This is a genomic window from Ruegeria pomeroyi DSS-3 (genome assembly GCF_000011965.2).
Taxonomy (GTDB): Bacteria; Pseudomonadota; Alphaproteobacteria; order Rhodobacterales; family Rhodobacteraceae; genus Ruegeria_B; species Ruegeria_B pomeroyi.
This window is the reverse complement of record NC_006569.1, coordinates 338,451-396,121: the sequence shown is the minus strand read 5'-3', so window position 1 is coordinate 396,121 and position 57,671 is coordinate 338,451. Positions and strand designations below refer to the sequence as shown.

Here is a 57,671-nt window from a genome sequence, read left to right as displayed (position 1 = left end):
GTCCCAATACCCGCCCGGCGGCGGATTGGTGCGCGACAGCTGAGACACCGCCATCGTGTTGCCGTGATAGGTGTGATCGGTCGCGATCACCCCTGTGTTGCCGGTAACCGCCTGTGCCATGCGCAGCGCGATATCGTTCGCCTCGGAGCCGGTACAGGTCAGGATCGCGGTGTCCAGCGGCGCATCAAAGGTCGCCGTCAGCGCCTCGACATAGTCGAGGATACCCTCGTGCAGATAGCGGGTATGGGTGTTCAGCGTCGCGGCCTGCGTCGCGATGGCCTCGACCACGCGCGGGTGACAATGCCCCACATGGGGCACGTTGTTATAGCAGTCAAGATATCTGTTGCCGTCGTTGTCCCACAGCCAGACCCCCTGCCCCCGGACCACATGCACCGGTTCGTCATAGAACAGGCTGACATTCGGCCCCAACAGGCGCGCGCGCCGATCAAGCAAGGCCTGTGTGTCCGGTGTCATAGCTGCATCCAGGCAGTTTTCAGATCCACGTATTTGTCGAGCGCATGCAGGCTCTTGTCATGGCCGTTGCCCGACTGGCCGACCCCGCCCAAGGGCACGGTGCCGTCAGCGCCGCCATAGGTGTTCACATGCACCACACCGGCGCGAATGGCGCGCACCATCCGATGCGCCCGGCCGAGGTCCGAGGTCCACAGACCCGAGGCCAGCCCATAAACGGTGGAATTGGCCAGATCGACCGCCTCACCCTCGGTGTCAAAGGCGCTGACCGCCAGCACCGGGCCAAACACCTCCTGCTGGTTCAGCGTCGCGTCGCGCGTCACGCCGGTCATCACCGTGGGCTGCATGTAATACCCGCCCGTCTCCTCGAGGATGCGCTTGCCGCCCAGGGCGCAATCGGCCCCCTCGGCCAGCGCGGTTTCGACAAAGCGAAGGTTCTGCTCCAGCTGCGCCACCGAATGCACCGCCCCAACGGTCGAGCCCAGATCGAGCGGGTCGCCAACCCTCAGCGCGCTGGCATGGCGGCAGAGCGCATCGACGAATTCATCATGGATCGACCGCTCCACGATCAGCCGCGAGCCCGCGACACAGACCTGCCCCGAATTGCGAAAAATGCCCGCCGCCGAAACCTTGGCCGCATGATCCAGATCGGCCACATCCGCAAAGACCACATTGGGCGATTTGCCGCCCAGCTCCAGGTAACAGCGTTTCAGGTTCGAACGGGCGGAATATTCCAACAGCCGCCGCCCCACCGCGCCCGAGCCGGTAAAGACCAGAATGTCGATCTCCATCGACAGGCCCATCGCCTCGCCCACTTCGGACCCTTTGCCGGTGACCACGTTGAACACGCCCTCGGGCAGCCCCGCCTCGAGCGCCAGTTCCGCCAGGCGCAGGATCGAGAGCGAGGCGCTCTCGGCGGGTTTGACCACGATCGAATTGCCCATGGCCAGCGCCGGCGCGATCTTCCACGCACCTATCATCAGCGGAAAGTTCCAGGGCAGGATCGCGCCGACCACGCCCACCGGTTCCTTGTGCACCAGGCCGAGGATGTCGCCCGCGGTCGGGGCAATCTCGCCATAGACCTTGTCCAGCGCCTCGGCATAATAGCGAAAGGTTCCGGCGGCCGATCCGCTTTCAGCCTTGAAGGCCATCGAGATCTCGGTGCCGTTGTCGCGCACCCCCTGCACGGCAAGGTCCAGCGCCTCACCCTCGATCAACTCGGCAAGGCGGGTCAGCACCTTCTTGCGGGCGGCTGGCGGTTGCCCGGCCCAGATGCGGGAGGTGAACGCATGGCGCGCGGCTGCGGTCGCCTGCGCAACCTCGCGCGCGCCGCCCCGGGCGATCTGGGTCAGGACGCTGCCGTCGATGGGCGAGATCACGTCAAGCGTCTCTCCCCCACCCTCGACGCGCCCGCCGATCACATGGCCGCGCGGCGGGATCACCCGGGTCCGCAGGGCGTCGATAGCTGCCTGATCCATGGCGGGGATCCTCCATCCCTATCGGTTCATTATTCAAACCATCGTTTCATAAAATGCTTGTCATACAGAAAACCCTGTGTCAAGCATGAGCCAATGAGACCTGCCGCCGCAAAGGGAGAGGAACCGATGAAAACCGCCAATTTCATCAAGGAAAACAACGCTCGCCAGTTCTGGCAGCCGATGACTCACCCCGCCGATGCCCAGGCCAACCCGCCCAAGATCATCACCGGCGCGGCGGGTGTGCGAATCCGCGATATCGACGGGCACGAGACGATCGACGCGGTCGGCGGGCTGTGGAACGTCAATCTGGGCTATTCCAACGACGCGGTGAAACAGGCGATAACCGGGCAGCTCGACAGCCTGCCCTATTACTCGACCTTCCGCGGCACCACCAACGATGCCGCCATCGAACTGGCCTATGACCTGTGCGACTTCTTCGCCGAGGAAGGCATCCAGCGGGTGTTCTATACCTCGGGCGGTTCGGACAGTGTCGAGACCGCGCTGCGGCTGGCACGGCAATATCACAAGCTGCGCGGACAGCCCCAGCGCACCAAGTTCCTGTCGCTGAAAAAGGGCTATCACGGCACCCATTTCGGCGGCGCCTCGGTCAATGGCAACAACAAGTTCCGCACCGATTACGAACCGCTGCTGCCCGGCTGTTTCCACATTCCCGCCCCCTATACCTATCGCAACCCGTTCAACGAGACCGACCCCGCGCGGCTGGCGCAGCTGTGCGCGCAGGCGCTGGAGGACGAGATCGCCTTTCAGGGGGCCGAGACCATCGCCGCCTTCATCATGGAGCCGATCCTGGGCGCGGGCGGGGTGATCCCGCCACATGAAAGCTTCATGCCGATGGTGCGCGAGATCTGCGACCGCAACGGCATCCTGCTGATCGCCGACGAAGTGATCACCGCATTCGGCCGCACCGGCGCCTGGTCAGGGTCGCGTCTGTGGGGGGTGCAACCGGACATGATGTGCACTGCCAAGGCGATCACCAACGGCTATTTCCCCTTTGGCGCGGTGCTGATCGGCACCCGCATGACCGAGGTGTTCGAGGGCGACACCAGCGGCAAGGGCGCAATCAGCCACGGCTATACCTATTCCGGTCACCCGGTGGGCGCGGCGGCGGCGGTGGTCTGCCTGAAGGAAACGGTAAAGGCCAATGTGGCCGAGAATGCCGCCACACGCGGCGAAGAACTGTTCAACGGCCTACAGGCGCTGGCCGCCAAACACGAGATGATCGGCGATGTGCGCGGCGGTCACGGGCTGATGGCGGCACTAGAGGTGGTCGCGGACCGGGCCAGCAAGGCCCCCGCCGGCGCCGCCATGATGAACACCGTCTACGAGACGGCCTATGGGGCCGGGGTGATGCTGCGGGTTTCAGGCCCCAATATCATCCTGTCACCGCCGCTGGTGCTGAGCGCGCAGGATGTCGCGGACATCCTGTCGGCGCTGGACGCGGGCTTTGCCGCATTGGGCTGAGGGCGGCTGGGGGCGCTGCCCCCGTCCCCTGCGGTGACTCCGCCGGAGTAATTGCGGCAAAGTGATTGGGAAAAGGCGCCGCTTTACCGCGCCGGTTGGCGGCGGGGGGCCAGGCGCAAGGAGGCTACAAGGCGCATCACGGCCCGGCCCAGCATGGCGATGCCATCGCGCAGGGCCTGAGCACGCAGGCGCTCGGCCTTGCGATGATAAGCGTCGATCTGCGCCTGGCGCAGGTGGGGAATGTCGAACTGGTTCATGATCTGGCCGGGGTCCAAGGGCGGCGGCGCCGCGTTGAATGATCGCCGTCACATAAGCGGGCCGGGCCCGCATGACATCCACCGTTTTGGGATTGCCGCCATGTGCGCGGCGCATGCCTGCCCCTTTTGTGTGAGCGCAAACGGCGCTATGCAGCAAAGGCGCCATCCCGGGCGCAGGCCACCACAGGATCCGATATCGTGAGCAGACCCGCCGCACCCCTGCAGGGCATGGCCTATGCCCTGGCCGGATTTGCCGTCTTCTCGCTTCACGATGCGCTGATCAAGGCGCTGGGGGCGGGCTATTCGGTGTTCCAGATCATCTTCTTCGCCACCCTGTTTTCCTTTGTGCCGATCACCGTGACCATGCTGGCCGACCGGCGGGTGGACACGTTCCGGCCCAACAATCCGGGCCTTGTCCTGCTGCGTTCGGGGCTGATGGTGGGGTCGATGGTTTCGGCCTTCTATGCCTTTTCCCAGCTGCCGCTGACCGAGGTCTATACGCTGCTCTTCACCTTTCCCTTGCTGGTCACCGCCCTGTCGGTGCCCCTGCTGGGAGAGGTGGTGCGCGCGCAACGCTGGGCCGCCGTGGGCATCGGCCTGATCGGGGTGCTGATCGTGCTGCGCCCCGGCATGAGCGCGCTGACCCTGGGCCACCTGGCGGCGCTGACGGCAGCGGTCTGCTCGGCGCTGGCCACGATCCTTGTGCGCAAGATCGGCAATAGCGAACGCTCGGCGGTGCTGATCCTCTATCCGATGCTGCTGGGGGCGCTGGCCATGGGCGCGATGCAGCCGCTGGTCTATCGCCCGCCAGAGCTGGTGCATCTGGGGATGATGGCGCTGGTGGGGGTGATGTCCTTTGCCGCCCAGCACCTGATCATCCAGGCCTATCGCGCGGCGCCGCCGGCGGTGGTCTCGCCGATCCAGTATTCCCAGATCGTCTGGGCCACGCTTCTGGGCGCGGTGCTGTTTGGCGAGCGGCCCGATGGCTGGGTGGCGCTGGGGGCGGGAATCATCATCGCCTCGGGCCTGTTCGTGGTCTGGCGCGAGAGCCGGGCCAATGTCTCGACCCGTTCGCCGGTGCTGCGCGCTGCAAATCCGCGCCCCGATGCCGGGCCGTCCCCCGCCCCCAAGGGACCCGCGCTGGAGCCGGATCGCTAGGGCCGGTACCCACCCGAAGGTGGTGGGACGCCGGTCAAGCAGGCGCGACTGCCCCGATCTTACAGTGACGCCGCCGAGCGGGACGCCTGATCATAAAGGCCCGAGACACTGCGCAGCACCCGCGCCACATGGCTGATCTCGTCATAGTCGCGGTCGGTCGCCTCGGCCGCATCCAGCAGACAGGCCTTGCGCACATCGCGATAGGCCTCGCAGACCTGCCGCCCCTGATCGCTGGTGGAATAGAACATCTCCTTGCCCACCTTGCGCCCCACGACCAGATCCGCCTTGGCCAGTTTCTTGAGCGCATAATTGACGGTATGATTGTCCTCGACATTCAGCATAAAGGCGATGTCGGACAGCCGCTTCTCCTTGCCGCGATGGTTGACATTGTGCAGCACCAGAATGTCGAGCGGGTTGAAATCCTTGTACCCCACCGCCTTCATGCAATGGGTCATCCAGCGCGAAAAGGCGTTATAGGTCATCGTCATCGCGTATTCGAGCTCGCTGAACTGCCAGCCCTGATCGGTGCCGGCCAGGTGATCGGACGAGACGATCGGCGTGGCGATGGGCTTGGCGGGGCCGGATGGCGGGGATTTCGGGCTCACGGTCAGGGTCCAATCATCTGAAAACATCCCGCTCAGCCTACGAAACCCCGACAAAATCCACAAGAAACCGCCGCAAATTCACGACAAATCGAGGCCGTCGCTGACCGGCGCACCGCACAGGCCGCGCGCCTTCGGATAAGGTTGAGTGGTTCTCGTCTCAAACCTCAGTGCAAATCACGGAAGGCCTTTCAAAGTCCTCTGTTAGGCCGCCAGTGCTGCGAACTGGGCAAAAGGCCGGATGCCGGGCGTCATCCGGCCTTTCGGCATTATCTTCGCCGTCCCGATCATCCCGATCCGCAAGCAGGGCCGGTTGTCGAAGGAAGACCGCCCAGCCGCAACCGCCGGAAACGCTCGTCAGGTTATCGCGCCCGCAGCCGGGCCAAGGCGAAGATGCGCCGCCGAAATCCAGATACGCATCGCACTGTTCAGCCGCTTGAACGCCCCTGCCCCTGCCGTGAGCCTTTGCGCTGGCTGAACTCGATGGGGCAAGGGGCCAGCACGCCTCCAGTCCGCATGTTCTAACCGCGACGCTTTGATCATTCAGCAGGCGACATTTGCGGTTCGGCCAAAGAGATAACGCTGACGATGCCAATACCGATAAGGAGCGCCGAGCACAGGAACAGGCCCGGCAGGCTTGTCACACCAAGCAAGGCGGCGCCTATCGCTGCGCCCAACCCGATCGCGCCATTGAAAAGGGCGACATAGATGGCCGAAGCCTGCAAGGCATCTGCGCCGGCTTCCTTCAGAACCCAGGTCTGCAAACCAACCAGTATGGCCGAGATCGAGCCACCCCAGACGATCAGCGCCAGCCCCGCACCGTAGAGGTCGAGCTGAGGTCCGAAAAGGGCCAGAACGCCAAGAGCGGCAGCGGCCAGCAACAAAGACAGCGTCACAATGCGCTTGAGCCAGTTGTCGATCAGGGCGGCGGTCAGCATATTGGCCGCGATGCCTGCCGCCCCAAAGGTGAACAAGAGCGGTGCGATCGCCCGGACCGGTATCGCACTAGCGTTCGCCAGAAACGGTTCGACATAGGTAAATGCCATGAAGTGGGCGGTGACGGCAAAGAGCGTCGCAAGAAAAATGCGTTGGAAGCGGCGGTTCGACAGAATGCGAAACAGGGCCTGGGTTCCGATCCTGCCGGTGCCCTGCACTGCGGGTACGGTGACCAATACGGCCAAGGCGACTGCCAGCGAAAGCCAGCCGATGATCAGGAACGAGCTGCGCCAGCCTTCGCTGGTGCCGACCAGGTTGGCAAGCGGAACGCCCAGCACGCTGGCAACCGAGACGCCTCCGAAGATGATCGACGTCGCCACGCCGACCTGGCGCGCAGGCACGATCTGCGCCCCAAGCGTGCCGATCATGGCCCAGAAAGCCCCGTGGGCGACAGCACCGATAATCCGTGCGCTCATCAGCCCGGCGAAGGAGCCAGAATAGGAGGTGGCAAATCCTGAGGCCGCCAGAACCGCCATCAGCCCGACAAGCAGCGGGCGCCGTGGCAGACCGCCGAGCCAGATGGCCGACGCCAGAGCCGCCGCGGCGGCGATCCAGGCATAGAGCGTCACGATCAGCCCCACCTTGGCGGTCGAGACGCCGAGATCTCCCCCGATCTGGGATAAAAGCCCGATCGGCGCCAGTTCTGCCGTCACGATCGAGAAGCTGCCCGTGCCGAGCGCGGCAATAGCCAGCCAGGCGCGCCAGGTGGCACGTTGAGAATATTGAGACATGGATAAACTCCGGTTTACGCGTCAGATGTTTGCCGCTTCAAAGGCCTTTTTGGCCGATGTGATGGCGTTCATGGCGGCAGGCACGCCGGCGTAGACTGCGATCTGATAGATGATTTCCACAATTTCCGGTCTGGTCACGCCGCAGTTCAGCGCAGCACGCATGTGAAAATCGAGCTGGCCAGGAGCAGTTCCCTTTGCGCCAAGCATCGCAACTGTCAGCATTTCGCGAGTCCTGAGGTCGATGCCCTCCCTGCTCAGGACGTCTGCAAACGAGAAACCGAGGATCAGTTCGGTCGCGCTTGCATCAAAGGCATCCAGATTGTTCGAGACCCGCTCTGACGCGCCGCTCTCCAGCTGATCCAGGATCGCCAGAGCCAGCGTATCGCGTTCGATTCCGTGCGTCGGTTTCATGCGTCCACGCCCTTCATGCCTTCGGCGGTGTAGCGCTCGCCGATGATGGGCAACTCTGCGATGGAGGCTTCGAGCCGCGCGATCTCCTCTCCGGTGAGGGTGATCGAGGCCGCAGCCGCGTTTTCTTCGAGATATCTGCGCCGCTTGGTGCCGGGGATCGGAACGATGTTGTCCCCCTTTGCCAGCAACCAGGCCAGGGAAAGCTGCGCTTGCGAACAGCCCTTTTCCGCGGCGATGGCGGCGATGACATTCGAAATGCTGCGGTTCTGCGTGATCGCGTCTTCGGCAAACCGGGGCAGAGAGGCCCGGAAATCGCCGTCTGTGATCTCATCGGGGGATTGAAACCGCCCGGTCAGAAAGCCACGCCCGAGCGGGGAATAGGGCACAAATCCAATTCCAAGCGCGCGACATGTCGGCAGAACCGAGTTCTCTACCTCGCGCGACCAAAGAGAATACTCGGTCTGGACCGCCGTCACCGGGTGCACTGCATGCGCCCTGCGAAGGGTCTCGGCGCTGACCTCGCAAAGGCCGATGCGGGCAATCTTGCCTTCCTTCACCAATGCGGCGAGGCCTTCCATCGTCTCCTCGATGGGCTGGTTCGTGTTGACGCGATGCACATAGTACAGGTCGATGCAGTCGACCCCCAGCCTGCGAAGCGATCCTTCGCAGGCGGTTCGGGCGTAGCTTGCGCTGTTGTCCAGGCTGCGCTTGTATTCTCCGGGGTTGCGGACAATCCCGAACTTGGTTGCAACCTGGATGCGGGCCCGGCTCTGACGCAGAAACGTGCCGATCAGCTCTTCGTTGTGATGTGGGCCGTACATGTCCGCCGTATCGAAAAAGTCGATCCCCAGCACGACCGCACGCGACATGACGTCCAGCGATTTCTCGTCGTCTCGGGGGCCGTAGAATTCGCTCATCCCCATGCAGCCCAGACCGATGGCTGAAACCTCGAGATCCTGCCCAAGTTTACGTCTTAGCATATTTGCCCTCCTTGCATGACAGGACACAAGCATGGCATGTGTTGATTATGGAAAAACCAGAGAACATTGGGAATACGATTTCCATTATCGGAAAACCATCCGGGCGCTCTCTGGTCTGGGACGATACGCGTGCCTTTCTGGCGGTTGCCCGGCACGGGACGCTCAGCGCCGCGGCTGGCGCGCTGCATATCGGCATAGCGACCCTGTCGCGCCGGATCGACCGGATGGAAGAGGCCTTGGGGGTTCCTCTCTTTGTGCGCCATCAGTCCGGTTATCAATTGACCGAAGACGGCAGCGATCTGATCGAAAAGGCCGAGGCCATGGAGAATGCGGCGATTGCGCTGAGCACCGGCGCAAAGTTGCAGGCCCAACTGACCGGCAAGGTTCGGCTGGCCACTGCCGAGAACTTTGCAAGCGGGCTGATCATTCCCGCTCTGCCCGAGTTCCAAGCCCGCTTTCCGGGGTTGATGGTCGAGATCGTAACCGACATCACCACCGTGAACGTGCACAGGCGTGACGCGGATCTTGCCCTGAGGATGGTCAAACCCCAACGTGGGAACGTGACCCTGCAGCGCCTGGGAACGCTGGGGTACGGGCTATATGCAAGCGAGGCCTATGTGCAGGGCCGCAATCCGGGAACGGATCGGGGCAGTTATGAAACGGACGCCTTCATCTCCTGGGGCGAAGGACAGTCGCATCTGCCAGCGGCGCAATGGGCCGAGCGGATGCTGCGTGGCCGGGCGCCGGCGCTGACCACCACCTCTCTGTCGACGCAGGTCACGGCGGCTGCGGCCGGCCTGGGCCTGGCGGTGCTGCCGCATTTCCTTGCGGCGGATGCCGGGCTGGTCTGCCTGAACGCGAATATCGGGATAGATCAGCCGATCTATCTTGTCATTCAATCCGACCTTGCACAGTCCAGACGAACGCGTGCGCTTGCCGACTTTCTCGCCGAGCTGGTGCATTCCAACCGCACCCGTCTAAGGGGCTACTGACCGATTTCCGCGCATATCCTTTTTTTCCATTTTTGGAAAACTAGTTTACGATTTTACCTACAGATTTCAAAACAGGAAAATGCCATCTGTTCCCTTGCAACGCTGAGATGTTCGTCGAACTCAAGAATCTATCCTTGGGTGCGGGCCTTTCAGCGAGATGTTTCAAGGAGATGGACATGCCTGCAGAACTGGTTCTGATTTCACGCTACCCTGCCAAGCCTGCCGCCGCGCCAGCGCTGGCTGCCAAGCTTGCCCCGGTTGCCCGGGGGCGGACCCTGGTTGCGCTTGACGATGACGAAGTGGTTACCCTGGTCCCGCTGGAGGCGGAAACGGCGCTTGACGGTCTTCGTCACAGTCTGAGCGAGGACGCTGCCGAATTCGCCGAATTCCTGAGCGGCGACATCCGCCGCGAGATCGTCAGCTTTGTCGAAGCGCCCAAATCGTGCAACGGGCCGCTGCCCGACACGCCCTATATTCAGCTGCGCCATGTCGAGGTCAAACCCGAGCAATACGCCGCCTATCGCGATTGGCGTGATGCGACCATTTTCGACGTCGTGCGCAACGCCGACGAGGTCGAGAATTTTCTGGCCTATCACTCGGTCGTCAGCGGCCAGCCCGGCGTGATGTTTGTTTCGGGCTTTTCGGTAGCGCCCGACACCTATGGCGAGGTGTTCGCCTCCGAGCGCTATCAGGACATCGTTCGCCAGGCCGGCGACCGCTACATCACCGGCGGTACCGGTGGCCTCTACACCCGGATCTACGCGGATATGAGCGGGCGCGTCTCCTGACGGCCGCAATCAAAAGTTCTTAGAGCCAAATCGAGAGATTCAGATATGACCGACAATTCCATGAAGTTCGACACGTTGATCGTCGTTGCCGACAAGTTTGCTGAGTTCACAGTGGAAAAACCTGCGGTAACTCTAAGCCAGCTGCACGCCATGCTGAAACTTCCGAAACATCTGGTGCCCGGGGCGGTGCGGCTGTTGCCGGGACAGGGGTTGTCCGAAGGCGACATTGCCGATCTGATTGTGCAGATCAATGCACTGGACCCTGCCGGCCTCAAATGGGAACTGTCCCTTTTGCGGACCCTGCCTGAACGGGCGGACCCCTGCATTTCGCACAAGCGGCGCAGCTGCAACACCCTAATCGGCAGCCCAACCAAGACCGCGCATGACTGTTACCGCATCGATCTGTGCATCGACGAGAATTGCGAGCTGATGGGCGACCATCAAACCGGCCAGCATGTTCAGGGCATGTTGCTGATCGAGGCGGCGCGCCAGTCCTTCATCGCGGTCACCGAGAAATACCTTCTGACCGATCTGGAGGAAAAGACCTATTTCGTCATCAACGCCATCACGACCGAGTTCACCGGCTTCGTCTTCCCGCTGTCGGCCCATATCGAGTACCGGATCGTTTCCGCCAACGTGAACGACCGGCGGCGCAAGTATCAGGTTGAAATGGATTTCATCCAGAATGGCGAGTTGCGCACGCGCATCGGCTGCGCCTTCACGGTCTTCCCCCATCAGGTGATTGCCGAAAAAGAGGCCGCGCTGGCGCGGGACGCAGCTCATTGCGCTTTGACTCAGGTGTCCCTCGGCGCAAATGCGCACGCCGCCTAAGGGAACGCCGCATCGGGAACGCCGCGACCGGCGTTCCCGGGTTGCCCGAGGATATCACCCATGTTTCAGCAGACTTACACCCTTTCAGTGACCACCCAGGGGCCGCTTTACCCGCCCAGCGAGATCATGGACGAAGACGGCAATTTCGTCGTTATCGGTGCCGTGACCACGCGCGCGGATGACGGTGTCACGACCCGATGGACCGGCGCCGTCGTCTCGGCACAATCGCCGGTTCCGGCCTTTGGCGAACGGGCCCCCTACACGATCATCGAGCGGTTTGAACCTGATGAACCGCTTCCAAAACACCTTGGTGACAAGGTGTTGCATACTTTGCCGCTGCCGTTGCCGTGCAACAACTACCCGATGGTTTTTGCCCCGCAACAGTATCCGGATGCAAACACCGAGGACCGGCCGAGCTATCCCTTGCACAGGGCGCCGATCCCGGATTTCGAACCCGAGCACGGGCGACAGCTTGACCGGCCGGTCACGCTCGCTGAATGGGTGCGCGCGTCCGGGACCCTCACGGTCACACTGGAACACGAGGCGCGCAAGGCGCGGTTTTCCTTCACGTTCAGCGATCTTCTGCCGCGCACGTTGTACACGATCATGACCCTTCGCGAACATGATCTGGACCCGGCTGGCCCGACGCGGCCCGGGCCGCTTGGGGTGCCCAATGTGTTCGTGACGGATCGTTCCGGCGGGGCGGCATTCGAGGCGGTGCTCCCCAACCCTTTCCCCGACCCGTCTCAGGAAGGCGGCAACCGGGTCATCAATGTGGTTGTCCTGTGCATGAGCAGCCAGATGAGCCACGGCGGCGCAATCGGCCGCTACGGGCTGGGCGGTGACATCCATGCGCAGCTGAAGTTTCCCCAACCCATGTTTCACGAATTCACGACGCGGGCCTGACCCCGCAACCAGCATCCGAAGGACAAGATATGCCTGTAATCCAGATTTCGACTTTCAAGATGGCCGATCAGCAAAAGGCCGAAGCGCTCTTGCATGAGGTCACCGCCGCGATGCATCGCGTCACCGGGGTACCGCTCGACAAGATCAGCGTGTTCCTGACCGAGGTGGACCCCGCCCGCTGGGCCGACGCCGGTGTTGTCGGAACCCATCCGGAGTTTCAGAACCTGAGCCGCCGCAAGGCCTATGGCGAGGTTTCCGGATGAAACGCTTTGCGTTCTTTGATGTTGATGACACGCTCATCACGGTCAAGAGCATGTTCGACTTCTTCCGTTATTGGACGTTGGAATGGCGAAGGGAATCGGCGGCGCTGGAGGCGTTCGAAAGGGAGTTTTCGCAACTGCGGGCGGCAGGTGAATCGCGCGAAAATCTGAACAGGGCCTACTACCGCTATTTTGCCGGCATTCGGTCGGAAGACATCGAAAGAGCTGGTGCCGCCTGGGCCTCAGCCTGGCTTGCCCATCCAGAGCGCTTTTTCATCGCGGCGCCCGTGCATCTTCTTCGGGAACTGAGCGCAGACGGGGTGGAACCGGTTTTTGTCTCCGGGTCCTTCGACGCAGTTTTGCGACCCATTGCAGACCATTTGTCAGTTACGAACATTTTGGCAGCGCCTTTGGAGCTGCGAGCGGACGGGTGCTATACGGGCCGGATCGGAACGCCACAGACAATCGGCGCTGGAAAGGCTGTTGCGATCCGGAATTTCCTTTCTGAGCAGAAGGTTCGCGCCGACGTGTGTCTGGCGGTTGGCGACGATATTTCCGATCTGCCGATGCTGCAATCGGTCGGAACGGCAGTTGTGGTGGGGGAACACCCTCAGCTAACCGAGATCGCTGATGCCCGGTCCTGGAGACGATTGCCGGCCATGGCAGAGTGAATGGAGCTTTCCGCCAATCCTCGGTCCGGCACGGTTGTTCAAGCTCAGCTGCGTGTTAACAGCTTTCATTGGCGGTGTTGGAGATCTCTGACCGTGCAGGATTCACAATGTGAACCCATGCGGTCAGAGCGCCAGCATGAGCAAACCCCGCGGGCGAAGATATCGTCACCCGGACCGCCGCCGACACAAGTCAAGCACACCTATGAGATGGGTAAATCGGACTTACATAGAAACAGCATCATGTTAACAACTCTCGCACTGGCCCCGAACCGACGCAGTGCCCGAAGATTTTCAGCCGAAGGCAGCCAGCGATAGCTGACAGGCAATACACGATCCAAGCAAAGCACCTTGGCGGATCAATTCGTTTGCCCAAAATCGCTTGGCCGAGGCGCGCCCGGTACCGAAGCGCGTGCGCCTGGGGGCCGTGCCTCGCTCTCGCGGTAGGCTTCGACAATTTTCTCGCGCAGCCATGTATGCCCGGGATCAAGCCCGTGACGCTTTTTCCAGATCATATAGATATGCTGCTCGGGGAACTCGAATGGGACGGGAAAGATATCCAGCGGATAGAACAATGCCGCATGGGCTGCGAAATCTCCAGGCATCATGGCAATCAGATCGGAGTTTGCAAGGATATGGGGGAATGACCAGAACCTGGTCACCATGTAGACGATGTGACGATCGATCTTGGCATAGCGCAGCACCTCATCCACCCGTGACAGCGCGCGAATTTTTGGGATCAACGCCACATGTCCGATTTCAGACACCAGCGCCGGGGTCATTTCGCCCTTGATCCGCGGATGCCCCTTGCGCGCCACGATGACGATCTTGGCCGCTCCCACCTGCTCGCACTCGATATCGCCATGCTGCGGATCAAAGGTTGTGAGCGCCAGATCAAGACTGCCATCGTTCAACCCCTCGGCGATGGGAAAATCCATCACCGGCAGCATCTCAAGTGTGACCGACCGATAATCCTGCACCGCGCGTACCAGCGGCGGCATTAGGATCGGTTCCAGCATGTCCAGCACCACGATGCGGAAATTGCGGCGCGTCGTTGACGGGTCAAATCTTTCGTCATCGCCAAACCCGCTCTGGATCATCTGCAAGGCATCGCGCACCGGGCCGATCATGCCAGTGGCACGTGGCGTCGGCGCGACACCGCGCCCGCTGCGTATGAACAGGGGGTCACCTACCGTATCGCGCAACCTGGCCAGCGCATTGGATATGGTCGGTTGGCTTACATTCAGCCGCTTCGCTGCGTGTGAGATATTGCCGGCTGTATAGATCGCCTCGAACGTTACCAGCAGGTTCAAATCCAGTTTTCGCAAGTCCACGGGCGCGTTCCTCCGGCCGGGAAAACAACTATTCATATCCTGAATACAATGTATTTCGAATGTTTGGCTATTCTATTTTTCAGCTCTGCCTAGCATAAGCGCGAGGTTTGTCAGATTTCGATGGCTCATTCAGAGTGGTAGGTTGTGGCGGAGTTTGCGCATATGTTGGCACGAAAGCGGTATACTCTTGGCTGTTTGCAAATTCGAATTCGCAAGTCGTGCGCCTGGCGCAGTGTGCATTGGTTAGGTCTCCGCTCTCGCAATATCCCAGAAACTGGTGGCTTGACCTGAGAGGAGGAATTTTCAATGAGTTCAAACAGTACGCATACGGTGTCCGGTACGGTCTGGAATCAAACGGGGAATGCGATCAAGAAGGTTTGGATTTGCCACTTTCCGGGAAAAGGGGCGGCTCCACAGTATTTCGAAACCCAAAACTCATTGAACAATAATCAGGGCGAAAGTTTTTCTTATGACGGCATCCAGCTTCCCAGTGGGGGCAATGATCAATGGATGGTTTATTATCAGGACGCTTTCAATAACCTTATTGGCACCGATGGTTTATTTAATGCGGAAATAAACCACAACAATGGAGGCGTCACAATAACATTGGACGGGACATCTGTCGATGTGGGCCAGAAAAGCAGTATCGGTGTCGAAGACACAACGACATACACCGCTATGCAAGTGCCAATGGTCGCGGGATATCTTAGCCAGGGCGGAATAAGTGTATCGGACATGTACATTGCCGCTGGTCTGACCGCGCCGACCAAATCGGGGATTGGCATCGCGCTTAGCGGTGGCGGATCACGCGCGATGTCAGCCGGGATCGGGCAGCTTCAGGCTCTCGTCAGCATGGGCTGGACCAAGGATGTGCTTGCCATGTCTACGGTGTCTGGCGGGGGCTGGGTGGGAATTCCCTACATGTTCCTGCCAAAAGAGTTTTCCGATGATGATTTCCTGGGCTCCTATTTGCCACCCGAGCAACTGACCAACAGCAATATAAACACAATGGGTCCGAGCCAGATCGGCGGCAAGACAAACAAAATGTCAGCTTTGACCTTGTTTATTTCAATGCTGCACATGTCGCATGCGGTATCAGACGACGACAGGCTCTATAGCAACGGCACAATGATCTGGCAGATGTTGATGGCGCGCTATTTCCTGCATCCTTACGGTCTGGTTACGATCGGGCATGATTTCAACCCATCCGACACGTTCGCCTATAGCGATGCGGTGATCAAAAACAATGCTTTGGTGAATCAACCGGTGATCCGGTCGGATCCGTTTCAGCAGGCCGATATGGCCGATCCCTACAAGATCGCGCGACCGATGATGATCTCAAACATGATGCTTGAGGTTCAGAACCAATCCGCCACTACATTTGGTGCGCCTGTCGTGTCGACCCCGTTCTTTACCGGATGCCTGGGCGCGCCCGATGCAACAACCACACGCGGCATCAAATCCTCTGTTGGTGGCGCTGCAGTCGCGTCGCAGGGGTTCAATTCGATGTACTGGTATTTGAACGGCAATCAGCCCCAGGATCAGGCCAATCTGGTCATCTCGCAGAGGCGCAATTGGGCGTTGGCAGATTGTCTTGGCACCTCGTCTTCGGCCATCGCGGCAGGCGTCCTGCAATTCATGAGCCGCCTGTCGCTAAACGAGATCGCGGACGGGGTGATGGAGAACGGGCCGGATGTTCTTGAGGCGGACCGCGAGATGTTGCCCGAAGACGTCTATCTGGAGCTCAAGAACATGTATGATGCCGGGGATCGAGAGTCGCTTCTTGCTCAGCTCTCCGCTCAGGACATACCGAGCTTCCTGAAAACGCCGTCTTACATGTACTGGTCTCCAGCCCATGTAGAGAGCTCCGGCACGAGCAAAAATCCAATGGATTATGAGGCCAACTTTGTCGATGGCGGGTTGATGGAAAACACCGGCGTGGCCAATCTGTTGGCATTCACGGATATCAATGTCGTGTTCGCCTTCATCAATACTGCAACCGCGATGACCAAGACCGGCGGCGCCGGAATACCGGGACAGAACGGCACCGACATCCAAGTGACCGAAGATATCGCAGCGCTGTTCGGGTATCGGCCCTACAGCAAATCCAAGGGCTGGGAGAGGTACAGCAGCACGGACCTGACAAAGGGATCCATTCAATCGCGGTGTCTGGCCAGAGCCCAGATCTTCCCTGACGGCAAGTTCGCAGAGTTCCTGAAGGGGCTTTGGCAGGCAACTCTGGACGAGAACAACAATCCCGGTGTCTATCCAGCTGTCCTGTCGCAACTGTTGGAGTTGCGAGCCAACCCGCTTTTCGGCATCTTCAAAAGCCGGTTGGTCACCATCTCCTGGCACTATCTGACCCCAGCGTCGTCCTGGAATGCCGCACTTACGCCTTCGGTGAGTTCGACGCTCTCGGGAATTTCCGATTTTCCAAATTACCCAACAATCAGAACAGGGCTTGACTATAGCGAGGTTAATTTCCTGTCCAGCTTCGCCGGGTTCTGCGCGCTACCGTCAAATCGAAAGCCAGGAACAAGTTCGTTGATGGAAGAGGTATTTATGTCGACTCCGGATATGCCGGATCTAGAGGATTGAAGACATGGCAAATCTAACAACTCAGATTCGTATCGAAAACCGCACAAAAACGATGATCGATCAATTCTGGCTTTATGCGTGTATCTATTCCGAAACACCGTCTGATGCGATCAACCATTATTCAGTCGCACTCGCCCCCGGGCAGCACCGGAACATTGGCCAGCTATCCTATGATCAAAGCGCACGTTCTATACTTTTATGCCCTTCGTTGGTGTTGGCTGGCACGTCGGGAAGCACGGCCTTGATGACTTGGCAGTATAAGTTGCGGAACCCTTTGACCTCGAGCATCTCACTAGAATATGACCATCTTTCGGTCATCTTCACAAATATAGATACCGATGCGGCGTATTTCGACATCTACGCGTTTTCAGAGAATGCAGAGACCCCGGAAACCGGAACTCCGTTTTCTTTGGGATATCGCCTGTCTCAATGCGGAAGTTCATCAAATCCCTTTTAGCCCTGACCACACACATTAGGCACCGGTCGCATCGGATTGCAAAGCGCCTCCGGTCCCTCAACCGCCCGAAGATGATCCCGGTCACTGCCCGGCGGTGCATCGCGCAGCAATGTCACGAGAGGGTATCCGTCCGGTTTCCCCGCTCTGACGGCTGATGGAGAGTATTGATAGTGTCCACCATCGGCAGTGGACGTCATGGGGCACTCTATGGCTGCGAAGAAGGGTCAGCAGCCTGAGATCAATGGGTCTGGGGCCTGGAAGTTCTTCCTTATCAAATCGCACCAATCCGCCCCATAGGGGCTGACGTCCGACACCATGTACGAGATATATGGCGAGGGCTTAATCCACCGCCCGGGCGCTGGAACCACGCATGACGACCGTGAAGCCAAGGTCAATTCGTGTCGGATCACTGGCTTTGTCCGAGGAAAGAGCGTCTACGATGGTACTGATCGCCAGACGCCCGATCTCATAGCGCGGCGTTGCGATCGACGTCAGGCCGGGGTTCATCTGTTTGCTCATTTCAAGGTCGTTGAAGCCGCAGATTCCGAAGTCTTCCGGTATCCTGATCCCGCGTCTTTGCGCTTCCAGAAGCGCGCCAATTGCCAGGTCGTCGTTGTTGCAGAAGATCGCATCTGAATCCGGGGCGCGCACGAGAAGTTCGCGCAACAACTCTGCCCCCAGGCTCACCGATGACGCGGTGGAGGTGACAATCACCCGCTTTGATTGTTGCGGATCGTCCGTGCCATTCAGCGCGTCATTGAAACCGGCCAGGCGCCGTTGCGTTCGCGGGTCCATCCGCGCCCCAAGAAAACCGATTCTCCGGTACCCCCGATCTCTCAGGTGACGCGCGGCCGCAGCACCCGCTTCGTAGTGCGAAAAACCGATCATATCTCCTTCTGCGGAGGCGTCATAATCCATGATCTGGATGACCGGGCAGTCGGCTGCTCTTAGCATGCCTTTGGAGATGTCGGTCTGGTCCAGCCCTGCCACGATGAGCCCGGCAGGTTTTTGACGCAGGAACTTTCCGATGAGCATCTCTTCGGTGAGGGGGCGGTACCGAAAGTTACCTATCTGTATGGAAAAGGGGTGATTTTCCGCTTCGTCATACATGCCGCGGAGAACATCAGAGAAAACGCTGTTTGTAAGGGATGGGATCAACAATCCGATCACGTCGGTGCGGTTTGACGCCAGCGCCGAGGCGGCCGCATCGGGGACGTAGCCCAGCTTTTCAACGGCGGCTTCCACCTTCCGCCTTGACCTCTCGGAAACAACGTGAGGTGTGCGTATCACGCGCGATACTGTGATCGCGCTAACACCGGCTTCCCTAGCGACATCTACGAGCGTAATGCTGCTTTTTTTCTCTGCTTTCCTCATGGCTTGGGAGTGTAGCAGAAAAAATTCGTCCTGCAACAATTGACAAATGATTGCGCAACCATTAGCAAAATGATTGCGCAACCATTTTGCGGCTGTCAGCCGCTGGTGCAAATCTGGGAGGAACCATGCGTAGATATATTTCTCAACTCATTGCGACCGCAGTGTTCGGCGCGGCTTTGGCAGGAAGTGCCGCAGCCCAAGAGTACAGCTTCCGCTTTCAGTCCTCGGACCCGGCGGGCAACGCGAACTTCATCCTGCAAAAATCCTGGGCAGAGGATGTTCGTGAAAGAACCGGCGGAAAGGTCGCGATCGAGCTCCTTCCGGTCAACACCATCGTCGCTCATACCGAGACACAGGACGCGGTCGCCGCAGGCATCATCGACGGCCATTTCACCGATACATCCTACTTCGCGGGAAAAGAGCCTGCCTTTGGGCTTATCGCCAACCCTGTCGGTGCCTGGTCTGACCCACAGCAGATGTTCGACTTCATGGAGAACGGGGGCGGCAAAGAGCTGATGAATTCGCTCGTCGAACCTTATGGGCTTCATTTCATCGGCGCCACGACACCCGGGCTTGAGGCGTTCGTATCCAAGGTGCCGCTGGATGGGGTGGATGACCTCAAGGGTATCAAGATGCGCGCGCCCGAGGGTATGGTGCAGCGTGTTTTCGCGGCTGCCGGCGCGGTGCCGGTCAACCTGCCCGGCAGCGAGGTGTTCACCTCACTGGACAAGGGCGTGATCGACGCCGCCGATTACACCGTGTTCTCGACCAACCACGAGCAGGGCATGCATGACATCGCCAAGCACCCGGTCTACCCGGGCTTCCACTCGATGCCGCTTGTCGAAGTCAGCATGAACAAAACGACGTGGGAATCTCTTCCTGCCGACATTCAGGCCACGCTGGAGCAGAGCGTATCCGATTTTGCCCGCCGGCAGGTAAGCACCCTTGCAGAGCGCGACGCGGTCGCGGTTGCAGCGGCTGCTGCGGACGGGGTCACGGTTCATGATTGGTCGGCAGAAGAGCGTGCCCGTTTCCGGGCAATTGCAAAAGGCGAGTGGGAAGCTGCCGCCGGTGCCTCCGATGCATCCGCGCGGGTGTATAGCACGCTGACCAAATACCTCAGCGACAACGGCTTGCTGGAATAACGGCGATCATCGAGAGCAACGTCCTCGATGAATTCGTCGGGGACGTTTTTTCTGACTTGGGGGAGGATGACAATGGCCAGTGATAGCCATGATTTCACGAACGAGCGGGCGGGCCCAACGAGCGCGCCGCCTGAAGCCGGTACCTTGGGGAAAATTATCGACCGCTTGGGGATCGTGTTCGCAATAGCAATTCTGTCATCCGCAGCCATTCTCAACGTAGAAGTTGTTCTTCGCTACGCCTTCAATAGCGCGACGATCTGGGCGCATGAGACCGTCATTTTCCTGACCGCAAGCTCGTTTGTCTTCGGTGGGCTGTATGTCGCCGCCCGAAACGCTCATATCAGGGTGGTGTTGATCTATGACCTGTTGAACATCAAGATGCGCCGCCTCTTTGATGTCGTCATTTCGGTCATATGCAGTTTCTCCTGCGCGTTCTTCGCCTGGGCGTCCTGGCAAAGCGTATCCCGTGCCGTCTGGACGCCCGAGGGACACATCAGGATCGAAACAACGGGCAGCGCTTGGGATCCGCCGACCGCCGGGTTGATCAAGATCTTTCTCTTCATCGTGCTGATACTGCTTTGCGTGCAATTCGCGGTGCTGGCTTTCAACTACTTCAGAAAGCGGGATGGCTGAGCCATGGATTTCCTTTCACTCATCACTGACTTCAAAGCCATGGGTATCGAGTGGGCGACATTCGCGATGTTCGTCATGCTGCTCGGGCTTTTGTTGACCGGGATGCCGCTTGCGTTCGTGACACTGCTTGTCGCCTTGATCTTCGCCTTGGGCTGGTTCGGCCCGATGGCGGTTCCACTGATCACATCGCGGATCTTCAGTTTCGTAAACAGCTTCGTTTTCGTCTCTGTCCCGATGTTCGTGCTTATGGCGTCGATATTGGATCGCTCGGGCATCGCCAAAGATCTTTTCGATGCGATGCGGGTTGTCGGGGGGCGACTGCGCGGCGGTGTGGCCATCCAAACCCTTCTTGTGGCCGTCGTCCTGGCCGCGATGTCCGGAATCATCGGCGGAGAAGTCGTTCTGTTGGGTCTGCTGGCTTTGCCGCAGATGCTGCGGCTGGGATATGATCGACGGCTTGCGATCGGCGTATGCTGCGCAGGCGGTGCGCTGGGGACCATGATCCCGCCGTCGATCGTTCTGATCATCTATGGCCTCACCGCGAGCGTTTCCATCGGCGATCTGTTCACCGCATCGTTCCTGCCGGGCCTGATGCTGGCCTCGTTCTATATCGCCTATGTCCTGATCCGGGCATATCTGAACCCTGATATCGCGCCGATCCCGGAACCCGATGAAATCCCGACGAAAGAGAAGTTGCGTCTGCTCAAGGGTCTTATCTTGCCGATCCTCGTGGTGTTCATGGTCCTGGGGTCGATCTATGGCGGGATTGCGTCTGTTACAGAAGCCTCGGCAATGGGCGTTCTCGGGGTCGCGTTGTCCGCCGTCATTCGAGGGGAATTTAACTGGGAGCTTCTGAAGGGGGCTTCACTCCAGACTCTTTCGACCGTCGGCATGATCGTCTGGATCGGTATCGGCGCAACCGCACTGGTCGGTGTGTTCAACCTGATGGGCGGCATCAACTTTGTGTCCGGGCTGATCATCGGAGTTTCAGATAACCCGACAGTCATCGTCCTTGTCATGATGCTGATCCTCTTCGTGCTGGGAATGTTTCTCGATTGGGTCGGGATCGCGTTGCTGACGATGCCGATCTTTGTCCCGATCATTCGCGAACTTGGCCTCGATCCCGTCTGGTTCGGAGTTGTGTTCGCAATGAACATGCAGGTCAGTTTCCTGTCGCCGCCCTTTGGACCCGCAGCTTTCTATCTGAAGTCGGTCGCGCCCGAGGGGATCTCGCTTGGTGAAATCTTCCGGTCCTTGTTGCCGTTCATTGCGATGCAGGTTCTGGCACTGGCGATCCTGATTGCTTTCCCTGGTGTCACGGGGAGGTGGTAAATGACTGACTTTCAAAAGAAAAAACTGCGGTCGCAAGACTGGTTCAACAATCTCGAAGATCCCGAGATGACGGCGCTCTACCTGGAACGCTATCTGAATTATGGACTGACCATAGAAGAGCTGACCTCGGGGCGTCCGATCATCGCAATCGCACAGACCGGTAGCGACCTTTCCCCGTGCAACCGGCATCACGTGACGCTTGCTCAGCGCACACGCGAGGCGATCCGGACGGCTGGAGGTATCGCTCTGGAGATCCCGGTGCATCCCATCCAGGAGACCGGCAAACGACCAACCGCAATGCTGGATCGCAACCTTGCCTACCTGAGCTTGGTCGAGACGCTTTTCGGCTATCCGATTGACGGTGTCGTTCTGACGATCGGATGCGACAAGACCACGCCGGCCCTGCTCATGGCGGCGGCAACCGTCAACATTCCCGCGATCGCATTGTCGGTCGGGCCGATGCTGAACGGCTGGCACGAAGGCGAACGAGCCGGATCCGGCACCGCCATCTGGATGGCCCGGCAAAAGTTCGCAGCGGGTGAAATCGATGCGAAGGGGTTCCTGGAGATTGCCGCCGCGTCCGCCCCGTCCGTGGGATATTGCAACACGATGGGAACCGCATCGACCATGAACTCCCTCGCAGAAGTTCTGGGGATGCAGTTGCCCGGCGCCGCTGCCATTCCGGCACCCTACCGGGAACGGGGACAGATGGCATACGCAACCGGCCTGCGCATCGTGGAAATGGTTCACGAAGACCTGCGGCCCAGTGACATCATGACTCGCGAGGCCCTTGAAAACGCGATTGTGCTGGGTTCGGCGATTGGTGGATCGACCAACGCCCCCATCCACCTGAACGCGATTGCCCGCCACCTGGGGATTCATCTGACGAACGACGACTGGGAGCGTCTTGGCTTTAACATTCCCCTGCTCGTCAACATGCAACCCGCAGGCGCCTATCTTGGTGAGGATTTCTATCGAGCAGGCGGCGTTCCCGCCGTGGTTTCAGAGCTTCTGGAAGTGGGGAGGATACCCCACCCGGCGGCCAAGGGTGCCAATGGCAAGACGTTGGCGGAAAACTACGCGGGGATCAAAGCAACCAATAGCGACGTCATCAGGCCCGTCGATCGCGCTTTGATGCGAAACGCCGGTTTCCTCAATCTGAAGGGGAACCTGTTTGACAGCGCCTTGATGAAAACCTCTGTCATCGACGCTGCGTTCCGCGAAAGGTATTTGTCCAACCCGGAGGATCCGGAAGCCTTCGAGGGGCGCGCAATCGTTTTCGACGGTCCAGAGGATTTTCACGCCAGGATTGACAACCCCGCGCTCAAGCTCGATGCGAACTGCATTCTCGTGATGCGCGGGGCTGGGCCAAAGGGATATCCCGGCGGTGCAGAGGTCGTGAACATGCGCCCGCCCAGCTATCTGATCAAGCAGGGTGTACGGGCGCTCCCGTGCATCGGGGATGGTCGACAATCGGGAACCTCCGGATCGGCTTCGATCCTGAATGCATCGCCCGAGGCGGCGGATGGTGGGGGGCTTGCGCTGCTGCAGACAGGTGACCGCATTCGGGTCGATCTGGGCAAGCGATCCGTCAATGTGCTCCTCTCAGACGAAGAGATGGCGCGCCGCCGCGAAAGATTGGACGCCGCCGGCGGCTTTCCCATCCCGCAAAGCCAGTCGCCATGGCAAGACATCTTCCGGCAATCCGTCACACAGTTTTCGGAGGGTATGGTGCTGAAACAGGCCACTGAGCACCAGGATATCGCCCGCAAACACACCTTGCGCAACAATCATTGAGTACGAGAAATGTCTAACGCAGAGCTTGTTTGTGTGGGTGAGCCCCTGTTTGAACTCAGCAACGTGGGGCCGGGCAAATGGAACGCCGGCGTTGGCGGCGATGTTTCGAATGTCGCCGTCGCTGCCGCACGCCAGGGAACCCGGTCGACCATGCTGACCCAGTTGGGCGACGATGATTTCGCGGCCGAGATCCGGAACTCCTGGGCCGCCGAAGGCGTCAACGACGCCTATGTCCGAACCCTAGTGGGCGCTGAGACGGGAATGTACTTCATTACCCACGACGCGGGTGAGCACAAGTTCGAGTATCGCCGCTCGGGCTCCGCAGCCTCACAGGTGCGTCCCGAAGATCTTTCGGAGGGAGTCTTTGACAATGCCGCAATCGTGCATCTTTCCGGCATATCACAGGCGATCAGCGCTTCGGCCAGGGCCACGACCGATAAGGCGATTGCGATTGCGAAAAAGAAGGGCGTCAAGGTCTCCTACGACCCCAACCTGCGGCTTAAACTCTGGCCATTGGAGGAAGCGAGAAAGGTCATCCTGGATACGGTTAGGAAAGTCGATATCTTCCTTCCGGGGCTGGACGATGCCCGCATTCTGACAGGCATCGAAGAACCCGTGGATATCGTCCGGTTCTTTGCTGACCTCGGTGCCCCGATCATCGCGCTGACCATGGGCGACAGGGGCGTTCTGGCGGCCAATGACGGTGATATGCGTTTCATTTCCAGTCCCAAAGTCGATGCAGTGGATGCAACCGGCGCGGGCGACTGCTTTGACGGTGCCTTCCTGTCACAACTGATCAACGAATACTCTGTGTTCGATGCCGCCGCATATGCGGCCACTGCGGCTGCCATCTCGATTCAGGGCCATGGCGCCGCAAAATCCATCCCAAATCGCGAAGCTGTCCTGGCTTTGCAAGAACAATGCCGAGGCGAGATATGGACAGCCCCCGAAATCTGAAAAGCAGCAGGATAATCGAGATCTGCCGGCTGTGCCCGGTCATTCCGGTCTTGGAAGTCGAGCAGATCGAGCAGGCAACCCCGTTGGCGCAGGCTTTGATAGCCGGGCGGCTCAGGGTGTTGGAAGTCACCCTGCGCACCGATTGCGCATTGAGCGCTATTTCCGAGATGTCCAGGGTCCCGAATGCGATTGTCGGCGCAGGCACGTTGCGGACGCCCGAAGACGTGCGTGCAGCTAAGCAGGCGGGTGCAAGTTTCGGCGTGTCCCCGGGCGCGACAGATCGGCTATTGGACGCCTGTGAAGAAACGGGTTTGCCATTGCTGCCCGGTGCCGCCTCCGCAAGCGAGGTGATGACCCTGCTTGAGAAGGGCTACACCGCGCAAAAGTTCTTTCCCGCAGAGGCGAGCGGTGGGCGGGCGGCGCTGCGGTCATTCGGTGGGCCGCTGCCACTAGTGAAATTCTGCCCGACGGGGGGAATCACCCCTGAAAAAGCGACGCATTACCTGGAGTTGGGAAATGTGATGTGTGTCGGTGGCTCCTGGATCGCGCCGACCAGCTTGCTCAGGTCAGGCAACTGGGCTGAGATCGAGACCCGTGCGCGCCACGCTTCCCAACTTGGGGGGCAAGCCTCATGCTGAAATCTAAGCCAAAAAACATCGCCCTCATCGCACACGATCTGAAGAAGCGATCTTTGGCCACCTGGGTATTCAACAATCAAACCAAGCTGAAGCGCCACAACATTCTCGCCACGGCTACGACCGGGGGCATCATACAGAAACATTGTCCGCAATTGCGTATCCGGGTGACAAAAAGCGGCCCTCTTGGCGGGGATCAGCAAATCGGAGCGATGATTGCCGATGACGGTATCGACCTGCTGATATTCTTCACGGATCCGCTTTCCCCACATCCACATGACGTCGACGTGAAGGCGTTGAGCAGACTTGCCGTCGTCTATGACGTGCCCATGGCCTGCAGCGGAGCCACAGCAGACCTGATCGCGGCCTCTGGCTACCTGGATTAGGGTCCGTCGTCAGTTTTTTGGGCCTGTCGCGGTTGCGCGGGAGGTTCCGGTGATCTTGAGACAGGGAGCACGCAGAGATGCGCCTGCGGGAACTGTCCACCTTTGAACGACATCACCGGGCTGACCTTGCCCCGTGATCCCGGCCCAGAGAGCGATTTCGCCACCGCCGGGCAACTCTTCGAAGACAGATCGTGCCGCCGCGCCCGCGTCGTGTTTCCCGATTTCCGCGATGGTCGGAATGTGGTTGTCCGCGCCGGGTCTCGATCTGATATGCGATATCGGCGAAGAAATTGTAGGCCACGTTGTTGGACGCGATCTGCGCCTGTTGTGCGGTCAGTTCCTCATGGTTTCGCTGGTAGTATAGGGTTTGCGTGAAGACCTGAAGAAACTGACCATTGAAGCCCTGGTTGGCATTGACCTGCTAAACCCCAACGACCCATAGCCAGGCGTTTTCCTGTACGCCGGGCTTGTGCGTCACTTTGGACTGCTGCGCGGGCCCCGGGATTGTCACGACAGTCGTCGTTTCTTCTGCGATGACGTTGTAAAGGCTGCTGAACAGGCCGACTTCCGGATTGTCGCGCTGTGGACCCATAGCCACCCGGGCCGCGGCCCAAAGATCCTGGAACTCCTGAAGGCGTATGGGGTCGGTGATCTGATATGCCATTACTTGGCCTCAAGAGTGATATCGTTACGACGAGAAACAAGCGCGCTCTCGAAATTGCGGGCGGTTGCGCGCACGAGATCGGACCAGAAATCCACCGCCTCAGGTATGCTGCGCGCCCGGGAGGCTTCGTCCCAATGGGGCAGAAAATCTCCCTGAATATGGATCCAGACACCCGAACGGAGCGAGAAGGAGGCCGAACATCCGCCAACCCACTGCCCGCAGCTCACGAATGTGTCGGGCCGCGGCATGCCCTCGATGGTCATCAGGCAGGTGTAGCTGCCATGCCCCTCCAAAGTCGGGTTTGCCGGATCATGAAAACAGGAATAGTTTTCGCCTTGCACGAGTGCCTGCCGTGACGGAGAGGACGCACCTTGCCAGCGTTGAAACTCGGCTTTGTTGCGGAGTTCCACTGCCTCGAAGGCCTGCTCTGCGGAAGAGAACAGATCGACCCAAGCAGATACACTTTTTCTGGCCCGAGCGCTGTAGTATCCGCCTCTGTCTCCCCCAAGATCAGCATCTATCAGCCCATCAACGAGGGGAACGGGCAACCCGTCCAGCAGTTGCTGACGCCCCTCAAGGTCTTCGGGTCGGATACAGAGATAGTAGTCCTCGGCAGGAGGCTGGGTCTCGCTCCCATCCGGCGCCACGCGGTAGAGAAGACCCCCATAGTCCAGAACGGGGTTTCCCTGTGGATCGACGACCCAACGCCCCAGATCCACGACTGCAAACATCGAAGGGCAATTCCCGTCGGACGCGCGCGGGTCCTTGTGTGCCGCAGCCAGCGAAACTTCCGCAAAAACGGCAAGACCAATACAAGACAAGATGAGTGATCTTGCCCACATCACAAAAGCTCAGATGCAGTTGATGCGAAGCGCCGCCGGAACCGCGCGCCGGTGAGGCCCGACGCTTCGATCGCTTCCACGAGGGCGTCGCTTACGAAAAGAATGCCGGGATATTCCGCACTGGCGAATATCGCCCGGTTGTCGGTGACGCTGGCATCGAAGACGATATGCTGGTCTTCCAAAGGCGTCGACTGCCTGAAATACCCGATATCTGCCAGCGGCGGCCGCGTCTTGTCCTTGTCCATCGCGTGCAGCCGCACGGTCGGGATGAACCAGTAGCGCCTTTGCTGAAACGCCCCGTCGCGCTTGCCGACCACGTCGAAGGGTTCGTATTGCACATCGCCCGGCGCGAATTGCTCGATCAGAGTCCTGAGCGGCTCGGAGACGGTAAGATAGGTGTGCACCATCGCCAGATCGTCGATCCGGTCCGCACTCATGTCGTGACTGACCTTGCGCGGCAACCGCTCTGGCTTGACGCGCCGCCCTGCCGTCATGACAAGGCTTTGCATGATCGGCTTGATGCCGATGTCGATGCTGGTGTCGACAAGCTCGACATGGCCAAGATCGCCGTCGAGCGGGTTGAGGGAACCGGAATATTCCCCGGTGTTTTGCTGTCCTAGGACCCAGTAATGCATGCTGCGTGATCTCCCCCGAACTGCGTTGGCGCAGGCGCGCTAAGCGGTCTGGCTCGGCGCCTGCGGCGTGGCGCCCAGCTTCTCCAGCGTCTCCTTGTCCACCAGACGCGCGACGATGGGGGGCATCCGCAAATCCCCGCCCTTCAGCAATTGGCCGAAATTGGCGATGACCTGCGCGGTGGTCTTGGGATCGGGCGCGATCACGTCGAGCAGCCAGTTGATCGCGCCGCTGGTCCAGTCCTCGGCCTTGAGCCGGATCGGAAACGTCCCCGCCTTGGTCTGTTCGCGGCTCTTGGCATCGACCGGTTCCGACACGCTGGCCCAGATCGCGAACCCGGCGACATCCCCGAGCTTGCCCTTTGATTTCGGTGCACAGGCAATGGCGAGCCGGTCGCGGGTGAGCGGGTCGAGCACGAGATGGTTGAGGTCCGCTAGGCTCTGATTGCGGTAGCGCGGGATGGCCATCATCGCCATCGCGACCTTGCCGAAACTGTCGCGGATGTGGTCGCGGAGTTTCTCGATCTTGGCCAAAACTTCGGGCTCAAAGTCCGGCTCTGGCGCACGCGTACCAGCCTGGCTTTCCGCCAGGGTTTCACTCTCTATCACGGTGTCCCCGTTGTTTTCGGGGCCCTCCGCGGCCCCATTGTTCCCTTATAAGGAGAAACTTACAGGCAATGATTGATTGCGCAACCGTGAGACTACCGCGCGTGCATCGTTTTCTTAAGAGGTCGGTGTCATGTGGTGGCTTTGCCAGGTTACTGATGGCCAGAGCCAATTGTGACTTGGTTGAGCGCTGCAGGCGCCTAAGCTCGGGACCCAATGATCGACTTGTGCTGCCGTTGGCGGAATGGGTCGCGCCCCGCAACTATGGGAGGGCAGGATGAGCAATCTTTTCTGGTTGAGCGATGAGCAGAGGGCGCAAGGTCGGTGTCTTCGCCAGGGTTTTTGAAGGGCTTGCGACCGAACCCTCGCAACCGCGCCTCCCGTGACATTGCCGCTCAATGCACTGCCGGGCGGGGATCGAGATCATGTTCGGCAGGCCCAAGGACTGGCGCCGCGTAGCTATCCGCTACGACATATGTCTGAGGGCCCCTCGTTTCCCTATATACCTGCCCGGTTCAGTTTGTGCTGTCTGATCTTATAGTCAACGGGCGACAGCATGCCGTTACACCGGTGCTTGCGCTTCGGGTTTCAGAACGGCTCGATATACCCGCCTTGCGTCGTCGCGGGTCGGATATGTGCGCCGTCTGATCCGCCCCCGCATCACATTGGCAGCCACCGCGCGGACCACGAAGCGACGCAGTACCCAAAGGACGTTGTCCGAAAGCCGCGACAGAAGCCAGGACAGGCGCCAAAATACCAAAGGAACCTTCATGGCGGATCAAATCTTTTGCGCAAAACCGCTTGGCTGGACGCGCCCGTTACCGAAATCCTGAGCCTTCCGTATCCGAGCTCTGCTAGGTTTACCCCGTCACTCCCCCCGGCATGCGGCCTTGTTGGACCGCGCACCAGAAGGACACGCGGCGGTTGAGGGCCTTGCCAGAAACCGGAATGCGATCGTTGGCTTCAGGTCAACCGGCGGGCAGGAATGGCAACTCTGGGCAAGTCTTGATGCGAATGACGTCATTGCCCGACAGGTGCCGCCCTCTCAGGTGAAGGCATTAGGGCAAAGCCGCGGCACACGGGCAAAGCCGACCGGATCGATGCGGAACTGATCGCCCGCTTCTTTGCTTTCCGACCCGATACAGGACGAAGCCTGCCCGCGGAAAAGCTGCGCTTGCTGAAAGCCCTGGCCTCGAAGCGGTTCCAGCTGGTCGAGATGCGCAAACGGCCGCAGGCCCGAATCCGCGCCCATCAGAAGCTTGGCACCGCCGAATGGCCCGAGTTCGGTAGCGTGACCGGTGAACAGGCCGCAGCTCTCGCTTGTCTCGCGCCGAGTGCACGTGACAGTGGAACGCAGCGCGGGAAACGGGCCATCGCGGGGGGCCGTCGTGCTCTGCGGCACGTCATGTTCCAAGCCGGCTTGGTCGCATCGCATCACAACCCAAGTCCGAAAATCTTCGCCGACCGTCTTCGTCAAGCTGGAAAGCCACACAAGGTCATCATCACAGCCGTCGCCCGAAAACTCGTCATACTCGCAAATGCCCCATGCAGAACCTGGCAAAAACGGGCGCCCTCGACGCAAGGAGAGATACAGTTGCCAGGGCGAGTTGCGATGCGTCGGGCGCTGCTGGGCATATCGAAGCATCGCGCGACCGGGATGCGCAGACGGTGGTGCCTGCGATCTGAACCGACCCGCTTCTTGCGGGGAAACAACAGCGTTTCAGATCCGGCACTAGCAGCGGGTCTTGCCGTCTGCACCTGAGGCCAGGTCAACCCCGGCGCGTGAATTGGCAATGCCGGTGTCAGCCCGCCATCCGGATCGGCGGATCGCGGGTCAGCGCGTCCAGAAACGCCTGTTGCGCGGGCGAGACATAGCTGGACTTGCGGCGGATGTAATCGGTGGTGACCAGCCCCTCGCCCGGCTCCAGCGGATGCAGCGCCAGCCCCGCCTCGCCCCAGACGCGGGTGACCAGCCGGCGCGGCATCAGGGTGATTCCGACCCCCGCCGCAACGCCCGCGCGGATCGCATCGAGCGTGCCGAACTCCAGCGTCCGCACCCCCACCACACCGCGCCGGGCCAGCACATCCTCCAGCCGCTGGCGATAGGAACAGCCCAGCCGCAGCACCAGTTGGCGCACCCCCGGCGCGCCCAGAACCTGGTCCAGGCTGCGCCCGTCGCGCCGGGCCACGATGCACAGATCCTCGCGAAACACCGGCGTTGCCTCCAGATCGGGATGCGCCACCGGCCCGCAGACCAGCGCCCCCTCGACACCATGGGCCAGCACCATCTCGACAAGTTCACGGCTGGTGCCGGTCTGGATCGACAGGTCCACCGCCGGATGCGCCCCGGCGAACTCGGACAGGACCGGCGCCAGATGCAGGGCCAGCACCGTTTCCAGCGCCCCCAGGCTCAGCGGCCCCTCGGGCGCGCCGTCCTGGGTCACCGCCTTGCGGGCATCACCCAGCAGGGTCATGACCTGACGCGCATAGGGCAACAGCACCTCGCCCGCCGCCGTCACCTCGACCCCGCGGCTGTGGCGATGAAACAGCACCACCCCCAGATCATGTTCCAGATTGCGGATGCGGGCGGTGACATTGGATTGCACCGTGTTCAGCTCGGCCGCGGCGCGGTTCATGTTCCCCACGCGCGCCACACAGTCGAAGAAGCGGAGATCGGCAATATCCATGCGTTCACTTATCCAGATTGATCATGGCCCTTGACATTCAAAAGAAAGATAGCGCGCGCGCGCCGCCCTGCCAATGATATCTCGATCCCCGATAGCTCCGATCGCAGCTCTTCATTGGGTTCCGGCGACGATCGGGCCTAGTATCGGGGCAACACCAGCAAGGCAGGGTCCGACATGTACCGAAACAGCTTGATGGAGCGTCTGGCGCTCGACCATCCGATCATCCAGGCGCCGATGGCGGGCGGCGGCGACACGCCCGAGATGGTGATGGCCGTGGGCAAGGCCGGCGGGCTGGGCAGCATGGGGGTGTCCTATCTGCAACCCGACCGGATCAGCGCCAATGCCACCCGCGTGCGCGAGGGCAGCAATGCGGGCTTTGCCGTCAACCTGTTCGCGCCGCTCGATCCGCCGCCGCCGCCCGCCGATCCGGGCCCCGCGCTCGACTTCGTGCGGCCGCATTACCAGGCGCTGGGGATCACCCCGCCCGGCACGGTCAACGGGGCCGAGTTCGATTTCGAGGCACAGGTGGAGCAGGTGCTGGACAGCGGCGCCTCGGTCTTCAGCTTTGCCTTCGGCATCATGCCCGAGCATGTGATCGAGCGGGCCAGACAGCGCGGCATGCTGGTGATGGGCACCGCCACCAGCGTCGCCGAGGCGCAGGCGCTCGAGGCGGCGGGCGTCGACGCGGTGATCGCCCAGGGCGCTGAGGCGGGTGGCCACCGGGCCGGGTTCGGCGCCGATCTGACCCGTGCGATGGTGGGCACCATGGCGCTGGTGCCGCAGGTGGTCTCGGCTGTCGGCGTGCCGGTGGTCGCCTCGGGCGGCATCACCGACGGGCGCGGCATCGCCGCCGCCCTGGCACTGGGCGCCAGCGCGGCACAGATGGGCACCGCCTTTTTGACCACGACCGAGGCCGGCATTCCCGAGGCGCATAAACAGGCGATCCTGGACGCGAAAGAGACCGACACCACCCTCACCCGCGCCTTTTCCGGGCGCCCGGCGCGGGGCATCCGCAACCGCGTCATCGCCGATGGCGAGGCAATGCCCGACCGGTTGCTCGACTTTCCCTATCAGAACGCGCTGACCCGCACCCTGCGCGCCGAAGCCGCCAAACAGCAGAACCCGGATTTCCTGTCGCTCTGGGCCGGTCAGGGGCTGGGTCTGGCGCGGCGGCTGTCGGCGGCCGAGCTGATGCAACATCTGATCGAGGAGATGCGGGCCGCGCTGGCCAGCGCGGCGCGCTACGGCTGAGGCCCGGTTCAGCCCGCGAAAGCGGTGGCCAGATCGGCGGGCAGGTCGAACTCCTCCAGCACCCGCGCGCGCGCAGGCGCCGACATCTTGCGCGCGGTCTTTTCGACGATGTCCTGAACCTTTTCCGGGCTGTGCTTGGCCGCAAAGGGCGCGAAATACCACCGCAGGAAGACGAAACAGATCACGTCCTCCAGCGCCTGCACCAGCGGGTCGCGCTTGATGCCTTGCTTGCGCAGCATCCGGCCCGCCGTCTCGATCTCCTCGGCGCCATATCCGGCCTCGGACATCAGCCGGCCCACAACCTCGGCATGGTGCACCGCCTGCGCCCGCCGCCAGGCCAGGTACCCGGCGCGGCCCTCAGGGTATGTGGCGCGCGCCAGTTTCCAGCGTTCCACATGCTGGCCGCGCGCGGCGATCTGCAACACATCCGCTGCATCGGGCACCAGCCGTGCCAGCTCGGCGCTCATCCGTTCGCCGTAAAGCTGCGCCTCGGGCCGGCCCTCGTCCAGGCGCGGGTCGGCACTGTTGGCACTGTCGATGGCGGCCAGAACCACCTGCACCCGGCTCGTCATGACTTGCTCCAGCTATCGGCCGGATCGCTCTCGGCATAATCGCGCAACAGCGCGATATCCTCGATCTCGGCATGGTTGCGCTTGACCGTGACCCCCGCCGCCTTGAGCCGCGAAAAGGCGCGGCTCAGGCTTTCGGGCTTCATGCCCAGACGGCCCGCGATCAGCATCTTGTCATAAGGCAGCGTCACCTCGCAGGCGCCGGTGTCGCAATCGCACAGCTCCAGCAGGAACTCGGCCACCCGCTGTGCCCCGGTCTGCGCCTTCAGCTGTTCCAGCTGCGCCACCAGCGAATGCAGATGCCCGAACGTTGTAGCCAGGATCGAGATACAGATCTCGGGGTCGCGCCGCATCAGCGAGACAAAGACCGGGCTGGGGATATGCATCACCTCGCAGGGCGTCACCGCCTCGGCCGAGACCGGATAGGGCGTGTTGCGCAGCGCCACCGCCTCGCCAAAGCTTTCGCCGCGGGTGAACACGCTCACCACCGCCTCGGACCCGGTCGGCGTCATCCGGAACAGCTTGACCCAGCCGTCGATCACCACATGGATCGCCTGCGCCTTTTCCTCTTGCAGGAACAGCGTCTCGCCCCGGTCATAGCTGCGCCAGACCGCCTGGCTCAGCAGCGCGTCCACATGCTGTTCCGGCAGCGACCGGATCAGCAGCGAGTTGCGCGCGATGGCTTTCTGCGCCTCATGGGCCACGGCTCTCTCCTGCTTCGGGGCGACGTGCGGTCAGACTAGACCGGTTGCGCGCGCGACGCATCTGCCTTTTGCGCCCGCCTCCGTCAAGCGGCATTTGCGGCCCGATCAGCGCAGCCGGACCGACTGGTAAAGCCGCACCTTGATACCGCCGTGATCGACCACCGGGCCGGGCGCCTGAAACGGCAATCGCGTCGACCGCGCCAGGCTCATCTCCGAGGTGATCAGCCCGACGCGCCAGCCCGAGAACCGGTCCATCAGCACCTTGCCCAGGCTGCCGTAAAGCGAGCGCAGCCGCGCCTGATCGCCGATGCGCGCGCCATAGGGCGGGTTGACGATGACCAGACCGGGCCGCCCCTCGGGCGGGCGGATATCGCTGACCGGGCGCTGATGAAACGCGCAGAAATCGGCCACGCCCGCGCGGGTCGCATTGGCGCGGCTGGCGTCGATGGCGCCCGCGTTACGGTCCGAACCGCTGTACAGGCTTTCGGGCCTACCGCCCGCGCCCGCCGCGTTGCGCATCGACTGCCACTGGGCGGCGTCGAACCCCGCCAGCTGTTCAAAGGCGAAGCTGCGCGAGCGCCCGGGCATCAGACCCGCCGCCCATTCCGCCGCCTCGATCACAAAAGAGCCCGAGCCGCACATCGGGTCGAGCACGGGTTCGGCCCCGTCGAAGCCGCATTGGCGCAGGAACAGCGCGGCCATTGTCTCGCGCATGGGGGCCTTGCCCACCGCCTCCTTGTGGCCACGCTTGTGCAGCGCCTCGCCCGAGGTGTCGATCGAGAAGGTGCAGAAATCCCGCTCGATCCGCAGCATCAGGCGGATCTCGGCCTCATCCGAGATGGGGGCGCCCAGCTCTTCGGTGATCGCACGTTCGACGCGCTGCTTGGCGGCACCCGCGTGATAGATCTTGGACTTGCGGCTGACCGCCTCGACCCGGATGGGCCGGTCGGGACGCAGGAAATCGCCCCAGGCAAACTTGCGCGCCCGCTTGTCGAGCTGGGCCAGGTGCACCGCCGGAAAGCCGCCGATCCGCACCAGTACCCGGCCCGCACCGCGCAGCACCAGATTGGCGCGCATCACTTCGGACCAGGGCCCGCGCGTCTCGACCCCGCCGGGCACCACGCGCGGTTCATCAAAACCGCAGGCGGTGGCCTCCTCAGCCAGCACCTGTTCCAGCCCCGGCGGGGCGATCAGGAAAATGTCATAGCTTTGCGTCTTGTCCATCCCCGGCAATTACAGCGGATCGGGCAGCGGGGCTAGGGCAATCTCCGCCTTTGAACAAGTGCTTGACCTCAACCGGGGTTGAGGCCGCAGCCTGGGCGCATGATACCAAATCGAGAGAGACCCATGCCCCGCTTTCCCCGGATCGATGCCGTCTATGAAACCCACCTGCCGGTGCGCGACCTCGACCGCGCCGTCACGTTCTACCGCGATGTTCTGGGGCTGGAACTGGCCCATCGTCATGCGGCGCGGGGGCTGGCGTTTCTCTGGGTGGGCGGTCAGCAGACCGGGATGCTGGGCCTGTGGCAGGCGGGCAGCGCACCGATGCGGATGGTCCTTCACATGGCGTTCCGGCTGGAACTGGAGGCGGTTCTGGCCGTCCCCGCCGCGTTAACGGCGGCAGGCGTTGATCCGCTGGGCTTTGATGGTGACCCTGTCAGCGAAGCGGTGGTGATCGGCTGGATGCCGGCGCTTACCGTCTATTGCAAGGACCCCGACGGGCATTCGATCGAGTTCCTCTGCCCCCTGCCCGATGCGCCCGACCCTGACTTTGGCATCGGTCCGTGGTCGCGTTGGCGTCAGAGGTGATCGCGGATCGAGCCGGTCTTGGGCGACAGGTCCGGGTCGATGTCGCGCATCTCCAGCGACAGGGCCAGCGAGCGCTGCGCCATGACCGGAGCGACAAAGGCGCGGACCGCCTCGAAAACTTCGGCGGCGGCGGCCTGTTTCACCTCGGGCGCGCGACCGGCGCGCAGGCGGATCGAGATGTCGATGAACCCATGTTTGGGATCGCCATCGGCAATCGCCCAGTGATCGGCACGAAAGGCGCGCACCCGGATGCCCGGCATGGGAAAGGTGTCGATCCCCGCCGCCGTGGCGCGGATCACCTCGCAAAGCGCGCCGATATCCAGCGCGTCTTCGAGATTGCCGGAATATTCGACGATGAAATGCGGCATGGCCTCCTCCTCGCACCAGGGTCAGGCGGGGCGGTGGCACAGGATTTCAAGTGAAATCCTGTCAGCAGGGATTTCCTTAAATCCCTGCCCCCTTGACCCGCGGCCCGAGCCTGTAACAGGTTAACCACTTTCCGGCAGGCGGGGGCAAGCCCTATCCGACCAGCCGCGCGGGTTGCCCCGGACGACCGGAGGTCAGCCCCTCGACCCGTTCGACAATCGCGCCCGCGTCGATGCCGAAATGGCGGTAGAGATCGCCGATGGTGCCGGTCTGGCCGAAATGCTCGACCCCCAGCGGGATGGTCCGGTGCCCGGCCACCGAGCCCAGCCAGCCCAGTGTCGCCGGATGCCCGTCGATCACCGTCACCAGCCGGCAATGCGGCGGCAATTCCCCCATCAGCCGTTCGATATGCGACAGCGCCGCCGGGTTGTCGCGCGCCCGCGCCCGCTGCGCGGCGCTCCAGCCCGCGTTCAGCCGGTCGGCCGAGGTCACCGCCAGCACGCCGACATCGCGGCGCGCCTCGCCCAGCAGGCCGGCGGCGCGGATCGCCTCGGGCGCCACCGCGCCCTGATAGGCGATCACCACCTCGGCATTTGGCCCCGGCTTGCGCAGCCAATAGGCGCCGTCGATGGCGCCCTGGCGGAACGCGTCGTCCACCCGCTTGCCCGGCTGTTCGATCGGATTGGTCGAGAGCCTGAGATAGACGCTGCCCCCGGTCTCGTCGCGCAGCCATGTGCGCTCGTCCGGATCACCCTCGCCATCGCGTTGCAGATAGTCGAACGCCCATTCCATGATCACCGCCAGCTCGTCGGCAAAGGCGGGTTCGAACGCGGCCAGCCCGTCCTGGCTCATCCCGATCAGGGGCGAGCCGATGGATTGATGCGCCCCGCCTTCAGGTGCCAGCGTCACGCCCGAGGGCGTGCCCACCAGCAAGAACCGCGCGTCCTGGTAACAGGCATAGTTCAGCGCATCGAGTCCGCGCGCCACAAACGGGTCATAGACCGTGCCGACCGGGATCAGCCGCTTGCCGAACAGCGAATGGCTCAGCCCCGCCGCGCCCAACAGCAGCATCAGGTTCATCTCGGCGATGCCCAGCTCGATATGCTGGCCCTTGGGCGTAAACTCCCATTTCGCGGTCGAGGGGATCTTGTGCTCGATAAAGGCATCGGCCTGATCCTTGCGGGCAAACAGCTTGCGCCGGTTCACCCAGGGGCCAAGGTTCGTCGTCCCGGTCACATCGGGCGAGGTGGTGACGATGCGCGCCGCCAGCTCGCTGTCGCCCTTGGACAGATCGTCCAGCACCTTGCCAAAGGCGGCCTGGGTCGAGATCTCGCGGTCGCTCGCAATCTCGATCCCCGGCACGGCAAGGCGCGCATCGGAAAACCGCCGCCGACCCTTGGCGAAAAACGGCACCCCATCCAGGAATGCACGCAGCGCGGCGGGGTCGGCAACGGTGGCCAGCGGCTCCCATTCCTGCCCCTCGGGCACACCCATATGGGCCTGCCAGGCGGCGAACTGGGTCTTGTTCATCAGCCCGCCATGATTGTCCTTGTGCCCCGCGATCGGCGTGCCCCAGCCCTTGACCGTATAGGCCAGGAAACAGGTGGGCCGGTCATGGTCGATAGCGGCGAATGTCTCGGCCATGGTGGCCACGCAATTGCCGCCGAGGTTTTCCATCAACTCGGCCAGCTCGTCATCGCTGCGCCGGTCAAGCAGCGCCGAGACCGGGCCCTGATCGCCCAGATCCTCCATCAGCCGCTTGCGCCAGACCGCACCGCCCATGAAGGTCAACGCCGAATATTGCTGGTTCGGGCAGGCGTCGATCCAGTCGCGCAGGGCATCACCGCCCGGCTCCTGAAACGCGGCCCGTTGCAGGGCGCCATACTTGATCCGCACCACGTCCCAGCCAAAGGCGTCGAAAATCTTCTCGACCCGCTCGAACAGACCCTCGCGCACAATCCCGTCCAGCGACTGGCGGTTATAGTCGATGATCCACCAGCAATTGCGCAGGTCGTTCTTCCACCCTTCTTGCAGGGTCTCGTAAACATTGCCCTCGTCCAGTTCGGCATCGCCCACCAGCGCCACCATCCGGCCCATGGGCGCGCCCTGTCCCCAGTCCTTGGCGGCAATGTAATCCTGCACCAGCGCGGCAAAGGCGGTGACAGCCACGCCCAGCCCGACAGAGCCGGTCGAGAAATCGACGTCATCCACATCCTTGGTGCGGCTGGGATAGGATTGCACCCCGCCATAGCCCCGGAAATTCTCCATCCGCGCGCGGTCCAGATTGCCCATCAGGTACTGGATCGCATGAAACACCGGGCTGGCATGGGGTTTCACCGCCACCCGGTCCTCGGGGCGCAGCGTGCTGAAGTAGAGCGCGGTCATGATCGACACCATCGAGGCCGAACTGGCCTGATGCCCGCCGATCTTGATCCCGTCCACCTTGGGGCGGATGTGATTGGCGTGATGGATCATCCAGTGCGACAGCCACAGGATGCGCTGTTCGATGGTCTTGAGATGGCTAAGGTCCTGCGGCGTGCTCATCGGTGCTCTCCTTCTTGGTGCGGGCGGGCCCGCCGGGCGAAGTCTATCATCTCCCCGCCCCGGTCGCGCGGGGTTTCAAGGGCGGCAGGCGCCCGCGCCCCGGAACCGGACAGGGTGTATTCGGGGGCCGCGCGCCACTCCCCGAGGCGCGCGGCCGCCACCGCCCTCAGGCGGCGGCCTGAACCTGGGGTGCGTCCAGCGACTGGGCCAGATCGGCCAGGATATCCTCGACCTCTTCCAGACCCACCGACAGGCGGACCAGCCCGTCGCTGATGCCATGCTCGGCCCGCTCCTCGGGCGTATAGGTGGAATGGGTCATCGAGGCCGGATGCTGGATCAGCGTCTCGGCATCGCCCAGCGACACCGCCCGCGCGATCATGTTCAGACGGTTCATCATCGCCCGGCCCGCGTCCATGCCGCCCTTGAGCTCAAAGGCGATCATCGCGCCGGGCTGGGCCATCTGCTGGTTCGCCAGCGCGTGCTGCGAGAAAGACGTCAGACCGGGGAAATGGACCTCGCCCACCGCCGGATGCGCGGCCAGCCATTCGGCCACCACCTGGGCCGAGGCGCAATGCCGGTCCATCCGCAGCGCCAGCGTTTTCAGCCCGCGCAGGATCAGCATCGCGTTGAACGGGGCCATCACCGCGCCGGTCATGTCCTTCATGCCGTAAAGGCGGATTTCGCTGATCTGCTCGGCACCGCCCACCACAAGGCCCGCCACCACATCGCCATGGCCGCCCAGATATTTGGTGGCCGAATGCAGCACGATATCGGCGCCCATCTCGATGGGCCGGGTCAGGTAGGGCGTGGCATAGGTATTGTCGACCACGACCGAGGCACTGGCGCCATGGGCAATCTCGCTTACCGCCGCGATATCAACCAGCCGCATGTTCGGGTTGGCGGGCGTCTCGAAATAGACCACGCGGGTCTTGTCGCTGATCGCGGTTTTCAGGTTCTCGGGGTCGGTCAGGTCCACATGGGTGATGGTCACCCCCCATTTCGCCAGCCCGTGCCGCATATAGGAAAAGGTGCAGCCATAGAGCGTCTTGTCCACGATCACCTCGTCGCCGGGCGACAACAGCGTCCACAGAACGGCGGTGATCGCGCCCATCCCCGAGGACAGCGCCAGCCCCGCCTCGGCCCCTTCGAGCGTGGCGATACGCTGTTCCAGCAGGTCCAGCGTCGGGTTCGAGATGCGCGAATAGATATGCCCTTGACGCTCGCCCGCGAACATCTCGCCCCCGGCCTCGGCGGTCTCGAAGGCAAAGGTCGAGGTCAGATGCAGCGGCGGCGTCAGCGCGCCCTCGTGATCCAGCGGATCATAGGCATGGTGGATGGCGCGGCTGGCAAAGCCCTTGGCATGGGTCATGGCGGGATCTCCTGATCTGGTGTTGCGGTCAGGATAGCCAAGTCAAACTGCGATCAGATTGCGAATACTGCCAAGTTGTGATCTAGTTTTGGCAGATTCTGCCAAGAAAGACGATCATGGACAGCAAAGACCGCCAGATCATCCGCGCCCTGCAACAAGACGGGCGCATGACCAACCAGGACCTGGCCGAAAAGGTGAGTCTCTCGCCCTCGCCCTGCCTGCGCCGCCTGCGCAATCTTGAAAAGAGCGGTGCGATCCGGGGTTTCTCGGTCGATGTGGATCCGGCCGCCTATGGGTTGCCGATCACCGTCTTTGTCCGCATCCGGCTGGAACGCCACAATCAGGAGGACGTGCACCGCTTTGAAACCCGCGTGCGCCAGATCGACGAGGTGCTGGAATGCCATATCATGACCGGCGCGATGGATTACCAGCTGCGGGTGGTGGTCTCGGATCTCGACGCCTATGAACGCTTTATCCGCACCCGCATCCACCCCATCGGCGGCATCGCCTCGATCGACACCAGCTTCGTCTACAGCACGGTCAAGAAAACCGCCGTGTTCCCGCGCCTGGGATAGCCCCCCGGCGCCCATCCGACAAAGGTGACGCTTCCAATTTCAACCAGAGGATGCGACCCTGATCCCGGGTCAAGGGCAAGACGCAGCCCGCCCCCTCAAATCGCGAGACAAGTCATGGCACAAGATGATTTCTATGGATGTCCATGTTGCAGCGGCACCTTCGGCGGGCTGTTTGCGGTCAACGACACGGTGCGAGAGCTGAAGGGTCAGGCCGCGCCCGGCAGCGGCTGGTCCTGCAACTGGGGCATCGACTGGGCAAGCCTGGGTCGCAGGGATTTTCTCAAGACCGGCGCCGCCGCCGCAAGCCTCGCGGCGCTGATGCCAAACGACACCCACGCCCAGACCGGGGCGAGCGGGCCCACCACCCTTTTCACCAATGCCAACGTGCTGACCGTTGACGCCGAATTCTCCACTGCCCAGGCCATCGCCATTCGCGGCAATCGCATTCTGGCCGTGGGGAGCGATGCCGAGGTGCGCGCCGCTGCCGGGGATGATGCCACCGTGGTCGATCTGGAGGGTAAGACCGTCCTGCCGGGCTTTATCGACGCGCATGCCCATGCCGTCTCGGGATCGGTGGTCGATGCGATCATGGACTATGTCGGCATGGCCCGGTTTACCACCGTTGACGAGGTGCTGAACCATATCGCGACGCGCGCGGCCAAAACGCCCGCCGGCGACTGGCTGGTGTTCCGAAACTTCGATCCGGCGGTGCAGGAGGGGGCCGATGCCCTCACCTTTGCCGAGCTCGATCCGATCTCGACCGATCACCCGATCTTCATCCTGAACGCCTCCGGGCACCTTGCCTATGCCAACTCCAGGGCGTTCGAGGTCTCGGGCCTGACCAATGACGTTCCGAACCCGCCGGGCGGCGAATTCGTGCGCGACGCCGATGGCAACCTGACCGGGACGATCAAGAACAATGTCGCCTTCCTTCAGATCGCCGAAAACTATCCGGCGATGAAACAGGTGAACCCGGTCGAAGGCTTGCTTGGCCTGCTCGGGAAATGGTCGCAACAGGGCCTGACCACGGTGTCCGAACTCAGCCTTGGCGCGCTGGCGCAATCGCCCGCCGATGTCCAGGTCATGGCCGCGGCGGCGCAATCGGGCCGAATGACGGCGCGGCTTCGCGCCTACCCCTTTTACACGCTTGGCACCGAAACCTGGGACAATGCCGGCGTGAAACAGGGTGATGGCAACGCGCTGGCCCGTGTGGCGGGGTACAAACTGGTTGCCGACGGCTCCAATCAGGGGTTCACCGGCCTGCAGCGCGAACCCTATCTGAACCGCGAGGATCGCGGCCTTGCCTATATGGAGCCGGACGAGCTGACCACCACCGCCCTCGAACGCGCGGGCAAGGGCTGGCATCTCGCCATCCATGGCAATGGCGATGCGGCCATCGACAATATTCTGGACACCTGCCAGGCACTGGCCGATGCCGGGATCGACATGGCCCGCGTGCGTCCCCGGATCGAGCATTGCTCGATCCTGCATGACGAACAGATCGCGCGCATGAAGGCGCTTGGCGTCTCGGCCAGCTTCCTGATCGGCCATGTCCATTATTGGGGCGTTGCCATGCGCGATCAGGTCTTTGGCCTGGAAAAGGCGCAGCTGCTGGACCGCTGCAAAAGCGTCGAAGAGGCGGGCGTGGGCTTTACCCTGCATTCGGATTTCATGGTGACCGACCCCAACCCGCTGCACATGATCGAAATGGCGGTGACCCGCCGCACCTGGAAGGAACCGGACTATGTGCTGGCGCCGCAGGAGCGGATCTCGGTGGACTCGGCGATCCGGGCAATGACCTCCGAGGCCGCCTGGCAGCTGTTCTCGGACCACGAGATCGGCAGCCTCGAACCGGGCAAGCTGGCGGATATGGTGATCCTCGATCAGGACCCGCGCAAGGTGGCGCCCGACGAGATCAAGGCCATCAAGGTTCTCGAAACCTGGATGGACGGGCAACGGGTGTTCGCCGCCTGAGACGCGGACGGACAGGCAACCCCCGACGGCCAGACGGAACCGCCACACAAAAGGGCGCGAGGGTTACCCCCCGCGCCCCTGATCCATCATACCGTCAGGTTCAGCCGATGATCGCGTTCAGCGTGGCCGAGGGCCGCATGATCGCGGCCTTCAAATCGGCCGAGGGCTTGTAATAGCCGCCGATATCGGCCGCTTTGCCCTGGGCTGCGGCCAGTTCGGTCAGGATCGCCTGTTCGCCATCGGCCAGTGCATTGGCCAGCGGGGCAAACTCGGCGGCCAGATCGGCATCGTCGGATTGCGCCGCCAGCGCCTCGGCCCAGTAGCGGGCGAACCAGTAATGGCTGTCGCGGTTGTCGGGCTGGCCCACCTTGCGGCTGGGGCTGCGGTTGAAATCCAGAATGCCCTGGGTCGCCGCCTCGGCGGCGCGGCCCAGCACCCCGGCCTTGGCATTGCCGCGGCTGTCGGCGAGGAAGTTCAGGCTTTCCCCGAGCGCGCAGAATTCACCCATCGAATCCCAGCGCAGGTGGTTTTCCTCGACCAGCTGCTGCACGTGTTTGGGGGCCGAACCACCGGCGCCGGTCTCGAACAGCCCGCCGCCCTGCATCAGCTTGACGATCGACAGCATCTTGGCGCTGGTGCCCAGCTCCAGGATCGGGAACAGGTCGGTCAGGTAATCGCGCAGCACGTTGCCGGTGATGGCGATGCTGTCCTTGCCTGCGGTGATGGTCTTCAGCGATTGCGCCGTTGCCTCGCGCGGGGCCAGGATCTGGAACTTGTCGGCCACGCCCGCCGCCTCAAGCACCGGTTTGACATAGGCGATCAGCTGCGCGTCATGGGCACGGTTGGCATCCAGCCAGAAGATCGCCTCGGAGCCGGTCAGGCGCTGACGGTCCATCGCCAGCTGGATCCAGTTCTCGATCGGCGCCTTCTTGACGGTGCAGGCGCGCCAGATATCGCCCGCCTCGACCGCATGCGAATGCAGCACGTCGCCATTGGCCAGCACGATGCGGATGGTGCCGTTGGCGGGCGCCTCGAACGTGGTCGGGTGGCTGCCGTATTCCTCGGCCTTCTGGGCCATCAGGCCGACGTTGGCCACCGAACCGGCGGTGGTCACGTCCAGCGCGCCGTTGGCCTTGAAGAAGTTGATGGTCTCGTCATAGACGGTCGCATAGCAGCGGTCGGGGATCACGCAATTGGTGTCGCCCTTGGCGCCGGTCTGATCCCAACCCTTGCCGCCCGCGCGGATCACGGCGGGCATCGAGGCGTCGATGATCACGTCAGACGGCACGTGCAGGTTGGTGATGCCCTTGTCGCTGTCGACCATGTACATGGCCGGACGATCCGCCTTGACCGCCTCGATGGCGGCCAGGATCTCGGCGTCGCCCTTGACCCGCTCCAGCAGGTCGCCCAGACCGGAATTCGGGTTTACCCCCAGCGCCGCCATGCGGTCGCCATACTGTTCGAACACCGGCGCCAGCCAGGCCTTGACCGCGTGGCCAAAGATGATCGGGTCGCTGACCTTCATCATCGTGGCCTTCATGTGCAGCGAGAACATGGTGCCGTCGGCCTTGGTGTCCTCGATGGCCTCGGCCAGGAACGCACCCAGCGCCTTGACCGACATAAAGGTCGCATCGGCAACGGTGCCTTCGTCCAGCTGCCAGTTCTTCTTCAGCTCGCTCACGCTGCCATCGGCACCGATGAACTCGATCCGTGCCTTGCCCGCCTGCGCGGCGGTGATGGTGGCCGATTTCTCGTTGGCATAGAAATCGTTGCCCGGCATCGAGCTGACCTTGGTCTTCGAGGTCGAGACCCATTCACCCATCGAATGCGGGTTCTTCTGCGCATAGCTCTTGACCGCCTTGGCCGAGCGCCGGTCTGAGTTGCCTTCGCGCAGGACCGGGTTCACCGCCGAGCCCTTGATCGCGTCATAACGCGCGCGGATGTCCTTTTCCGCGTCGGTGGCGGGCGCCTCGGGATAGGACGGGATGTCATAACCCTGGTTCTGCAATTCCTCGATCGCGGCCACCAGCTGCGGCACCGAGGCCGAGATGTTGGGCAGCTTGATCACATTGGCGGTGGGCGTCTTCACCAGCTCGCCCAGGGCGGCCAGATCGTCGGACTGGCGCTGATCGGCGGTCAGGTTTTCCGGGAAGGTGGCGATGATGCGGCCCGCCAGCGAGATATCGGGGGTTCCAACCGTGATATCCGCCGCCGAAACGAACTTGCGGATGATCGGCAGGAACGAGGCGCTGGCCAGCTCCGGCGCTTCGTCTACAATGGTATACAATATGTCGGAGTTCATTTTTTCAGCCATATTCTCTTACCTTTTTTAGCCTTTCCTGGGGCGTGCGATCCGAGAGTGTGTTGCCACATGTATTGCGGCGCGGGGGAATCGGGCCTTGGGTCCGACACCGGTTACTCTGATTTGACAGGCTCCCCATACATGGGCGCGCGCCGCGTTTCAATCGAGGGAGACTGCGCATTTTGCCCCAGTCCGCGCAAATCCGCGTGCGCGGGCGACAGGGGCGCCAGATCGGCCCGGATTCATATGCGCAAAATCAGGGTGTTTTGCGCATTTGTCACGCAACAGGACTTGACAGGAGCGCCAGACCTGAAAGCCCGGCACGATAAGCTGGATGACGGCTGTGCGGGACAAAGTTGACTTTCGCTGCGGCTGCGCGAATGTCTTCTATGTATGTTTTGTGGCCTGTGGTAGGGGGTCATTATGTTGATTGAGTTTTTTAAGAAGATGGAGAAGTCGAAGTGGTTGCCTTGGGTTGGAACGGCACCGTTCATTCTCATACCTTTCGTCATTATGTTTGACGGTGAGGTGGCGCGAGGAGTGGGAATTCTCGCATTCTTCGCCAGTATGTGGGGAGGGATCATCCTAGGTGGCAAGTTCGCTCGGATTATTTCTACTTGCGTTTTCAAAGTATCCGACGATGTGGCTAAGCGGCTTACTGCCGCTTTCTGTGCGTTTGGATTCCTGTTCATTCCTGTCCTTGTTGGGTCATTCACAAACGCCAACCTAGGCACAGATATCGAAATGCATTCGCTGAACGCGCATTTTCTATGGGCTTGCGTTGGGGCAGGCATCTTCTTCTGTGTGAAACCCGAAGACCCTAAAGCCAATGGTTAGCCGGGCATTTAATGCAGTCGCAGCATCTGGTAAAACGGGCTCGAAGCCGTCATGCGGCGATGCAACAGAGGGCACCGCACCCCTGACCGGCGTCAAGACGGTTTCGGCCCATACCCGACTTCCAACCTCTGATGCCGATGCTGCGGTGGCAGCTCGCTTTCCTGACATTCGCTGCGTGCGCGAAACCCTCGGATGCCCGAACTCACAGTCCGCGGGACTTTCCGGACTTGTGCAATTGCAGCTATTGCTGGCGCAGCATGCTCATCGCTGCATCGTCGCCAAAATCACCAATCCGGTCGTTCAATGTCGCGCTCAAATACAGATTGCCCGACGCGAATTTGCAGCTGCGGTTGGCGTAGCGGTCATCGGAACTTACATCAAATTGCGCGACAGGGCAGGCGGCTCGGAAGCTTCATGTAAACACTCCCGCCCCTCGCGAAAAAACCCGAAGTTCTTGCCAATCATGATTGCGAGATTAGCCAATCCTCAACCGCTCGAACCTCAACACGAGCCCTGCTGTTGTGCTGGACGTCGACAAAATAGCCATGGGTCGGGGCGATACGTTCATCGAAAACCCGAACGACTCTCTTTTCCGCCAGATCCTGGTCGATCAATGGAAGCCAGCCAATGATTGCCCCTTGACCTTCGGCAGCGCCGCGCAACAACACGTTTGCATCCTCGAAGATCGGTCCGTAGAGCGGGTCGGCTAGTGAAACTCCCATTGCTTCGAACCAGTCCAGCCATCCCCAGTGATTTCTTTGGTGCAACAGGGGCAGGATCAACAGATCCTTGGGGTGATCGATAGGGCCTCGTTTGGCAACGAAATCTTCAGATGCTATGGCAACGGGGCTGAGCTCGAGCAGTTTGACCGCATCACGGCCCATGTCGGCGATGCGGTCCCAGCGGATGACGATATCGACATTCTCGCGGTCGCGTGCGCCGGGATGAATGGCTGGCACCACTTCCAATTCGATCTCGCGATGGGCCTCCCAGAAATCACTGATCCGCGGCATCAGCCAGCGCGCCGTAAAGATCGGCCCCGCCGAAACTCGCACCGCTTTTCGGGCGCTTCGCCGAAGGGATTGAACCGCATTGTCCAACAGGCCAAAGGCCTGATTGGTCGCATCGGCCAAACGCCTTCCATCGTCTGTTAGGGCGACATCACGACCTTCGCGCCTGAAAAGCTTGACGCCAAGCTGGTCCTCCAATCCGCGAATATGATGACTGATTGCTGTCGGGGTCACGTTAAGATCCGCCGCCGCTGCCCGAAAACTCCCGTTCCGGGCGGCGGCGTCGAAGGCACGTAGGGCTGTGAGAGAGGCTGTCACGGCAATCCAAATGATGAGTGATACTCATTCATTGCTGAGAAGGTTGCTTTAGTAAACTGCGCGGTTTCCTGCGCAAGATAGGGTGGCATTAACCTGAGCTCATGAATCTATGACCAAGACAAACCGTCGGCGCGGCCGCAAAGACCGCTTGAAGCAAGTTTCGGAGCCTGACCCGCAGCCACCGGTATGGCCGGGGGTGGTTGGCGGGCGTCTCAAACCGCTTTCGCCTGATGAAGAGAGTTTGGTCGAAGAAGCCGCGTTCAAGCTTCTTGAAGACCTTGGGCTCAGCCAGGCCATTCCCTCGATGATCGAAAAAGTCACCACCGCTGGTGGTACAATGACGGATGACGGTCGGCTGCTGTTCCCGCGCACGCTGGTGAAGTGGGCGATTGACGGTGCGCAGCGCGGGTTTACGTTATGTGGCCAGCGCCCCGAGAATGACCTGAAGATTGAAGCCGCCCGCGTGCATATGTCTACCGGTGGCGCGGCGCCTGGCGTGTTTGACCTTGATACCCATGCGTATCGGGATTCGACGTTGCAGGACCTCTACGATGCGGCGCGGATCGTGGACCGGATGGACAATATCCACCACTTCAGCCGACCGGTTGTGGCACGCGATATCGAAAGCAACGCATTGATGGATTTGAACACCGCTTATGCCTGTCTTGCGGGCACGTCCAAACACGTTTCGATCTCGGTGACCGAGCCGCGAAACGTCGCTGACATCGCCAGGCTTTGCTATGCGGTCGCTGGCGGCGAAGCGGCGTTTCGCGCCCGTCCTTTCCTGACAGAGATGGTGTGTCATGTCGTCCCGCCCATGCGCTTTGCTGAAGAAGCCTGTGAGGTGTTGGAACTGGCCATCAAGGCCGGGTTCCCGGTGCAATTGATCAGCGCCGGACAAGCCGGAGCCACCAGTCCGGCGACGATTGCCGGATCGCTGGTGCAGGCGGTTGCGGAAACGCTGGCAGGACTGGTGTTTGCGCGACTGGTCGATCCTGAAGCCAAAGCGATCTTTGCGCCCAAACCTCTGGTGGCGGACCTGCGCACAGGTTCGATGAGCGGCGGCGGCGGAGAACAGGCCATATTGATGGCAGGTGCCGCGCAGATGGGGCGGCGGTGGGACTTGCCGACCTCTTCGATAGCCGGGATCACCGATGCAAAGCGGTTGGATGCCCAATACGGAGCCGAGAAATCTCTGGCGGTCGCAATGGCGGCCCATGCCGGCTCAAACATCATCACCCAGGCCGCCGGTATGATGTCGAGCCTCTTGGGCGTGAGCCATGCGGCCTATGTCACTGACAACGACATGTTGGGCAACATCCTGCGCACTGTACGCGGCATCGAGGCCACGCCCGAGAACATCGCGGCAGATGTCATTGCGGGGGTATGCCGCGGCGTGGGGCACTATCTGGGCGAGCAGCATACGTTCAGCCGGATGAAGTCGGATTATTTCTATCCCGAAATCGGGGACCGGCGGGCACCCCGCGACTGGCAGGACAACGGCGCAAAACGGATTGGCGATGTTGCGCGGGAAAAGACGCGCGAAATCCTGAGCGGGTATTTCCCGAGTCACCTGCCTGACGATGTGGATCGCGCGCTGAGGAAGGATTTTGATATCCGCCTGACCCGGGCGCAGATTGGACGGCCGGCATGATGAACCAGGATCTTAGCACCCGCGCCCGCGCGAGCCTGCCCGGCGGTGTCAGCCACGAGTTGCGATATCGCGATCCGTACCCGGTTTTCATCGATCGCGCGCAAGGTGGCGAAAAATGGGATGTCGAGGGACGCCGCTATATTGATTTCAAGATGGGCAGCGCCAGCCAGATGTTGGGGCATTGTCACCCTGCAATTGTTGAAGCCATCCAAAAACAGGCCGAACGCTCGGTTTTCAGCGCGGATTGCCACACCCGGGAAATCGAGTGGGCCGAATGGGTCAACCGGCTATATCCTTCTGCTGACCGCACCCGTTTCACCGCATCGGGTACGGAATCCACGATGCTGGCGCTGCGACTGGGCCGTGCCTATTCTGGCAAGGATCATGTGCTGCGTGTCGAGGGCCATTTCCACGGATGGCATGATCACGCGCTGAAAGGGGCCAAGCCGGGCAGCGATCAGGTACCGTCTTTGGGTATCCCGGATGCCATCAACGATCTGATCCACATCTGCGCGGCTGATCCTCAGGCGATGGAAAGTGCGCTTCAGGATGACCGCATCGGCACGGTGATCATCGAAGCCTCGGGTGCGAACTACGGCTGCGTGCCTTTGGCGACCGACACCTTGAGGGCGCTGCACGACGTGGTGCGGGCCGCGGGTGTTGTGCTGATTTTTGATGAAATCATAACCGGGTTTCGCTGGTCGCCCGGGGGGCGTCAGGCGCGCGACGGGATTGTGCCTGACCTGACCACCTTGGCCAAGGTGGTCACCGGAGGTTTGCCCGGCGGCGCGATTTGTGGTCGCGCGGACATCATGGAATTGTTGAACAATGCAACCGTGCGCAACGGGTTTGGCCCGGCTGTCAGCCACAAGGGCACCTTCAACGGCTCGCCCCTGATTGCCGCTGCGGCCTGTGCCGCAATGCCGCTTTTGGCCAATGGCGAGGCACAAGCGCAGGCCGACGCCATGGCCGAGCGTATGCGCGATGGGATGAATGCCGCCATGAAACGACAGGGCGTCGCGGGCATTGCCTATGGTGACAGTTCGATTTTCCATGTGTTTTTCGGCCGTGACCGCCTTGATGGGCTTGGCCCCGCCGAAATCAGGGGCCTCCCCAAACCCCTGGTCAAGGCCTATCGAGACGGCATGCTGTCGCGCGGCGTGGACATGATGGCCTATACCTCTGGTTTGACCTCATCCGCCCACACACCCGAACTGATTGATGAGGCCCTCTTGGCCTTTGATGACACCCTGTCGGAGATGATCCGCGACGGAGCCCTGACATGACCCTCCCTTCACACGCACGCACCGTCGTCATCGGCGGCGGCGTCATTGGCTGTTCCATCGCCTATCACCTTGCCCGCGAAGGGCGCAAAGACATCGTGGTGCTGGAGCGTTCGAAACTGACGTCGGGCACAACCTGGCATGCCGCCGGTCTGGTGCGCCGTCTGCGCCCGTCGGCGACGCTGACAAGGCTGATCAACTACTCGATTGACCTTTACGGCGAATTGGAGCGCGAGACCGGACAGGCCACCGGCTGGACCCAAACGGGGTCGCTGACGCTGGCCACGAATACCGACCGGCTAACCAATATCAAACGGCAGGTGTCGCTTGGTCGCGCCTTTGGATTGGAGGCCGAGGTGGTTGATGCCAACCGCGCGCAGGAGCTATGGCCGCTGATCGAGGTGGATGACGTGATCGGCGCCGTCTGGTCACCGGCTGATGGGCGCGTCAACCCTTCGGATGTGGCGCTTGCACTGTCGAAAGGGGCCAAGGCGCGCGGTGTGCATCTTTTTGAAGATACTGCTGTGACCGGGTTGAAAAAGAAAGGCGGGCGTATTTCGGCTGTTGAAGTTGGCGAGCACGTGATCGAGGCCGAAGAGGTCGTAATCGCCTGCGGTCTCTGGTCGCGTGAGGTGGCCGCGATGGCGGGCGCGCACATGCCGCTATATGCCTGCGAGCATTACTACATCCTGACGAAACCGCTGGCCGAGGTGCAGGCGCTTGGACCCGGAGCGCATCTGCCGACACTCAACGATCAGGATGCCTATCTTTATGCCCGCGACGATGTTGAGGGGTTGCTGGTTGGCTCGTTCGAGCCCCATGCCAAGGGCATTTCCACCAAGGATCTGCCTGCGAATTTCAGCTTTGATCTGCTGGATGAGGATTGGGATCACTTCATGCCGATGATGGAGAATGCGTTGCGCCGCATTCCCGCGCTGGAGACCGCCGAGGTACGGAAGCTGCTGAACGGCCCGGAAAGCTTTACGCTCGACAGTCAGTTCATGCTGGGCGAAAGCCCCGAGGTGCCTGGGCTTTTCCTGATGGGGGGCATGAATTCGACCGGCATCGCACTGGCTGGTGGCGCGGGGCGCGCGATGGCGGAATGGATCATCGCGGGCGAGCCAACGATGGAGTTGAACGAGGCCGATATCCGCCGCTTCAGCCCCGAGATGGACGTGCTTGGCGCCTTGGAGGCCCGCATTCCCGAGGTATTGGGTCGTCACTATGACAACCCCTATCCGGGTCGGGCGATGGACACGGCACGCGGTCAGCGCCGTTCGCCCGTTCACGAGGGGTTGGTGGCTGCGGGCGCGCGGTTCGAGGCGCGCGGCGGCTGGGAACGCGCGTTGCATTTCGGTGGCGACGAGGCGCATCTGCCGTTGACGTTTGGCATTCCGAAATGGCGCGATCAGGTAGCGCGTGAAGTAGATGCCTGCCGCAATGGTGCGGCCATTCTGGACCAATCCGCCTTTGGCAAAATCATGGTTCAGGGACCGGACGCCTGCACCTTTCTGAACCGGCTTTGCGCCGCACAGATGGATATCGCAGAAGGGCGCATCGCCTATACCCAGATCCTGAATGCGCGCGGCGGTGTTGAAAGCGATCTGACCGTGCAACGTCATGGCCCTGAGACCTATCTGATGATCGTCGGCGCGGGCGAGGTTGTGCGGGACATGAAGCGCATGCGCGAAACCCGTGGCGACTTTCGCGTGGAATTTACCGACGTGACCAGCGGTTATGCCGCGATTGGCCTCGCCGGGACCAAAGCGCGCGAGGTTTTGCAGGCCACCACCAACACTCCGGTGCCCGATCTGAAGCGCTTCCGTTTCGCGCCGGTCGAAATCGGGCTGGCGCGCGGTTGGGCCGGCCGGCTGAGCTTCACTGGCGAGGAGGGATACGAGCTTTATGTGCCATCCGACATGGCCATGGCCGCGCATGAGGCGCTTGTTGCGGCGGGTGCGACCCATGCGGGTCTTTTTGCCAGCGGCAGCTTGCGGATCGAAAGCGGGTTTCGGGCGTTCGGACATGAATTGACGCCGGGCACCACCCCGCAAGAGGCAGGGTTGGGGGCGTTCTGTGCCTTTGGCACCGGGTTCGTGGGACAGGGGGCGCTGGCCAATGCGGGTTCCCCCAAGCGTCGGGTCGTCTCGCTTCTGTTCGATGATCCGAATGCAATGCCGATCCATGATGAACCGATCTACTATGATGGCCGGGTCGTGGGTCAGATCACCTCTGCGGCGTGGAGCTATCGCTTTGGCCGTTCTGTCGCGCTGGCGATGATCAACGCGCCGCTAGACCTGATTGCAACACAGGATGTCGTGACGGGGTTCGAGGTGGAAATCGCCTGCACCCGTTTTGCCGCTAGCGTTTCGGTCAAACCTGCCAAGGAGGCATTCTGATGTCGGATACAACGCGCGTCACCCGCGTCGCGATTATTGGCGGCGGTATCATGGGTGTCGCAGCCCAGTTTCAACTGGCCGAAAACGGATGGACCGACACGATCCTGTTTGAAAAGGCCGAACTGACCAGTGGCTCCACATGGCATGCCGCCGGGCAGATTGCCCATGCGGTGGGCAGCCGCATTGCGGGCTGGATCAACAAGACCTCGATCGAGACCTACAAACGGGTCGAGAAGGAAACCGGGCAGTCTATTGGCTGGCACGAGGTCGGCGGCTTCCGCATTGCCACAACCGATGACGAAGTCGACTGGATGAAGTCGATCATGGGCGTCGGCAGATTGCTGGACCTGCCGATGGATCTGGTTGGGCCGGATGAAGTCGCAAAAGGTAATCCTTTCTACAAGGTCGACAACGTCAAGGCCGCCGTACAAACCTATGAGGACGGGCATATCGACCCGTCCGGCGTGACTATGGCCCTGGCCGCCGCCACCCGTGCACGCGGGGCGAAAATCGAGCGGCGCAATCAGGTGCTGGGGGCCAGTCGCAAGGGTGACATGTGGTGTCTCAGAACCGAAAAGGGCGACGTGTTGGCCGAACATGTCGTGATTGCTGCCGGATCCTACGCCAATCAGGTCGGTGAATGGTTCGGGCTCAAGATTCCCTCGGTCTCTTGCCTGCATCACTATCTTGTCACCGACAGGGTGCCCGAATTCGAAGGACGCCCCGAACTGCCGGTGATGCGGGACAACGCTTTTGGCGGCTATATCCGGCAGGAACAAAAATCCGGCCTGATTGGCATTTACGAGGGCCATGTCTGCCCGACCGTCTGGGAAATGCCGAAAGGCGCGCCATGGGCCGCCGAGAACGAGTTGTTTGAGGCGGATTATGACTCGATTGGCGATTTCCTGATGATCGCCTTCGACAAGATGCCGATCCTGGCCGAGCTTGGGATCAAACGCGTGGTGCGCGGCGCGATCACCCACACGCCGGATGGCGGTATGCTGGTTGGCCCGTCCGGTGCGCCGAATGTCTGGCTGTCTTGCGGGTCTTCCATCGGCCTTGCGTGGGGTGGTGGCGCGGGCAAGGTGCTGGCCGACTGGATGGTGCATGGCGAAACCTCGATCAACACGCGGTCGTTGGACCCCCGCCGCTATGGCGATTTCGCATCGGATCACTACATCGTCGAACGCACCAAGGACGAGTTCATGCGCCGCCATGACACGCCCTGTCCGGGAAAACAGTTCCACAGTTTGCGCCCGCTGAACCGCCATCAGCTGTATGATCGGCTGGCTGCCAAAGGGGCCGTATTTGGTGAAATCGCCGGTTGGGAACGTCCTCGTTATTTTGGGGATGTCGGTGAAGTTGAGCAAATCGGCTGGGGCCATCAATCCTGGCATGAAAATGCGTTGGCCGAGGCGCAGGCCACCCGCGCGACGGCCGGTGTGATCGACCTTTGCGCATTCGCCCAATTCGAGATCACCGGGACGGATGCGGGCAAACTGCTCAATCGCCTGTCAGCGAACCGCATCCCGCACAAGGATGGGCGGATGAGCCTCAATCACTTGCTGACAGAAAAGGGCCGGTTCGAGACCGAGATCACCATTTGGCGGATCAATGAGAACCGGTATTTTACCGGCTCCCCTATTACCCGTGCCAATCCGGATTTTGCCTGGATCAAATCCCATATACGGCCCGGTGAAGACGTGCAGATGGTCAATCGCAGCGCCGATTGGGGGATGCTGGCGATGTCCGGCCCTGCTTCCCGGCGCATTTTGTCCGAACTGACCGATGCCGATCTGTCCAATGCCGCCTTCCCGTGGCTTTCAGGACAGGAAATCACCGTCGCCGGTGTGCCATGCTATGCGTTGCGCGTGTCCTTCGTCGGCGAGTTGGGCTGGGAGTTACACGCCCTGCTGAACCGGATCCCTGAACTTTATGACGCGCTGTTCGATGTGGGCTCGGCACACGGGCTGACCGATCTGGGCTCTTATGCCTTTAACGGGATGCGCATGGAGAAAGCCTATCGCGCCAGCGGTGAACTGACGACTGATATCGGGCCGTTCGACGTCGGGCTGGAGCGTTTTGTGGTCACCGAAGGCCGCGACTTCATAGGAAAAGAAGCGCTGCTGCAGCGCGATCCCGAATGGGAACTCTTTTATGCGGAACTCCAGAGCGATGACATCGATATTCATGGCGGCGAGCCGGTCTTTTTCAGAGACCAGATCGTCGGCCTGACCACTTCGGGCGGTTATGGCTACACGTTAGGCAAATCGCTCGGCTGGCTCTTTGTAAGGAAGGGGACGCCACGAGCGGATATTGCAGTCCGGATTTTGAATGAAACCTATCCGGTGACAATTCATGACGCGCCATTGTTTGATCCCGACAACCTGCGCCCAAAAGCTGAGGACTAAGACATGACACATATCAACGGCGGCGAGGCCGTCTACCGCGTCTTGAAGGCCAACGGGATCGACACTGTGTTCGGCCTTTTGGGCGGCTCGATGCTCGAACTTTACGACGCGATGCATAAGGGCAGAGAGATCGCCTATGTCGGTGCGCGGGATGAGCGTGCCGCAGGTCATATGGCCGATGCCTGGGCGCGCATGACAGGCAAACCCGGAGTTGTGCTGGGCGCGCAGGCAGGTCCGGGTGTGGTGAACATCGTCACCGCCGTGGCCGAAGCGCACCTTGCCTATTCACCGATGGTTGTCATTGCAGGCGCGATCACCCGCGCGGATCAGGCCAAGGACACCTTTCAGGAGGTTGATCAGGTCGCTTTGTTTGCACCGATCTGCAAACGCTCGGTAATGGTAACCGACCCGTCGCGACTGGCCCCGATGCTTGAAGATGCCATCCGTCTGGCCAACACGGGTCGCCGTGGCCCCGTTGTACTGCACGTCCCGCGCGACCTCTTTGCCGAAGAGATCCCTGCCATTTATCCCAAACCGCTTGCGCTTGCTCGTCCGGGTCCTGCCGCGCCTGCCGACGTTAGCGCCATTGCCGCGTTGCTGGCCGGGGCCGTACGCCCGGTGATCTTTGCCGGGGGTGGTTTCAAATGGGGTGCGGGCCGCGATGCGCTGACCGCGCTGGCCGAAACTCTGGAAGTGCCCGTTGTGGCCTCGACCGGCCATGCCGATGTGATGCGCCACGGCCATCCCTGGTTTGCCGGACAAGCCGGACCACGCGGCAACCGCGTAGCCAGCCGCCTGACGAAAGAGGCAGATGTGATGGTCGTGCTTGGCGCGCGGCTTGGCTTCAACTCAACCTTCCATTCCAACGATTACGTAGGCGCAGAGACCCGCATCGCGCATGTTGATGTCGAAGGCGCGGCCGTCGGTCGGTATTTCCCGGCCGAAATCGCGGCCCAGGGCGATGCACGCCTGACGGCCGAGGCGCTGACCGAGGCAGGCGAGAGACCGAATTGCGATGCGTGGCGTGAACGCTTCAGGGCGGATATGGACAGCCTCTTGGCAGAACGGGCCGAAGAGGCTTTGGTCGAAACGCTCCCCATGCACCCCCGCCGCGCCTTGGGCGAGCTACGCAATACGCTGCCCGAGGACGCCATCGTTACACTCGATACCGGCAATACCTGCCTGCAAGCCGCGGATCGTTTGGCCCATTACGCTCCGATGTCGCTGATCACCCCGCTTGACTTTGGTCTGGTCGGTTTCGGGCTGGCCGCCGCGATCGGCGCCAAGGCCGCGGCCCCTGAGCGTCCGGTTGTTGCGATCATGGGCGATGGCGCCGTTGGCTATACAATGATCGAAATTCAAACCGCCATTTCACACAAGCTTCCGATTACCATCGTGGTCTTGGACAACGAGGCATGGGGCGCCGAGAAAGCCTATCAGCAAGAGTTTTACGGCGGGCGTCTGCTGGGCGCAGAAATCGAGAGTCCGCGTTTCGACAAATTCGCGGAGCTCTGCGGTGGCAAGGGCATCTGGGTCGACGGGCCCGGGGGCATGGGCTCCGCCCTGCAAGAGGCCATCGCCTCAGGGCAAACCACTGTTATTCAAGCCAAGATCGACCCCGGCGCGCTGATGACGCTGCGCAAGGACCTGTTCAAGGCACCGCAAAAAGAGGCAAAGGCATGAGCATCTGGGACACCATTATCATTGGCGCCGGAAACGCTGCATTTTGCGCCGCCCATGAGGCCCGCGAAAAGGGCGCGAGCGTATTGATGCTGGAATGCGCGCCCGAGGCAGAAAACGGTGGCAACTCGCGCTATACTGCCGGGGCCATTCGCTTCGCCTATGACGGCGTGGACGATATACGCGCGCTTTGTCCCGACCTGTCGGAAGATCAGATCGCGATCACTGATTTCGGGACCTACACCGAAGAACAGTTTTTTGACGACATGTTCCGGGTCACCCGATACCGCACCGACCCGGCGCTGTGTGAGCGTCTTGTGCGCTCATCACGCGACACGATGCACTGGATGCGTGACAAGGGCATTCGGTTCCTGCCGATCTATGGACGTCAGGCCTTCAAAGTCGATGGCCGCTTCAAGTTCTGGGGCGGGTTAACCCTGGAATCCTGGGGTGGCGGCGAAGGTTTGGTAGACGCCCACACCAAGATCGCCCGCGAAAGCGGAGTCAAGATCCGCTATGACACACGTGCAATCGAACTGCTGACCGATGGCCATGCGGTGACCGGCGTCAAGGTCCGCCACAAGGGCCATATCGAAGAGCTTGGTGCCAAGTCCGTTGTCGTCGCGGCGGGCGGTTTTCAGGCCAGCCCCGAAATGCGCACCCGCTATCTTGGTCCCGGCTGGGAAATGGCGCGGGTGCGTGGCTCGCGTTTCAACACCGGCGAAGGTATCAAGATGGCGATGGATATCGGCGCGTCGACCTACGGCAACTGGTCTGGATGTCACGCCGTAGGCTGGGGACTATAACGCGCCCGAGTTCGGCGACCTGGACGTGGGCGACGGGTTCCAGAAACACTCCTATCCCTGGGGCATCATGGTGAATGCAACGGGGCGGCGTTTCGTTGACGAGGGCGCGGATTTTCGCAACTACACCTACGCCAAGTATGGCCGCATCATCCTGAACCAGCCCGACCAGTTCGCCTGGCAGATCTTCGACAGCAAGGTCACGCATATCCTGCGCGACGAGTATCGGATAAAACGGGTGACCAAGGTCACCGCGCCGACGATCGAGGCTCTGGCGGAGAAACTCGAAGGGGTTGATCCGCAAGGGTTCCTGGATGAGATCAAGGCCTATAACGCCGCTGTCGACACGGACACACCGTTTGACCCCAACGTCAAGGACGGGCGCGCCACCAAAGGTCTTTCGGTTCCGAAATCAAATTGGGCCAACAGGATCGATGACGGCCCGTTCGAGGCCTATCAGGTTGGCTGCGGCATCACCTTTACTTTTGGCGGATTGCGTATCGACCCCGACACTGCGCAAGTGCTCGACAATGGCCTTTCCCCAATCCCTGGCCTCTTTGCTGCGGGCGAACTGGTCGGCGGCGTGTTCTTCTTCAACTACCCCGGCGGCACTGGGCTGATCAACGGGTCTGTCTTTGGCCGACTGGCCGGCACCCACGCGGCGCCCCGGTGAATTTTGCGTCTCGCAGGGCGACCTTTCGAGAGGTGACGGCTATCCGGTCT

50 protein-coding genes and 2 pseudogenes (1 of these 52 only partly in view) are annotated in these 57,671 nt (G+C 61.5%); 30 read left to right on the top strand and 22 right to left on the bottom strand.

The window, feature by feature from the left end; translation table 11 throughout:
- Together SPO_RS21625 and SPO_RS21620 are read right to left on the bottom strand one after the other, a co-directional pair.
- A protein-coding gene (locus SPO_RS21625; protein WP_011242131.1) for an aspartate aminotransferase family protein crosses the window boundary here: on the bottom strand, window positions 1–474 show its 5' end (the start). Its footprint begins 825 nt before the window's first position; only the first 474 of its 1,299 coding nucleotides appear in the window; it begins with the start codon at window positions 472–474; its stop codon lies beyond the left edge, outside the window.
- Window positions 471–1,949, bottom strand: a complete 1,479-nt coding sequence (locus SPO_RS21620) for an aldehyde dehydrogenase family protein (RefSeq protein WP_011242130.1) — start codon at window positions 1,947–1,949, stop codon at window positions 471–473. The genes SPO_RS21625 and SPO_RS21620 overlap by 4 nt, the downstream gene beginning before the upstream one ends.
- 126 nt (window positions 1,950–2,075) lie before the next feature.
- On the opposite strand from SPO_RS21620, the gene SPO_RS21615 reads away from it, so the two are divergent.
- Window positions 2,076–3,431: an aspartate aminotransferase family protein gene (locus SPO_RS21615; protein WP_011242129.1), complete on the top strand. Its 1,356-nt coding sequence runs from the start codon at window positions 2,076–2,078 to the stop codon at window positions 3,429–3,431.
- A gap of 83 nt (window positions 3,432–3,514) precedes the next feature.
- Here the strand turns inward: SPO_RS21615 and SPO_RS23145 are convergent, their stop codons facing one another.
- Complete coding sequence (locus SPO_RS23145; protein ID WP_158454193.1) at window positions 3,515–3,688, bottom strand: RSP_7527 family protein; 174 nt, start codon at window positions 3,686–3,688, stop codon at window positions 3,515–3,517.
- Window positions 3,689–3,886: 198 nt separating this feature from the next.
- Between SPO_RS23145 and SPO_RS21605 the strand changes: the two genes are divergently transcribed.
- The gene (locus SPO_RS21605; protein ID WP_011242126.1) at window positions 3,887–4,846 is read left to right on the top strand and encodes a DMT family transporter; all 960 of its coding nucleotides are present in this window, start codon (window positions 3,887–3,889) and stop codon (window positions 4,844–4,846) included.
- Window positions 4,847–4,905: 59 nt separating this feature from the next.
- On the opposite strand, the gene SPO_RS21600 is transcribed toward SPO_RS21605, so the two are convergent.
- The 4 genes from SPO_RS21600 to SPO_RS21585 form a co-directional block, all read right to left on the bottom strand.
- Complete coding sequence (locus SPO_RS21600) at window positions 4,906–5,451, bottom strand: winged helix DNA-binding protein (protein WP_011242125.1); 546 nt, start codon at window positions 5,449–5,451, stop codon at window positions 4,906–4,908.
- A gap of 536 nt (window positions 5,452–5,987) precedes the next feature.
- Window positions 5,988–7,175, bottom strand: coding sequence for an MFS transporter (locus SPO_RS21595; protein WP_011242124.1), 1,188 nt, complete (start codon window positions 7,173–7,175; stop codon window positions 5,988–5,990).
- Window positions 7,176–7,196: 21 nt separating this feature from the next.
- Entirely contained in the window at window positions 7,197–7,586 is a 390-nt protein-coding gene (locus SPO_RS21590) for a carboxymuconolactone decarboxylase family protein (RefSeq protein ID WP_011242123.1), read from the bottom strand.
- Window positions 7,583–8,566, bottom strand: coding sequence for an aldo/keto reductase (locus SPO_RS21585; protein WP_011242122.1), 984 nt, complete (start codon window positions 8,564–8,566; stop codon window positions 7,583–7,585). The genes SPO_RS21590 and SPO_RS21585 overlap by 4 nt, the downstream gene beginning before the upstream one ends.
- Window positions 8,567–8,613: 47 nt before the next feature.
- Between SPO_RS21585 and SPO_RS21580 the strand changes: the two genes are divergently transcribed.
- From SPO_RS21580 to SPO_RS21555, 6 genes are all read left to right on the top strand, one after another.
- The gene (locus SPO_RS21580) at window positions 8,614–9,558 is read left to right on the top strand and encodes a LysR family transcriptional regulator (protein ID WP_011242121.1); all 945 of its coding nucleotides are present in this window, start codon (window positions 8,614–8,616) and stop codon (window positions 9,556–9,558) included.
- Between the two features lie 176 nt (window positions 9,559–9,734).
- Window positions 9,735–10,346, top strand: coding sequence for a hypothetical protein (locus tag SPO_RS21575; protein WP_011242120.1), 612 nt, complete (start codon window positions 9,735–9,737; stop codon window positions 10,344–10,346).
- A gap of 45 nt (window positions 10,347–10,391) precedes the next feature.
- Entirely contained in the window at window positions 10,392–11,177 is a 786-nt protein-coding gene (locus tag SPO_RS21570; protein WP_011242119.1) for an AfsA-related hotdog domain-containing protein, read from the top strand.
- Between the two features lie 60 nt (window positions 11,178–11,237).
- Window positions 11,238–12,083, top strand: coding sequence for a hypothetical protein (locus tag SPO_RS21565; RefSeq protein ID WP_044029557.1), 846 nt, complete (start codon window positions 11,238–11,240; stop codon window positions 12,081–12,083).
- A gap of 29 nt (window positions 12,084–12,112) precedes the next feature.
- Window positions 12,113–12,346, top strand: coding sequence for a tautomerase family protein (locus SPO_RS21560; protein ID WP_011242117.1), 234 nt, complete (start codon window positions 12,113–12,115; stop codon window positions 12,344–12,346).
- The gene (locus SPO_RS21555) at window positions 12,343–13,014 is read left to right on the top strand and encodes an HAD family hydrolase (protein WP_011242116.1); all 672 of its coding nucleotides are present in this window, start codon (window positions 12,343–12,345) and stop codon (window positions 13,012–13,014) included. Before SPO_RS21560 ends, SPO_RS21555 begins: the two co-directional genes overlap by 4 nt.
- Before the next feature lie 356 nt (window positions 13,015–13,370).
- Here the strand turns inward: SPO_RS21555 and SPO_RS21550 are convergent, their stop codons facing one another.
- Window positions 13,371–14,345, bottom strand: a complete 975-nt coding sequence (locus SPO_RS21550; protein ID WP_011242115.1) for a LysR family transcriptional regulator — start codon at window positions 14,343–14,345, stop codon at window positions 13,371–13,373.
- 306 nt (window positions 14,346–14,651) lie between these two features.
- On the opposite strand from SPO_RS21550, the gene SPO_RS21545 reads away from it, so the two are divergent.
- Together SPO_RS21545 and SPO_RS23020 are read left to right on the top strand one after the other, a co-directional pair.
- Entirely contained in the window at window positions 14,652–16,943 is a 2,292-nt protein-coding gene (locus tag SPO_RS21545) for a hypothetical protein (RefSeq protein ID WP_011242114.1), read from the top strand.
- Between the two features lie 4 nt (window positions 16,944–16,947).
- Window positions 16,948–17,400 carry a hypothetical protein gene (locus tag SPO_RS23020; protein WP_144084107.1) on the top strand — a complete coding sequence of 151 codons (453 nt, stop codon included), beginning with the start codon at window positions 16,948–16,950 and terminating at the stop codon, window positions 17,398–17,400.
- A 339-nt stretch (window positions 17,401–17,739) separates the two neighbouring features.
- Here the strand turns inward: SPO_RS23020 and SPO_RS21540 are convergent, their stop codons facing one another.
- Window positions 17,740–18,885, bottom strand: a complete 1,146-nt coding sequence (locus SPO_RS21540; protein WP_230981822.1) for a LacI family DNA-binding transcriptional regulator — start codon at window positions 18,883–18,885, stop codon at window positions 17,740–17,742.
- 14 nt (window positions 18,886–18,899) lie between these two features.
- Between SPO_RS21540 and SPO_RS21535 the strand changes: the two genes are divergently transcribed.
- The 7 genes from SPO_RS21535 (at window position 18,900) to SPO_RS21505 (ending at window position 25,659) form a co-directional block, all read left to right on the top strand.
- Window positions 18,900–19,919, top strand: a complete 1,020-nt coding sequence (locus tag SPO_RS21535; RefSeq protein WP_011242112.1) for a TRAP transporter substrate-binding protein — start codon at window positions 18,900–18,902, stop codon at window positions 19,917–19,919.
- A 72-nt stretch (window positions 19,920–19,991) separates the two neighbouring features.
- Window positions 19,992–20,552, top strand: coding sequence for a TRAP transporter small permease subunit (locus SPO_RS21530; protein ID WP_011242111.1), 561 nt, complete (start codon window positions 19,992–19,994; stop codon window positions 20,550–20,552).
- A 3-nt stretch (window positions 20,553–20,555) separates the two neighbouring features.
- Window positions 20,556–21,884, top strand: coding sequence for a TRAP transporter large permease (locus SPO_RS21525; RefSeq protein ID WP_044029554.1), 1,329 nt, complete (start codon window positions 20,556–20,558; stop codon window positions 21,882–21,884).
- Window positions 21,885–23,681: an IlvD/Edd family dehydratase gene (locus SPO_RS21520; RefSeq protein WP_011242109.1), complete on the top strand. Its 1,797-nt coding sequence runs from the start codon at window positions 21,885–21,887 to the stop codon at window positions 23,679–23,681.
- A 33-nt stretch (window positions 23,682–23,714) separates the two neighbouring features.
- Window positions 23,715–24,638, top strand: a complete 924-nt coding sequence (locus SPO_RS21515) for a sugar kinase (RefSeq protein ID WP_230981821.1) — start codon at window positions 23,715–23,717, stop codon at window positions 24,636–24,638.
- The gene (gene eda, locus SPO_RS21510) at window positions 24,617–25,276 is read left to right on the top strand and encodes a bifunctional 4-hydroxy-2-oxoglutarate aldolase/2-dehydro-3-deoxy-phosphogluconate aldolase (RefSeq protein ID WP_011242107.1); all 660 of its coding nucleotides are present in this window, start codon (window positions 24,617–24,619) and stop codon (window positions 25,274–25,276) included. Before SPO_RS21515 ends, eda begins: the two co-directional genes overlap by 22 nt.
- Window positions 25,270–25,659 carry a methylglyoxal synthase gene (locus tag SPO_RS21505; protein ID WP_011242106.1) on the top strand — a complete coding sequence of 130 codons (390 nt, stop codon included), beginning with the start codon at window positions 25,270–25,272 and terminating at the stop codon, window positions 25,657–25,659. The genes eda and SPO_RS21505 overlap by 7 nt, the downstream gene beginning before the upstream one ends.
- A 421-nt stretch (window positions 25,660–26,080) precedes the next feature.
- On the opposite strand, the gene SPO_RS21500 is transcribed toward SPO_RS21505, so the two are convergent.
- The 4 genes from SPO_RS21500 to SPO_RS21480 form a co-directional block, all read right to left on the bottom strand.
- The gene (locus SPO_RS21500) at window positions 26,081–26,323 is read right to left on the bottom strand and encodes a hypothetical protein (RefSeq protein WP_044029551.1); all 243 of its coding nucleotides are present in this window, start codon (window positions 26,321–26,323) and stop codon (window positions 26,081–26,083) included.
- On the bottom strand, window positions 26,323–27,054 hold the full coding sequence (locus tag SPO_RS23015) for a hypothetical protein (RefSeq protein WP_144084106.1): 732 nt from the start codon (window positions 27,052–27,054) through the stop codon (window positions 26,323–26,325). The genes SPO_RS21500 and SPO_RS23015 overlap by 1 nt, the downstream gene beginning before the upstream one ends.
- A 110-nt stretch (window positions 27,055–27,164) precedes the next feature.
- The gene (locus tag SPO_RS21485) at window positions 27,165–27,800 is read right to left on the bottom strand and encodes an imm11 family protein (protein ID WP_011242105.1); all 636 of its coding nucleotides are present in this window, start codon (window positions 27,798–27,800) and stop codon (window positions 27,165–27,167) included.
- Between the two features lie 39 nt (window positions 27,801–27,839).
- A complete protein-coding gene (locus tag SPO_RS21480; RefSeq protein WP_230981820.1) occupies window positions 27,840–28,331 on the bottom strand; it encodes a toxin-activating lysine-acyltransferase in 492 nt (163 codons plus the stop codon).
- 479 nt (window positions 28,332–28,810) lie between these two features.
- On the opposite strand from SPO_RS21480, the pseudogene SPO_RS23540 reads away from it, so the two are divergent.
- Window positions 28,811–28,936 (top strand): annotated as a pseudogene (locus SPO_RS23540) (IS5/IS1182 family transposase); the annotation flags it as partial.
- 524 nt (window positions 28,937–29,460) lie between these two features.
- A complete protein-coding gene (locus SPO_RS23385) occupies window positions 29,461–30,165 on the top strand; it encodes a transposase (RefSeq protein WP_414706020.1) in 705 nt (234 codons plus the stop codon).
- A gap of 40 nt (window positions 30,166–30,205) precedes the next feature.
- Here SPO_RS23385 and SPO_RS21470 read toward each other — a convergent pair whose 3' ends face one another.
- A complete protein-coding gene (locus SPO_RS21470; RefSeq protein WP_011242103.1) occupies window positions 30,206–31,090 on the bottom strand; it encodes a LysR family transcriptional regulator in 885 nt (294 codons plus the stop codon).
- A gap of 174 nt (window positions 31,091–31,264) precedes the next feature.
- Here SPO_RS21470 and SPO_RS21465 point away from each other — a divergent pair, with 174 nt between their 5' ends.
- The gene (locus SPO_RS21465; protein WP_011242102.1) at window positions 31,265–32,341 is read left to right on the top strand and encodes an NAD(P)H-dependent flavin oxidoreductase; all 1,077 of its coding nucleotides are present in this window, start codon (window positions 31,265–31,267) and stop codon (window positions 32,339–32,341) included.
- A gap of 8 nt (window positions 32,342–32,349) precedes the next feature.
- Here the strand turns inward: SPO_RS21465 and SPO_RS21460 are convergent, their stop codons facing one another.
- The 3 genes from SPO_RS21460 to SPO_RS21450 form a co-directional block, all read right to left on the bottom strand.
- Window positions 32,350–32,913: a DUF4202 domain-containing protein gene (locus SPO_RS21460; protein WP_011242101.1), complete on the bottom strand. Its 564-nt coding sequence runs from the start codon at window positions 32,911–32,913 to the stop codon at window positions 32,350–32,352.
- Window positions 32,910–33,614, bottom strand: a complete 705-nt coding sequence (locus SPO_RS21455) for a Crp/Fnr family transcriptional regulator (protein WP_011242100.1) — start codon at window positions 33,612–33,614, stop codon at window positions 32,910–32,912. The genes SPO_RS21460 and SPO_RS21455 overlap by 4 nt, the downstream gene beginning before the upstream one ends.
- A 105-nt stretch (window positions 33,615–33,719) precedes the next feature.
- Entirely contained in the window at window positions 33,720–34,838 is a 1,119-nt protein-coding gene (locus SPO_RS21450) for a THUMP domain-containing class I SAM-dependent RNA methyltransferase (protein WP_011242099.1), read from the bottom strand.
- A gap of 123 nt (window positions 34,839–34,961) precedes the next feature.
- Between SPO_RS21450 and SPO_RS21445 the strand changes: the two genes are divergently transcribed.
- Entirely contained in the window at window positions 34,962–35,423 is a 462-nt protein-coding gene (locus SPO_RS21445) for a VOC family protein (RefSeq protein ID WP_011242098.1), read from the top strand.
- On the opposite strand, the gene SPO_RS21440 is transcribed toward SPO_RS21445, so the two are convergent.
- From SPO_RS21440 to SPO_RS21430, 3 genes are all read right to left on the bottom strand, one after another.
- Window positions 35,414–35,791 (bottom strand): 5-carboxymethyl-2-hydroxymuconate Delta-isomerase, encoded by a 378-nt coding sequence (locus tag SPO_RS21440; RefSeq protein ID WP_011242097.1) that lies wholly within the window; start codon window positions 35,789–35,791, stop codon window positions 35,414–35,416. The two genes, SPO_RS21445 and SPO_RS21440, sit on opposite strands and share 10 nt — an antisense overlap.
- A 151-nt stretch (window positions 35,792–35,942) precedes the next feature.
- On the bottom strand, window positions 35,943–38,333 hold the full coding sequence (locus SPO_RS21435) for a 1-deoxy-D-xylulose-5-phosphate synthase N-terminal domain-containing protein (RefSeq protein WP_011242096.1): 2,391 nt from the start codon (window positions 38,331–38,333) through the stop codon (window positions 35,943–35,945).
- 166 nt (window positions 38,334–38,499) lie between these two features.
- Window positions 38,500–39,702: a methionine gamma-lyase gene (locus SPO_RS21430; protein WP_011242095.1), complete on the bottom strand. Its 1,203-nt coding sequence runs from the start codon at window positions 39,700–39,702 to the stop codon at window positions 38,500–38,502.
- A 116-nt stretch (window positions 39,703–39,818) separates the two neighbouring features.
- Between SPO_RS21430 and SPO_RS21425 the strand changes: the two genes are divergently transcribed.
- Together SPO_RS21425 and SPO_RS21420 are read left to right on the top strand one after the other, a co-directional pair.
- Window positions 39,819–40,277: an Lrp/AsnC family transcriptional regulator gene (locus SPO_RS21425; protein WP_011242094.1), complete on the top strand. Its 459-nt coding sequence runs from the start codon at window positions 39,819–39,821 to the stop codon at window positions 40,275–40,277.
- Between the two features lie 114 nt (window positions 40,278–40,391).
- Entirely contained in the window at window positions 40,392–42,251 is a 1,860-nt protein-coding gene (locus SPO_RS21420) for an amidohydrolase (protein ID WP_044029545.1), read from the top strand.
- Window positions 42,252–42,351: 100 nt separating this feature from the next.
- Here SPO_RS21420 and SPO_RS21415 read toward each other — a convergent pair whose 3' ends face one another.
- A complete protein-coding gene (locus SPO_RS21415; RefSeq protein ID WP_011242092.1) occupies window positions 42,352–44,565 on the bottom strand; it encodes an NADP-dependent isocitrate dehydrogenase in 2,214 nt (737 codons plus the stop codon).
- A 411-nt stretch (window positions 44,566–44,976) separates the two neighbouring features.
- Between SPO_RS21415 and SPO_RS21410 the strand changes: the two genes are divergently transcribed.
- Window positions 44,977–45,390 (top strand): hypothetical protein, encoded by a 414-nt coding sequence (locus SPO_RS21410; protein ID WP_044029544.1) that lies wholly within the window; start codon window positions 44,977–44,979, stop codon window positions 45,388–45,390.
- 461 nt (window positions 45,391–45,851) lie between these two features.
- On the opposite strand, the gene SPO_RS21405 is transcribed toward SPO_RS21410, so the two are convergent.
- Complete coding sequence (locus SPO_RS21405; RefSeq protein WP_011242091.1) at window positions 45,852–46,718, bottom strand: LysR family transcriptional regulator; 867 nt, start codon at window positions 46,716–46,718, stop codon at window positions 45,852–45,854.
- Between the two features lie 109 nt (window positions 46,719–46,827).
- On the opposite strand from SPO_RS21405, the gene SPO_RS21400 reads away from it, so the two are divergent.
- The 6 genes and pseudogenes from SPO_RS21400 (at window position 46,828) to tcuA (ending at window position 57,621) form a co-directional block, all read left to right on the top strand.
- Window positions 46,828–48,372, top strand: a complete 1,545-nt coding sequence (locus SPO_RS21400; RefSeq protein WP_011242090.1) for a trimethylamine methyltransferase family protein — start codon at window positions 46,828–46,830, stop codon at window positions 48,370–48,372.
- Window positions 48,369–49,658 (top strand): aspartate aminotransferase family protein, encoded by a 1,290-nt coding sequence (locus SPO_RS21395; RefSeq protein WP_011242089.1) that lies wholly within the window; start codon window positions 48,369–48,371, stop codon window positions 49,656–49,658. The genes SPO_RS21400 and SPO_RS21395 overlap by 4 nt, the downstream gene beginning before the upstream one ends.
- On the top strand, window positions 49,655–52,054 hold the full coding sequence (locus SPO_RS21390; protein ID WP_011242088.1) for a GcvT family protein: 2,400 nt from the start codon (window positions 49,655–49,657) through the stop codon (window positions 52,052–52,054). The genes SPO_RS21395 and SPO_RS21390 overlap by 4 nt, the downstream gene beginning before the upstream one ends.
- Window positions 52,054–54,465, top strand: coding sequence for a GcvT family protein (locus SPO_RS21385; protein WP_011242087.1), 2,412 nt, complete (start codon window positions 52,054–52,056; stop codon window positions 54,463–54,465). Before SPO_RS21390 ends, SPO_RS21385 begins: the two co-directional genes overlap by 1 nt.
- Window positions 54,466–54,468: 3 nt before the next feature.
- The gene (locus SPO_RS21380) at window positions 54,469–56,148 is read left to right on the top strand and encodes a thiamine pyrophosphate-binding protein (RefSeq protein ID WP_011242086.1); all 1,680 of its coding nucleotides are present in this window, start codon (window positions 54,469–54,471) and stop codon (window positions 56,146–56,148) included.
- Window positions 56,145–57,621, top strand: a pseudogene (tcuA, locus tag SPO_RS21375) (FAD-dependent tricarballylate dehydrogenase TcuA). Before SPO_RS21380 ends, tcuA begins: the two are co-directional and overlap by 4 nt.
- Window positions 57,622–57,671 lie beyond the last annotated feature (50 nt).

Excerpts from the sequence above, each read along its gene's own strand:
- SPO_RS21620 (WP_011242130.1), bottom strand. The coding sequence starts at position 1,949 with ATGGATCAGGCAGCTATCGACGCCCTGCGGACCCGGGTGATCCCGCCG.
- SPO_RS21615 (WP_011242129.1), top strand. The coding sequence starts at position 2,076 with ATGAAAACCGCCAATTTCATCAAGGAAAACAACGCTCGCCAGTTCTGG.
- SPO_RS23145 (WP_158454193.1), bottom strand. The coding sequence starts at position 3,688 with ATGAACCAGTTCGACATTCCCCACCTGCGCCAGGCGCAGATCGACGCT.
- SPO_RS21595 (WP_011242124.1), bottom strand. The coding sequence starts at position 7,175 with ATGTCTCAATATTCTCAACGTGCCACCTGGCGCGCCTGGCTGGCTATT.
- SPO_RS21590 (WP_011242123.1), bottom strand. The coding sequence starts at position 7,586 with ATGAAACCGACGCACGGAATCGAACGCGATACGCTGGCTCTGGCGATC.
- SPO_RS21585 (WP_011242122.1), bottom strand. The coding sequence starts at position 8,566 with ATGCTAAGACGTAAACTTGGGCAGGATCTCGAGGTTTCAGCCATCGGT.
- SPO_RS21580 (WP_011242121.1), top strand. The coding sequence starts at position 8,614 with ATGGAAAAACCAGAGAACATTGGGAATACGATTTCCATTATCGGAAAA.
- SPO_RS21575 (WP_011242120.1), top strand. The coding sequence starts at position 9,735 with ATGCCTGCAGAACTGGTTCTGATTTCACGCTACCCTGCCAAGCCTGCC.
- SPO_RS21570 (WP_011242119.1), top strand. The coding sequence starts at position 10,392 with ATGACCGACAATTCCATGAAGTTCGACACGTTGATCGTCGTTGCCGAC.
- SPO_RS21565 (WP_044029557.1), top strand. The coding sequence starts at position 11,238 with ATGTTTCAGCAGACTTACACCCTTTCAGTGACCACCCAGGGGCCGCTT.
- SPO_RS21560 (WP_011242117.1), top strand. The coding sequence starts at position 12,113 with ATGCCTGTAATCCAGATTTCGACTTTCAAGATGGCCGATCAGCAAAAG.
- SPO_RS21555 (WP_011242116.1), top strand. The coding sequence starts at position 12,343 with ATGAAACGCTTTGCGTTCTTTGATGTTGATGACACGCTCATCACGGTC.
- SPO_RS21545 (WP_011242114.1), top strand. The coding sequence starts at position 14,652 with ATGAGTTCAAACAGTACGCATACGGTGTCCGGTACGGTCTGGAATCAA.
- SPO_RS23020 (WP_144084107.1), top strand. The coding sequence starts at position 16,948 with ATGGCAAATCTAACAACTCAGATTCGTATCGAAAACCGCACAAAAACG.
- SPO_RS21535 (WP_011242112.1), top strand. The coding sequence starts at position 18,900 with ATGCGTAGATATATTTCTCAACTCATTGCGACCGCAGTGTTCGGCGCG.
- SPO_RS21530 (WP_011242111.1), top strand. The coding sequence starts at position 19,992 with ATGGCCAGTGATAGCCATGATTTCACGAACGAGCGGGCGGGCCCAACG.
- SPO_RS21525 (WP_044029554.1), top strand. The coding sequence starts at position 20,556 with ATGGATTTCCTTTCACTCATCACTGACTTCAAAGCCATGGGTATCGAG.
- SPO_RS21520 (WP_011242109.1), top strand. The coding sequence starts at position 21,885 with ATGACTGACTTTCAAAAGAAAAAACTGCGGTCGCAAGACTGGTTCAAC.
- eda (WP_011242107.1), top strand. The coding sequence starts at position 24,617 with ATGGACAGCCCCCGAAATCTGAAAAGCAGCAGGATAATCGAGATCTGC.
- SPO_RS21505 (WP_011242106.1), top strand. The coding sequence starts at position 25,270 with ATGCTGAAATCTAAGCCAAAAAACATCGCCCTCATCGCACACGATCTG.
- SPO_RS21500 (WP_044029551.1), bottom strand. The coding sequence starts at position 26,323 with ATGGCATATCAGATCACCGACCCCATACGCCTTCAGGAGTTCCAGGAT.
- SPO_RS23015 (WP_144084106.1), bottom strand. The coding sequence starts at position 27,054 with ATGTTTGCAGTCGTGGATCTGGGGCGTTGGGTCGTCGATCCACAGGGA.
- SPO_RS21485 (WP_011242105.1), bottom strand. The coding sequence starts at position 27,800 with ATGCATTACTGGGTCCTAGGACAGCAAAACACCGGGGAATATTCCGGT.
- SPO_RS21470 (WP_011242103.1), bottom strand. The coding sequence starts at position 31,090 with ATGGATATTGCCGATCTCCGCTTCTTCGACTGTGTGGCGCGCGTGGGG.
- SPO_RS21465 (WP_011242102.1), top strand. The coding sequence starts at position 31,265 with ATGTACCGAAACAGCTTGATGGAGCGTCTGGCGCTCGACCATCCGATC.
- SPO_RS21460 (WP_011242101.1), bottom strand. The coding sequence starts at position 32,913 with ATGACGAGCCGGGTGCAGGTGGTTCTGGCCGCCATCGACAGTGCCAAC.
- SPO_RS21450 (WP_011242099.1), bottom strand. The coding sequence starts at position 34,838 with ATGGACAAGACGCAAAGCTATGACATTTTCCTGATCGCCCCGCCGGGG.
- SPO_RS21445 (WP_011242098.1), top strand. The coding sequence starts at position 34,962 with ATGCCCCGCTTTCCCCGGATCGATGCCGTCTATGAAACCCACCTGCCG.
- SPO_RS21440 (WP_011242097.1), bottom strand. The coding sequence starts at position 35,791 with ATGCCGCATTTCATCGTCGAATATTCCGGCAATCTCGAAGACGCGCTG.
- SPO_RS21435 (WP_011242096.1), bottom strand. The coding sequence starts at position 38,333 with ATGAGCACGCCGCAGGACCTTAGCCATCTCAAGACCATCGAACAGCGC.
- SPO_RS21430 (WP_011242095.1), bottom strand. The coding sequence starts at position 39,702 with ATGACCCATGCCAAGGGCTTTGCCAGCCGCGCCATCCACCATGCCTAT.
- SPO_RS21425 (WP_011242094.1), top strand. The coding sequence starts at position 39,819 with ATGGACAGCAAAGACCGCCAGATCATCCGCGCCCTGCAACAAGACGGG.
- SPO_RS21420 (WP_044029545.1), top strand. The coding sequence starts at position 40,392 with ATGGCACAAGATGATTTCTATGGATGTCCATGTTGCAGCGGCACCTTC.
- SPO_RS21415 (WP_011242092.1), bottom strand. The coding sequence starts at position 44,565 with ATGGCTGAAAAAATGAACTCCGACATATTGTATACCATTGTAGACGAA.
- SPO_RS21410 (WP_044029544.1), top strand. The coding sequence starts at position 44,977 with ATGTTGATTGAGTTTTTTAAGAAGATGGAGAAGTCGAAGTGGTTGCCT.
- SPO_RS21400 (WP_011242090.1), top strand. The coding sequence starts at position 46,828 with ATGACCAAGACAAACCGTCGGCGCGGCCGCAAAGACCGCTTGAAGCAA.
- SPO_RS21395 (WP_011242089.1), top strand. The coding sequence starts at position 48,369 with ATGATGAACCAGGATCTTAGCACCCGCGCCCGCGCGAGCCTGCCCGGC.
- SPO_RS21390 (WP_011242088.1), top strand. The coding sequence starts at position 49,655 with ATGACCCTCCCTTCACACGCACGCACCGTCGTCATCGGCGGCGGCGTC.
- SPO_RS21385 (WP_011242087.1), top strand. The coding sequence starts at position 52,054 with ATGTCGGATACAACGCGCGTCACCCGCGTCGCGATTATTGGCGGCGGT.
- SPO_RS21380 (WP_011242086.1), top strand. The coding sequence starts at position 54,469 with ATGACACATATCAACGGCGGCGAGGCCGTCTACCGCGTCTTGAAGGCC.